This window comes from Variovorax sp. Varisp36, assembly GCF_047304235.1.
In the GTDB taxonomy this organism is placed as follows: Bacteria; Pseudomonadota; Gammaproteobacteria; order Burkholderiales; family Burkholderiaceae_C; genus Variovorax.
Map to the genome: position 1 here is coordinate 56,441 of NZ_JBGLYU010000009.1, position 54,120 is coordinate 110,560.

At 66.7% G+C, this 54,120-nt stretch carries 55 protein-coding genes and 4 tRNA genes (1 of these 59 running past the window's edge); 14 read left to right on the forward strand and 45 right to left on the reverse strand.

Annotated features, from left to right (window positions below; translation table 11 throughout):
• Positions 1–820 carry the beginning of a DNA polymerase I gene (polA, locus tag ACCD11_RS08030; protein WP_413313409.1) on the reverse strand. It extends 1,997 nt beyond the left edge of the window, so the window shows 820 of its 2,817 coding nt (coding positions 1–820); the start codon lies at positions 818–820; its stop codon lies off the left edge, out of view.
• Positions 821–917: 97 nt separating this feature from the next.
• Between polA and ACCD11_RS08035 the strand changes: the two genes are divergently transcribed.
• The 3 genes from ACCD11_RS08035 to ACCD11_RS08045 are packed head-to-tail and all read left to right on the forward strand — an operon-like array spanning position 918 to position 3,243.
• Positions 918–1,289, forward strand: coding sequence for a hypothetical protein (locus tag ACCD11_RS08035; protein WP_413313410.1), 372 nt, complete (start codon positions 918–920; stop codon positions 1,287–1,289).
• Between the two features lie 58 nt (positions 1,290–1,347).
• Positions 1,348–2,406: a homoserine kinase gene (locus tag ACCD11_RS08040; protein WP_413313412.1), complete on the forward strand. Its 1,059-nt coding sequence runs from the start codon at positions 1,348–1,350 to the stop codon at positions 2,404–2,406.
• A gap of 9 nt (positions 2,407–2,415) precedes the next feature.
• A complete protein-coding gene (locus ACCD11_RS08045) occupies positions 2,416–3,243 on the forward strand; it encodes a BPSS1780 family membrane protein (RefSeq protein WP_007831200.1) in 828 nt (275 codons plus the stop codon).
• 36 nt (positions 3,244–3,279) lie between these two features.
• Here ACCD11_RS08045 and ACCD11_RS08050 read toward each other — a convergent pair whose 3' ends face one another.
• Positions 3,280–5,694, reverse strand: a complete 2,415-nt coding sequence (locus ACCD11_RS08050) for a UvrD-helicase domain-containing protein (RefSeq protein ID WP_413313414.1) — start codon at positions 5,692–5,694, stop codon at positions 3,280–3,282.
• Positions 5,695–5,901: 207 nt separating this feature from the next.
• On the opposite strand from ACCD11_RS08050, the gene ACCD11_RS08055 reads away from it, so the two are divergent.
• Positions 5,902–6,879 (forward strand): GMP reductase, encoded by a 978-nt coding sequence (locus ACCD11_RS08055; protein WP_007831202.1) that lies wholly within the window; start codon positions 5,902–5,904, stop codon positions 6,877–6,879.
• A 16-nt stretch (positions 6,880–6,895) separates the two neighbouring features.
• Here ACCD11_RS08055 and ACCD11_RS08060 read toward each other — a convergent pair whose 3' ends face one another.
• Entirely contained in the window at positions 6,896–7,762 is an 867-nt protein-coding gene (locus ACCD11_RS08060; protein WP_413313416.1) for an alpha/beta hydrolase, read from the reverse strand.
• Between the two features lie 88 nt (positions 7,763–7,850).
• Between ACCD11_RS08060 and ACCD11_RS08065 the strand changes: the two genes are divergently transcribed.
• Positions 7,851–7,926 (forward strand) — tRNA-Ala (locus tag ACCD11_RS08065).
• Between the two features lie 51 nt (positions 7,927–7,977).
• On the opposite strand, the gene ACCD11_RS08070 is transcribed toward ACCD11_RS08065, so the two are convergent.
• Entirely contained in the window at positions 7,978–8,685 is a 708-nt protein-coding gene (locus tag ACCD11_RS08070; protein ID WP_413313418.1) for an SDR family NAD(P)-dependent oxidoreductase, read from the reverse strand.
• A 139-nt stretch (positions 8,686–8,824) separates the two neighbouring features.
• Here ACCD11_RS08070 and ACCD11_RS08075 point away from each other — a divergent pair.
• From ACCD11_RS08075 to ACCD11_RS08090, 4 genes are all read left to right on the forward strand, one after another.
• Positions 8,825–8,900 (forward strand) — tRNA-Lys (locus ACCD11_RS08075).
• Between the two features lie 475 nt (positions 8,901–9,375).
• Positions 9,376–9,828 (forward strand): hypothetical protein, encoded by a 453-nt coding sequence (locus ACCD11_RS08080; RefSeq protein ID WP_413313420.1) that lies wholly within the window; start codon positions 9,376–9,378, stop codon positions 9,826–9,828.
• A 94-nt stretch (positions 9,829–9,922) separates the two neighbouring features.
• Positions 9,923–10,210, forward strand: a complete 288-nt coding sequence (locus tag ACCD11_RS08085) for a hypothetical protein (protein ID WP_413313422.1) — start codon at positions 9,923–9,925, stop codon at positions 10,208–10,210.
• Between the two features lie 541 nt (positions 10,211–10,751).
• The gene (locus ACCD11_RS08090) at positions 10,752–10,922 is read left to right on the forward strand and encodes a hypothetical protein (RefSeq protein ID WP_007831210.1); all 171 of its coding nucleotides are present in this window, start codon (positions 10,752–10,754) and stop codon (positions 10,920–10,922) included.
• A 92-nt stretch (positions 10,923–11,014) separates the two neighbouring features.
• Here the strand turns inward: ACCD11_RS08090 and ACCD11_RS08095 are convergent, their stop codons facing one another.
• From ACCD11_RS08095 to ACCD11_RS08115, 5 genes are all read right to left on the reverse strand, one after another.
• Positions 11,015–11,578, reverse strand: a complete 564-nt coding sequence (locus tag ACCD11_RS08095; RefSeq protein WP_413313424.1) for an HNH endonuclease — start codon at positions 11,576–11,578, stop codon at positions 11,015–11,017.
• A 51-nt stretch (positions 11,579–11,629) separates the two neighbouring features.
• Positions 11,630–11,700: transfer RNA gene (locus tag ACCD11_RS08100), tRNA-His, on the reverse strand.
• A gap of 28 nt (positions 11,701–11,728) precedes the next feature.
• Positions 11,729–11,935 (reverse strand): hypothetical protein, encoded by a 207-nt coding sequence (locus ACCD11_RS08105; RefSeq protein WP_056510258.1) that lies wholly within the window; start codon positions 11,933–11,935, stop codon positions 11,729–11,731.
• A gap of 39 nt (positions 11,936–11,974) precedes the next feature.
• A tRNA-Arg gene (locus ACCD11_RS08110) sits at positions 11,975–12,051 on the reverse strand.
• Between the two features lie 367 nt (positions 12,052–12,418).
• A complete protein-coding gene (locus tag ACCD11_RS08115) occupies positions 12,419–12,622 on the reverse strand; it encodes a hypothetical protein (RefSeq protein WP_413313426.1) in 204 nt (67 codons plus the stop codon).
• 154 nt (positions 12,623–12,776) lie between these two features.
• Between ACCD11_RS08115 and ACCD11_RS08120 the strand changes: the two genes are divergently transcribed.
• Positions 12,777–13,169: a hypothetical protein gene (locus ACCD11_RS08120; RefSeq protein ID WP_007831215.1), complete on the forward strand. Its 393-nt coding sequence runs from the start codon at positions 12,777–12,779 to the stop codon at positions 13,167–13,169.
• 5 nt (positions 13,170–13,174) lie between these two features.
• Here the strand turns inward: ACCD11_RS08120 and ACCD11_RS08125 are convergent, their stop codons facing one another.
• From ACCD11_RS08125 to ACCD11_RS08230, 22 genes are all read right to left on the reverse strand, one after another.
• The gene (locus ACCD11_RS08125; protein WP_007831217.1) at positions 13,175–13,636 is read right to left on the reverse strand and encodes an acyl-CoA thioesterase; all 462 of its coding nucleotides are present in this window, start codon (positions 13,634–13,636) and stop codon (positions 13,175–13,177) included.
• A 2-nt stretch (positions 13,637–13,638) separates the two neighbouring features.
• Positions 13,639–14,172, reverse strand: coding sequence for a MarR family winged helix-turn-helix transcriptional regulator (locus ACCD11_RS08130; RefSeq protein WP_007831218.1), 534 nt, complete (start codon positions 14,170–14,172; stop codon positions 13,639–13,641).
• Complete coding sequence (locus ACCD11_RS08135; RefSeq protein WP_007831219.1) at positions 14,169–14,945, reverse strand: SDR family NAD(P)-dependent oxidoreductase; 777 nt, start codon at positions 14,943–14,945, stop codon at positions 14,169–14,171. Before ACCD11_RS08135 ends, ACCD11_RS08130 begins: the two co-directional genes overlap by 4 nt.
• 104 nt (positions 14,946–15,049) lie before the next feature.
• On the reverse strand, positions 15,050–16,633 hold the full coding sequence (locus ACCD11_RS08140) for an ATP-dependent acyl-CoA ligase (RefSeq protein ID WP_413313428.1): 1,584 nt from the start codon (positions 16,631–16,633) through the stop codon (positions 15,050–15,052).
• Complete coding sequence (locus tag ACCD11_RS08145; RefSeq protein ID WP_413313430.1) at positions 16,623–17,354, reverse strand: ABC transporter ATP-binding protein; 732 nt, start codon at positions 17,352–17,354, stop codon at positions 16,623–16,625. The genes ACCD11_RS08140 and ACCD11_RS08145 overlap by 11 nt, the downstream gene beginning before the upstream one ends.
• Positions 17,355–17,436: 82 nt before the next feature.
• Entirely contained in the window at positions 17,437–19,224 is a 1,788-nt protein-coding gene (locus tag ACCD11_RS08150) for an ABC transporter permease subunit (protein WP_413313432.1), read from the reverse strand.
• On the reverse strand, positions 19,221–20,276 hold the full coding sequence (locus ACCD11_RS08155) for a branched-chain amino acid ABC transporter permease (protein ID WP_413313434.1): 1,056 nt from the start codon (positions 20,274–20,276) through the stop codon (positions 19,221–19,223). The genes ACCD11_RS08150 and ACCD11_RS08155 overlap by 4 nt, the downstream gene beginning before the upstream one ends.
• A gap of 34 nt (positions 20,277–20,310) precedes the next feature.
• Positions 20,311–21,474 carry an ABC transporter substrate-binding protein gene (locus ACCD11_RS08160; RefSeq protein ID WP_413313436.1) on the reverse strand — a complete coding sequence of 388 codons (1,164 nt, stop codon included), beginning with the start codon at positions 21,472–21,474 and terminating at the stop codon, positions 20,311–20,313.
• A 40-nt stretch (positions 21,475–21,514) separates the two neighbouring features.
• Positions 21,515–21,979 (reverse strand): aromatic-ring-hydroxylating dioxygenase subunit beta, encoded by a 465-nt coding sequence (locus ACCD11_RS08165; RefSeq protein WP_413313438.1) that lies wholly within the window; start codon positions 21,977–21,979, stop codon positions 21,515–21,517.
• Positions 21,976–23,295, reverse strand: a complete 1,320-nt coding sequence (locus tag ACCD11_RS08170; protein ID WP_413313440.1) for an aromatic ring-hydroxylating dioxygenase subunit alpha — start codon at positions 23,293–23,295, stop codon at positions 21,976–21,978. Before ACCD11_RS08170 ends, ACCD11_RS08165 begins: the two co-directional genes overlap by 4 nt.
• A gap of 22 nt (positions 23,296–23,317) precedes the next feature.
• Entirely contained in the window at positions 23,318–24,463 is a 1,146-nt protein-coding gene (locus ACCD11_RS08175) for an ABC transporter substrate-binding protein (RefSeq protein WP_413313441.1), read from the reverse strand.
• 1 nt (position 24,464) lies between these two features.
• Complete coding sequence (locus ACCD11_RS08180) at positions 24,465–25,631, reverse strand: ABC transporter substrate-binding protein (RefSeq protein ID WP_413313443.1); 1,167 nt, start codon at positions 25,629–25,631, stop codon at positions 24,465–24,467.
• A 52-nt stretch (positions 25,632–25,683) separates the two neighbouring features.
• Positions 25,684–26,418, reverse strand: coding sequence for an SDR family oxidoreductase (locus ACCD11_RS08185; protein ID WP_413313445.1), 735 nt, complete (start codon positions 26,416–26,418; stop codon positions 25,684–25,686).
• Positions 26,415–27,227: a cyclase family protein gene (locus tag ACCD11_RS08190; protein ID WP_413313447.1), complete on the reverse strand. Its 813-nt coding sequence runs from the start codon at positions 27,225–27,227 to the stop codon at positions 26,415–26,417. Before ACCD11_RS08190 ends, ACCD11_RS08185 begins: the two co-directional genes overlap by 4 nt.
• A 16-nt stretch (positions 27,228–27,243) precedes the next feature.
• Entirely contained in the window at positions 27,244–28,497 is a 1,254-nt protein-coding gene (locus ACCD11_RS08195) for an SDR family NAD(P)-dependent oxidoreductase (protein ID WP_413313448.1), read from the reverse strand.
• Complete coding sequence (locus ACCD11_RS08200; RefSeq protein WP_413313449.1) at positions 28,494–29,666, reverse strand: thiolase family protein; 1,173 nt, start codon at positions 29,664–29,666, stop codon at positions 28,494–28,496. Before ACCD11_RS08200 ends, ACCD11_RS08195 begins: the two co-directional genes overlap by 4 nt.
• A complete protein-coding gene (locus ACCD11_RS08205) occupies positions 29,663–31,288 on the reverse strand; it encodes an AMP-binding protein (RefSeq protein WP_413313450.1) in 1,626 nt (541 codons plus the stop codon). Before ACCD11_RS08205 ends, ACCD11_RS08200 begins: the two co-directional genes overlap by 4 nt.
• Before the next feature lie 7 nt (positions 31,289–31,295).
• The gene (locus ACCD11_RS08210; RefSeq protein WP_413313452.1) at positions 31,296–31,784 is read right to left on the reverse strand and encodes an aromatic-ring-hydroxylating dioxygenase subunit beta; all 489 of its coding nucleotides are present in this window, start codon (positions 31,782–31,784) and stop codon (positions 31,296–31,298) included.
• Positions 31,784–33,097, reverse strand: a complete 1,314-nt coding sequence (locus ACCD11_RS08215) for an aromatic ring-hydroxylating oxygenase subunit alpha (RefSeq protein WP_413313454.1) — start codon at positions 33,095–33,097, stop codon at positions 31,784–31,786. Before ACCD11_RS08215 ends, ACCD11_RS08210 begins: the two co-directional genes overlap by 1 nt.
• Before the next feature lie 16 nt (positions 33,098–33,113).
• On the reverse strand, positions 33,114–34,106 hold the full coding sequence (locus ACCD11_RS08220) for a PDR/VanB family oxidoreductase (RefSeq protein WP_413313456.1): 993 nt from the start codon (positions 34,104–34,106) through the stop codon (positions 33,114–33,116).
• Positions 34,107–34,122: 16 nt separating this feature from the next.
• Positions 34,123–35,607 (reverse strand): indolepyruvate oxidoreductase subunit beta family protein, encoded by a 1,485-nt coding sequence (locus ACCD11_RS08225; protein ID WP_007831261.1) that lies wholly within the window; start codon positions 35,605–35,607, stop codon positions 34,123–34,125.
• A gap of 137 nt (positions 35,608–35,744) precedes the next feature.
• Positions 35,745–37,937 carry a thiamine pyrophosphate-dependent enzyme gene (locus ACCD11_RS08230; RefSeq protein ID WP_413313458.1) on the reverse strand — a complete coding sequence of 731 codons (2,193 nt, stop codon included), beginning with the start codon at positions 37,935–37,937 and terminating at the stop codon, positions 35,745–35,747.
• A 145-nt stretch (positions 37,938–38,082) separates the two neighbouring features.
• Here ACCD11_RS08230 and ACCD11_RS08235 point away from each other — a divergent pair, with 145 nt between their 5' ends.
• Complete coding sequence (locus tag ACCD11_RS08235) at positions 38,083–38,565, forward strand: MarR family winged helix-turn-helix transcriptional regulator (RefSeq protein ID WP_007831268.1); 483 nt, start codon at positions 38,083–38,085, stop codon at positions 38,563–38,565.
• 18 nt (positions 38,566–38,583) lie between these two features.
• Here the strand turns inward: ACCD11_RS08235 and ACCD11_RS08240 are convergent, their stop codons facing one another.
• From ACCD11_RS08240 to orn, 6 genes are all read right to left on the reverse strand, one after another.
• Complete coding sequence (locus ACCD11_RS08240) at positions 38,584–39,468, reverse strand: quinone oxidoreductase family protein (RefSeq protein WP_413313460.1); 885 nt, start codon at positions 39,466–39,468, stop codon at positions 38,584–38,586.
• Positions 39,465–40,262 (reverse strand): alpha/beta fold hydrolase, encoded by a 798-nt coding sequence (locus ACCD11_RS08245; RefSeq protein ID WP_413313463.1) that lies wholly within the window; start codon positions 40,260–40,262, stop codon positions 39,465–39,467. Before ACCD11_RS08245 ends, ACCD11_RS08240 begins: the two co-directional genes overlap by 4 nt.
• Positions 40,259–41,263, reverse strand: coding sequence for a 3-hydroxybutyryl-CoA dehydrogenase (locus tag ACCD11_RS08250; RefSeq protein WP_413313464.1), 1,005 nt, complete (start codon positions 41,261–41,263; stop codon positions 40,259–40,261). The genes ACCD11_RS08245 and ACCD11_RS08250 overlap by 4 nt, the downstream gene beginning before the upstream one ends.
• Entirely contained in the window at positions 41,253–42,326 is a 1,074-nt protein-coding gene (locus tag ACCD11_RS08255; protein WP_007831275.1) for an NAD/NADP-dependent octopine/nopaline dehydrogenase family protein, read from the reverse strand. The genes ACCD11_RS08250 and ACCD11_RS08255 overlap by 11 nt, the downstream gene beginning before the upstream one ends.
• A gap of 212 nt (positions 42,327–42,538) precedes the next feature.
• Positions 42,539–44,452, reverse strand: coding sequence for a DEAD/DEAH box helicase (locus tag ACCD11_RS08260; RefSeq protein ID WP_413313466.1), 1,914 nt, complete (start codon positions 44,450–44,452; stop codon positions 42,539–42,541).
• Between the two features lie 253 nt (positions 44,453–44,705).
• Positions 44,706–45,302: an oligoribonuclease gene (gene orn / locus ACCD11_RS08265; RefSeq protein ID WP_042673080.1), complete on the reverse strand. Its 597-nt coding sequence runs from the start codon at positions 45,300–45,302 to the stop codon at positions 44,706–44,708.
• Positions 45,303–45,362: 60 nt separating this feature from the next.
• Here orn and ACCD11_RS08270 point away from each other — a divergent pair, with 60 nt between their 5' ends.
• The 3 genes from ACCD11_RS08270 to rsgA are packed head-to-tail and all read left to right on the forward strand — an operon-like array spanning position 45,363 to position 47,962.
• Positions 45,363–46,622 (forward strand): M48 family metallopeptidase, encoded by a 1,260-nt coding sequence (locus tag ACCD11_RS08270; RefSeq protein WP_413313467.1) that lies wholly within the window; start codon positions 45,363–45,365, stop codon positions 46,620–46,622.
• Positions 46,623–46,648: 26 nt separating this feature from the next.
• Entirely contained in the window at positions 46,649–46,999 is a 351-nt protein-coding gene (locus ACCD11_RS08275) for a 4a-hydroxytetrahydrobiopterin dehydratase (RefSeq protein ID WP_007831287.1), read from the forward strand.
• Between the two features lie 12 nt (positions 47,000–47,011).
• Positions 47,012–47,962, forward strand: coding sequence for a ribosome small subunit-dependent GTPase A (gene rsgA, locus ACCD11_RS08280; protein WP_413313469.1), 951 nt, complete (start codon positions 47,012–47,014; stop codon positions 47,960–47,962).
• A 12-nt stretch (positions 47,963–47,974) separates the two neighbouring features.
• On the opposite strand, the gene ACCD11_RS08285 is transcribed toward rsgA, so the two are convergent.
• The 8 genes from ACCD11_RS08285 to rpsP all read right to left on the reverse strand — a co-directional run bounded on the left by ACCD11_RS08285 (position 47,975) and on the right by rpsP (position 54,115).
• Complete coding sequence (locus tag ACCD11_RS08285; RefSeq protein ID WP_413313471.1) at positions 47,975–49,000, reverse strand: hypothetical protein; 1,026 nt, start codon at positions 48,998–49,000, stop codon at positions 47,975–47,977.
• Positions 49,001–49,013: 13 nt separating this feature from the next.
• On the reverse strand, positions 49,014–50,105 hold the full coding sequence (gene hisC, locus ACCD11_RS08290) for a histidinol-phosphate transaminase (protein WP_413313473.1): 1,092 nt from the start codon (positions 50,103–50,105) through the stop codon (positions 49,014–49,016).
• 16 nt (positions 50,106–50,121) lie between these two features.
• Positions 50,122–51,123 (reverse strand): CobD/CbiB family protein, encoded by a 1,002-nt coding sequence (locus ACCD11_RS08295; protein WP_413313474.1) that lies wholly within the window; start codon positions 51,121–51,123, stop codon positions 50,122–50,124.
• Positions 51,124–51,164: 41 nt separating this feature from the next.
• A complete protein-coding gene (locus tag ACCD11_RS08300) occupies positions 51,165–51,905 on the reverse strand; it encodes a CoA pyrophosphatase (protein ID WP_007831299.1) in 741 nt (246 codons plus the stop codon).
• Between the two features lie 124 nt (positions 51,906–52,029).
• Complete coding sequence (gene rplS, locus ACCD11_RS08305) at positions 52,030–52,407, reverse strand: 50S ribosomal protein L19 (protein ID WP_007831302.1); 378 nt, start codon at positions 52,405–52,407, stop codon at positions 52,030–52,032.
• Positions 52,408–52,517: 110 nt separating this feature from the next.
• Positions 52,518–53,264 carry a tRNA (guanosine(37)-N1)-methyltransferase TrmD gene (gene trmD, locus ACCD11_RS08310; protein ID WP_413313476.1) on the reverse strand — a complete coding sequence of 249 codons (747 nt, stop codon included), beginning with the start codon at positions 53,262–53,264 and terminating at the stop codon, positions 52,518–52,520.
• A 16-nt stretch (positions 53,265–53,280) separates the two neighbouring features.
• The gene (rimM, locus tag ACCD11_RS08315; protein ID WP_413313478.1) at positions 53,281–53,835 is read right to left on the reverse strand and encodes a ribosome maturation factor RimM; all 555 of its coding nucleotides are present in this window, start codon (positions 53,833–53,835) and stop codon (positions 53,281–53,283) included.
• A 16-nt stretch (positions 53,836–53,851) separates the two neighbouring features.
• On the reverse strand, positions 53,852–54,115 hold the full coding sequence (gene rpsP, locus ACCD11_RS08320) for a 30S ribosomal protein S16 (protein ID WP_007831311.1): 264 nt from the start codon (positions 54,113–54,115) through the stop codon (positions 53,852–53,854).
• Positions 54,116–54,120: the final 5 nt, after the last annotated feature.

The window sequence follows — 54,120 nt, forward strand, 5'->3', positions numbered from 1 at the left end:
CGGTCTGCGGCGCCCCCACGGGCAGCCCGTCCAGCGACGGAAGGCCGGCAACGTGGCCATCGAGGTCGCAGTCGGTGCGAATGGTGACGAGGCGCCTGCTCAGCGGCAGCTTGTCGAGCGCCTTGCGCAGGTTTTCACCGGCCGCGCCCTTGACCTCGGTGGACCGTTCGATCAGTGCATCGAGCGAGCCGTATTCGAGCAGCCACTTGGCCGCCGTCTTGGGGCCGACCTTCTCGACGCCGGGCACGTTGTCGACCGAATCGCCGACCAGCGTCTGGTAGTCGATCATCAGGTTCGGCGGCACGCCGAACTCCGCCGTCACGCCCGCCACGTCGCGCTTCTTGCCGTTCATCGTGTCGATGATGGTGATGTGCTCGTCGACCAGCTGGCTCAGGTCCTTGTCGCCGCTGGACACGATCACCTCGACACCCTGCGCGGCGGCGATCTTGGCGAGCGTGCCGATGACGTCGTCGGCCTCCACGTCGGGCACGCTGAGCACGGGCCAGCCGAGCAGCTTCACCACCTCGTGGATGGGGTCGATCTGGCTGCGCAGGTCGTCGGGCATCGGCGAGCGATTGGCCTTGTACTCGGGGTACCAGTCGTCGCGGAAGGTCTTGCCGGGCGCATCGAAGATGCAGGCCGCGTAGTCCGCGCGCACCTCGCGGCGCAGCGCGGTCATCATGTTGATCATTCCCCGGATGGCGCCGGTCGCCGGGCTCTTGGAGTCGCCGGGCACGGCCCGCAGATCGGGCATGGCGTGGAAGGCGCGGTAGAGATAGCTCGAGCCATCGACGAGCAGCAGCGTTTTCTTGTCGGTCATCGGGCCATTTTGCCGTGCCCGCAGCAGCGCTCCGAACCACGACGGCACGAGGCTCCAGCCGACGCCCAAGGATCGGGGCCGCGCCTACAATCGATACATGCCTAGCTCCACACTCCTGGTCGCCCGCCGCATCCTGCTGGCGCTGGCTTTCGCAGCCCCCTTTGCCGCCGTGCAGGCGCAGCAGCCCGCGTCTGCCCCCGCGGCGGCTCCGGCCAATTCGCTACAAAATCAGGAGCAGGCCAAAGCCGAGGGCCGACGCAACCAGAAGGTCGAGAACATCCACACCGAGGACAGCGGCGCATCGGTCGACGAAGTCCGCTACGGCGGCCGCACGCAAAGCATCAACGTCAAGCCCAAGTCGAACGTGCCGGGCTACGAAGTGCTGCCCGCCGACGCCGCCACGGGGCGCCAGGGCTCGTCCGAAACGGGCGCCAACGGCCCCCGCGTCTGGAACGTGATGAAGTTCTGACCGTGCTGCGCTCTTCCCTTTCCGTTTTCGAACCAGCAACCCGGCGCTGAGTACCGCCATGGCAGTTTTCACCGAAGTCGGTTTCGGCGAGGCAGACGCGCTCGTCCAACGCCTGGGCCTGGGCCCGCTGCGCGAACTGCGCGGCATCGAAGGCGGCATCGAGAACACCAACTACTTCGCGACCACCGAGTCCGGCGAGTTCGTGCTGACGCTGTTCGAGCGCCTGAGCGCCGGGCAGCTCCCTTACTACCTTTGCCTGATGCAGCATCTGGCGGCCGCCGGCCTGCCGGTGCCTGCGCCTGTGGCGGCGGCGGAGCCTGTCGCCGCCGAGAAGCCCAGGAAAAGCCAGCCTCCCGTACCCGCCGAAGCCTCTTGCGACCTGCTGCACATCGTGGCCGGCAAGCCCGCGGCGGTGGTGCAGAAACTCTCGGGCCGCAGCGAACTGGCGCCCAGTGCGGCGCATTGCGCCGAACTGGGTGCGATGCTGGCACGCATGCACCTCGCGGGGCGCGACTACCCCCGCATCCAGCCGAACCTGCGCGGCCTGCCCTGGTGGAACGAGACGGTGCCGGTGGTGCTGCCGTACATCGAAGAGCCGCAGGCTGCCCTGCTGCGCGCCGAACTGGCCTACCAGAACCACGTCGCCGAATCGTCGGCCTATGCGGCCCTGCCGCGCGGTCCGGTGCATGCCGACATGTTCCGCGACAACGTGATGTTCGCGACCGATGGCGACGCCGGTGCCGCACCGCGCCTGACCGGCGTGTTCGACTTCTACTTCGCCGGCACCGACACCTGGCTGTTCGACCTGGCCGTATGCCTGAACGACTGGGCCATCGACCTGCCGACCGGCCGGCACGATGCCGGACGCGCCGATGCGCTGCTCTCGGCTTACGAAACCGTGCGAACGCTGAACGCCGCCGAACGCGCCCTGCTGCCCGCAATGCTGCGCGCCGCCGCGCTGCGCTTCTGGATTTCCCGGCTCTGGGACTTCCATCTGCCGCGCGAGGCGAGCATGCTCAAGCCCCATGACCCCGCGCACTTCGAACGCGTGCTGCGCGATCGCGCCACCTACCCGCATGCCATGGCACAGGCCTTCGAGCCGCTGCTGGCTGCCTGATCCACACACATGAAACTCAACCTCGTGCCGGCGCGAACCGGCGTCGAATGGGTCCGCCTCGGGCTCCGGAATTTCTGGCGGCAGCCGCTGGCCTTCGTCTCGCTGTTCCTTCTGTTCATGGCGGTGATTTCCAGCGTGTCGCAACTGCCGCTGGTCGGCAGGTTCCTTCCGCTCATGCTGCTGCCGTTTTCCACGCTCGCCTTCATGGTCGCAGCGTCGGTGGCCGATTCCGCGTCCGGCAACGGCAACGCCACGGGCGACGTGAAAAAACCGACCGGCGCGCTCATGTTTCTGGCAGTGGCGCGTGCCATGCGGACGGAATGGCGTTCGCTGGTGGTGCTCGGCCTGATTTCCGCGGTGTATTTCTTCCTGACGGTGCTCGCGACGGCCGTTGTCGATGGCGGCCAGTTCGTGCGCAGCTACTTCCTCGGCGAAGCTCCTGCGAAGGAAGTGCTGGAAAGCAGCCGCTTCCAGGTGGCCAACATGCTTCAGCTGTGCCTCACGCTGCCGCTGGTCGCGGCGATGTGGCATGCCCCCGCGCTCGTTCACTGGCACAAGGTGGAGCCGGTGAAGAGCATCTTCTTCAGCCTGGTGGCGATGTTCCGGAATTTCAGCGCCTACGCGCTGTTCTGGCTCGTGTGGTGCGGCGTGGTCCTGATCAGCCTTGCCTGCGTGGCGCTGATCGCTACCGTCGTGATCGGGGTGGGCTCGCTGGGCTCGGATGCCGGCGCGATGGCCGTCGGCAACGTGTTGATGGTCGGCACGCTGCTGGCGCTCGCCGCCATGGCGCAGGCGTCGAACTGGTTCACCTTCCGCGACACCTTCAAGCCCGACTGAGCGCCGCAAGCGGCTGCTGCCCCCTTGACGGCCGGCTCAGATCGGCGTGAGCTTGGCCACCGACAGCGCCAGCCACTTCACGCCATGCCGCGCGAACTTGACCTGCGCACGCGCATCGTCGCCCGTGCCTTCGAGCGCGGTCACCGTGCCTTCGCCGAACTTGTTGTGGAACACCTGCATACCTGAACGCAGGCCGTGCGACGGCGCGGTCTTCTGCGGCGGCACGGGCGGGCTGGCAAAAGTTTCCTTGTCGCGGCTGTTGCTGCCGCCGCCATAACCACCGCCGTAGCCGCCACCACCGCCGCGCGTGCTCGCGTAGCCGCCGCCATAGCCGAAGGCCGACGGCGTGAAGCCCTGGTTCTTGGGCGTGAGCCACTTGAGCGCGCCCTCGGGCAACTCGTCGAAGAAGCGGCTCTTGACGTTGTAGCGGGTCTGGCCGTGCAGCATGCGCGTCTGCGAATGGCTCAGGTAAAGGCGCTTGCGGGCACGCGTGATCGCCACGTACATCAGGCGGCGCTCTTCCTCGAGGCTCTCGAAGTCGCTCATCGAGTTCTCGTGCGGGAACAGGCCCTCTTCCATACCGGTGATGAACACGCAGTCGAACTCCAGGCCCTTGGCGGCATGCACGGTCATGAGCTGCACCGCGTCCTGCCCGGCCTGCGCCTGGTTGTCGCCCGATTCGAGGGCGGCGTGCGTAAGGAAGGCGGCCAGCGGGCTCAGGGTCTCGCCGGTTTCGGCGTCGGGCGCGAGCGGCTCGTCGATCACCGGGCGGGTCAGGTCGATGCCCTGGCTCGCGGGCGACTGGCGCAGCTCGTCGACCGGCAGCGCCACGGCGTCGCGGCCGAAGCCTTCCTGCGTGACGAAGCTCTCTGCCGCGTTCACGAGTTCCTCCAGATTCTCGATGCGGTCGGCGCCTTCCCGGTCGGCCTTGTAGTGCTCGACGAGGCCGCTGTGGTCGAGCACCAGCTCGATGATCTCGCGCAGGCTCACACCCTGGGTCTGCTCGCGCAGCACGTCGATCTTGGCGACGAAGCCCGTGAGGTTCGCGCCGGCCTTGCCGCCGACCACGCTCACTGCATCGTGCAGCGAACGGCCGGCCGCGCGCGCCGCATCCTGCAGGGTTTCGAGCGTGCGCGCGCCGATGCCGCGCGGCGGGAAGTTGACCACGCGCAGGAAGCTGGTGTCGTCGTCCTTGTTCTCGAGCAGGCGCAGGTAGGCCAGCGCATGCTTGATTTCGGCGCGCTCGAAGAAGCGCAGGCCGCCGTACACGCGGTAAGGCACCGATGCATTGAAGAGCGCCGTTTCGATCACCCGGCTCTGCGCATTGCTGCGGTAGAGCACGGCCATCTCTTTCCGATCGAAGCCATCGCGCACGAGCTGGCGCATTTCCTCGACCATCCACTGGGCCTCGGCGAGGTCGGTGGGCGATTCGTACACGCGCACCGGCTCGCCGGGGCCTTGGTCGGTGCGCAGGTTCTTGCCGAGGCGCTTCTTGTTGTGGCTGATGAGCTCGTTGGCCGAGTCGAGGATGTTGCTGTAGCTGCGGTAGTTCTGCTCCAGCTTGATCTGATGCGTGACGTTGAACTCGCGCACGAAGTCGGTCATGTTGCCCACGCGCGCACCGCGAAAGGCGTAGATGCTCTGGTCGTCGTCGCCCACGGCGATCACGCTGTTGCGGCCCGGCTCGAACTGGCCCGCGGCGGTGTTGCCCGCGAGCATCTTGATCCACGCGTACTGCAGGCGGTTGGTGTCCTGGAACTCGTCGATCAGGATGTGCCGGAAGCGCCGCTGGTAGTGCTCGCGCACCGGGTCGTTGTCGCGCAGCAGCTCGTAGCTGCGCAACATGAGCTCGCCGAAGTCGACCACGCCTTCGCGCTGGCATTGCTCTTCATAGAGGCGATAGAGCTCGACCTTCTTGCGGTCGTCGTCGCTGCGGACTTCGACGGCGTCGGGGCGCAGGCCGTCTTCCTTGGCGCCGGCGATGAACCATTGCGTCTGCTTGGCCGGGAAGCGCTCGTCGTCGACATTGAACTGCTTCATCAGGCGCTTGATGGCCGAGAGCTGGTCCTGCGTGTCGAGGATCTGGAAAGTCGACGGCAGGTTGGCCAGCTTCCAGTGCGCGCGCAGCAGGCGGTTGCACAGGCCGTGGAAAGTGCCGATCCACATGCCGCGCACATTGACGGGCAGCATCGCCGTCAGGCGCGTCATCATTTCCTTGGCGGCCTTGTTGGTGAAGGTCACGGCAAGGATGCCGCCGGGGGAGACCTGCCCCGTCTGCAGCAGCCAGGCGATGCGGGTGGTGAGCACGCGCGTCTTGCCGGAGCCGGCGCCGGCCAGGATCAGCGCGTTGCCCTCGGGCAGCGTGACCGCGGCGAGTTGCTCCGCATTCAGGTTCTGGAGCAGCGGCAGCGCTGGAGGGTGGGCGTCAGCCGCAGGATCGTGAAACAACATCCTGCGATTGTAGAAACCACTGCGTATGCGGGTTATATGAAGAATCGGAAGACCTGCCTTTGCGAGGCCGCGTAAAATCAATCACCGGGCCCAAGATTCTTGCGCCCGGTTTTTTTGTGGGCGTCTTCTTGCAAGAACGTACCGCGAAAGCCGGCCGGACCAAGCGCTCATTCGTTCCTTTCAACGATTCCTTTCAGGAGCCTGGTCATGCAGATTTTCGATTACGACAACATCCTTTTGCTCCCACGCAAGTGCCGCGTGGAGAGCCGCTCCGAGTGCGACACCAGCGTGACGCTGGGCGAGCGCAGCTTCCGCCTGCCGGTGGTGCCCGCCAACATGAAAACGGTGGTCGACGAATCGATCTGCCTGTGGCTGGCACAGAACGGCTACTTCTACGTGATGCACCGCTTCGACCTCGACAACGTGAAGTTCGTCAAGGAGATGCAAGGCAAGGGCGTGTTCGCGTCCATCTCGCTCGGCGTGAAGAAGCCCGACTACGACACCGTCGACCAGATGGTGGCGCAAGGCCTCGTGCCCGAGTACGTCACGATCGACATCGCGCACGGCCACGCCGACAGCGTGAAGAACATGATCGGCTACCTCAAGCAAAAGCTGCCGAAGGCCTTCGTGATTGCCGGCAACGTCGGCACGCCCGAAGCGGTGATCGACCTCGAGAACTGGGGCGCGGACGCGACCAAGGTCGGCATCGGCCCGGGCAAGGTCTGCATCACCAAGCTCAAGACCGGCTTCGGCACGGGCGGCTGGCAGCTGTCGGCGCTCAAGTGGTGCGCGCGCGTCGCGACCAAGCCGATCATTGCGGACGGCGGCATCCGCGACCACGGCGACATTGCCAAGAGCGTGCGCTTCGGCGCGTCGATGGTCATGATTGGTTCGTTGTTCGCGGGGCACGAGGAGTCGCCCGGCAAGACGGTCGAGGTCGATGGCGCGCTGTTCAAGGAGTACTACGGCTCCGCCAGCGACTTCAACAAGGGCGAGTACAAGCACGTCGAGGGCAAGCGCATCCTCGAACCCATCAAGGGCAAGCTGGCCGACACGCTGGTCGAGATGGAGCAGGACGTGCAGAGCTCGATCAGCTACGCGGGCGGGCGCGCGCTGATGGACATCCGCAAGGTCAACTACGTCACCCTGGGCGGAGACAACGCGGGCGAACATCTGTTGATGTAAGCCCGGGCACTGCCGGTCAGGCCTCGAGCAACTGCACCGCCTGCCGGTGCAGCGCGTGGGCCGGATCGGCGAGCGCATCGACCACGCCGAAGTGGTCGAGCCCTGGAAGCACCTCGCACACCGGCACGGTGTTGCGCCCCCACGCCTCGCGGATCATCACGTTGTGGCGGATGAACTCCTCGCTCTCCTCGCCGCCTGCAACTGCGTAGAGCTGCCCACGTTTCGGTGCTGGCCACAGGGCGGGGCTGGCGCGCAGGGCGTCCGCGTCGCTCAGCTTCAGTGTGTTTTCAAGGAACGGCGTGCGCTGCAGCGGGCGAAGGTCGTAGAGGCCAGAGATCGACAGCGCATTGCGCACGAGCTGCGCAGGCAGGTCGGAGGCGACCGCTTTCCAGTCGCAGGCCAGCAGCGCCGCCGCCATGTGCCCACCAGCCGAATGGCCAGCGACGGTGATCCGCGAGGGATTGCCGCCATGGGCCGCGACGTGGCGCCATGTCCACTCGAGCGCACGCACCATCTGCAGCAGGATGCCGGGCACCGTGACGGGCCGCCGCGGCGTGCCGGGACACAGCGCGTAGTTGGGCTGGACCACGCAGATGCCGCGGTCATTGAACGCGGGCGCGATGAAGGAATGGTCTTTCTTGTCCATGGCGCGCCAGTAGCCGCCGTGGATGAAAACCAGCACGGGAGCGTCGGGCACGGGTGCCGGAAAGATGTCGAGCGTTTCGTTCACGCCCTGGCCATATGGCACGTCGATCCGCGCGGGCAAGGCCTCGCGCACCGCGGCGGATTCACGTGCCCAGCGCTCGAAGTAGGCAGGGTGGTCCTTGACCCGTGCGAGGTTGTTGTACATGCCCTCCAGCCAGGCGGGATCGAACGGGGCCATGCGCTTTTTCTCCGTGTTTTGCGAGGCGCGCATCTTGGCACGCCAGCGTGCGCCGAGACGGAGTTTTGGTTAAAATTCGGCTTGTGTTGGGGGGGTAGCTCAGCTGGGAGAGCGCCGCGTTCGCAATGCGGAGGTCGGGAGTTCGATCCTCCTCCTCTCCACCAACCGACACAGAAAAGGCCTTGGCATCTGCCAGGGCCCTTTCTTTTTCCGGCTCAGGTATCCAGCGTCAGATGCTGTCCATGCAGCGCCGCAGCCGCCGGCGATGCGAGGAAGCCAATGGTCTGCGCCGCGACCGAGGTAGACACCCAGTCGGCCGGGTTCGCATCGGGCATCGCCTGCCGGTTGGCTGGCGTGTCGAGCACGCTGGGAGCCACGCTGTTGATGTTGACGCCGTGCGGCGAAGCCTCGGCTGCCATGGCTTCCACCAGGCGCTGCAGCGCACTCTTCGAAGCGATGTACGCGGCCATGGCCGGCACGCCGCGTGCTGCGACCTTCGCCGTCACGGCGATGACGCTGCCGGCGCGGCGCGCGATCATCGAGGGCAGCACCGCCTGCGTCACGGCGACGAACGACCATGCGTTGAGATTCAACATCCGGTCCCAGCTCGCGCGCGTGAGCGTATGCGTCGCCTCGCCCATTTCGAATCCGCCCGCGATGTGGACCAGTGCGTCGATGCGGCCGAAGGACTTGAGCGCCTGCTCCGCAAGGGCGGCCATCTCGGAGGTGGAAGTCACGTCGCCCGCCAGCAAGAGATGCTGCGAGTTGTCCAGGCCCGGAAAGACTTCAGCAAGACGGCCCGCATGGTGGTCGACCAGCGCCAGGCGCGCGCCCTGGTCGATGAAATGCTGAGCGACGGCGCGGCCCAGTGCGCCAGCGGCGCCGGTGATCAAGACATGGGGCGTGGTGTTCGCATCGTTCATCGAAATTCTCCTGGTTGAAGGGCCCTACCCTCTCGGGCGTGGTGAATCCTAACGCTGCGGCCACAAATTTTTTGGCCATGCAGAAATTCTGGGATATACTCGTGGTCTTGCCAGAAAACACCAAACGTTTTCAACGCAAGGGCTCTTAGCTCAGTTGGTAGAGCAGCGGACTCTTAATCCGTAGGTCGAGTGTTCGAGTCACTCAGGGCCCACCACCAACACTGGAAACTGCGCGGCTTCCGCGCTATTTCTTAAGGAGCACTGTTCCGCAAACGCCGAACGTGTTCCGCAAAACAGAAAAACCTCCCGTCGAAAGACTGGGAGGTTTTTTCTTTTTCAGCCAGAGTATTCGGTGAAGCCGATGAGCGCTTGGCGCCGAAGCACCGCAGCTGGGTAGGATGACCAAGTCCGCGCCATTCACCTGAAGTCCATGGCAGCAACCGACAAGGGACTCCATCAAGCCTCGGCGGGAGGCTATACCTTGATCTGCGCAACATCAACACGCGTAAAGAACGCAACCAGATGAGCTGCGAGCGCACTCGCTCCTTCTTCGCTTGCTGAAGCCTGGATGCCGGCCCGCGCACATGCCGCTCCAAGTCCTACATCCGGGCTCGCTTTGGCAGAGCAGAACTTTGACGCTCGGCGCTGACTCGCGCATCGCGACGGTCAAGCTCGGCAAGGAGAATCGAAATGAACCTCACAAGACGTCTTCTGACTACCGGCCTCGCCCTTTCCGGCGTATTCGGCTTCATCGATGCGAGCTTCGCCAAGGGAAAGCATCACCACCACAATGGCGCGAAATTGGTGGGCGACAAGCTCAAGAGTAACGGCCAGCATGTCATCGACAAGAGCGGGCCGCACACGGTCTCCGTGGACATCAAAGACACAAAAATCGCTGCGTTCCACGTCAAGCATGCAAACAAGGGCGACCTGCCGGTCAAGAAATACAAGACGAACAAGAAGATGGCCCGGGCGGACGGAATGCAATACGCCACCTTCATCCACGTTCAAGACACATACCTGGGAACGACATACATCGGGTACAGCTATGTCGACGACTATGGCGACGAGCAGATCTACTGGTATCCCTACGACATGATCCTGGACGGGGACACCGGTGCGGTCGAGTACGTGGCTGTCTGAACCCGACGCTCAGGCTGGTCATTCTGCGTGGTCGCTGCGGTTCGCGCTGCGCCTAGCCCATATCTCCGGCCAGCGGCCCGCCGACGTGCTCGGCATGAGCAAGGACCACATCCGCGGCGAGTACCCGCGGGTGCGCCAGGGCAAGACAGAGACGAAGCTGCGGATCGTGGTCGAAAATGCACTGGAAGAGCTGCTCGAAGAAATCCGCGTGTTCGAGGCGGCTCGGCCAAAGCAGTCGGCCCCGCTGGTGGTGAACGAGCGCGGGGATCGACATCACCACGTTCCAGTTTCGCGACCTGCGCGCGAAAGCGGCAACGGACACCGACGAGTCAGCCGTCGAGTGTTCGAGCCACTCAGGGCCCACCACCAACACCGAAAATAGCGCGTTCTTCGCGCTATTTTTTTGTCAAAGCCTCCTCACGGTCCACGCGAGGAGGCTTTTTCTTTGGCTCGCCGGCCCCAGGAGGTAGCGCCCTGCCGCGCGATCCAAGCGGCGACGCAGCGTTCAAGCAGATCGGGCCGTCACCCACCTCGGCCATCAGGTACTGGCCACCCGATTGATGCACTGCCGGAGCTGCGTTGCAGAAGCACTGCAAACCCAACCCTCAAGTGCACACGTCAAACCTTCGAGGATGATTTTCTTTCTCATGCGGGAATATTTCACGATTTGCACGCCACTTACAAGCTGCTCTGGGTCCCACCTGCAAAAGGTTCCCATCCGGCATGGCATCTTGTACTGGCTGTCACGCAGCACAACAACAATGACACAGGGAAATCAACTTCGAAGCCATAAAGCTCGTTCAACCCGCTCAGGCGGGTATTTTTTTGTCCAGCCGCAACCAAGGTCGACAACGATGTTCAGAGGCCACAGGATGCGGCCCCGCCCCGGGCCGCGCCTTCACGCGTGAGCTATATTTCCTCCCATGGAAAAGGCGTCCGACATAGGCAAACCCACCGTCCCCATCGACCTGATCGGGCCGGACCACTGGCCCCGCTCGAAACGCGGTTCGGGTCGCGCCACCAAGGTGATCCTCGCCATCGCGAGTGGCCTGGCGGCCGCCGGCCTGATCGCCTACCGCCTCTTCGGACGCTGAACACCGGCGCCTCACACTTACAAAAGCCCGCCGCCTGGGAGACAGGCTGCGGGCTTTTTTCATGGGCAAAGACCAGGGTCACGGCCCTGCCCTCACTGAAGCCGCGAGCCCTTGGGCAGCCGCTTCGCCAGCCACTCGTGCACATCCACACGGATGTTGCGTCCTTCGAGCAGGAAGTTCTCGTAGCGGCTCGGCACATAGGGCAGATAGACCAGTGGCATGCCCGCCTCCTCCGGCGTGCGCGCTGCCTTGCGGTTGTTGCAGACCCCACAAGCGCTCACGAGGTTGGTCCAGGTCCACGGACCTCCGCGGGATTCGGGCAGCACGTGTTCGCACTGCAGTTCGCGCTCGTGGAACACCTCGCCGCAGTAGGCGCAGGTGTGGCGGTCGCGGCGCAGCAGTTTGCTCTTGGTGACGCTCGGAATCACGTCGAAGAGGTTGATCTTCGACGCACCGCGCAGGGCAACGATCGGCGCCACGTCGATGCGCGACTGCACGCCGCGCACCACGTTGAAGCCACCGCGCAGCGTGGCGAGCGGCAGGCCGCCGTCTTCCCATGCGACCGAGCCGGTCGCGTAATGCAACACCGCCTGCTCCAGCGAAATCCAGGCTTGCGGCGTGCCCTGAATATCGAGCTGCAGGACGTGAGGATGCATGTCTCGCCTCCTTTTTCGGCGATGGTGATGAGGTCGAATGAAACGAAGCGGGGTGCACGAACGGGATCGAACCGTCGTCAGCGGGACCACAACCCGCAGCTCTGCCATTGAGCTACGCGCACCATGAAAAACAAGGAACAGGCGGCCGGCCTACCATTCGCCGACTGCGCGAACGCGCTGGTCGGGATCGAGTCCCTCCGGCAGCGGCTCGCGCCCCGCGGAGTCCGCCGCGCATTCGCCTGTGCGACGCGCGTCGACGGCAATGCCGAAACTGCGGGCCAAGGCCATCACCATGCGGCTGCGTGGCTGTGCCGGACGCACGGTGATCATCCGGATCGGGGTGTTGCGCTTGCGCATGGTGGCTCCTTGGTTGGCGTGACAGCTCGAACAAAAAAATGGCCCCACGTGCACGGCTCGAACGTGCAACCCCTTGCTTCGTAGGCAAGTGCTCTGATCCATTGAGCTAACGCGGGTCGAAAACAAAAAAGTGTCCGGTTACGGGTTCCGGCGCCGCCCAATCTTTGCGGTCGGTTTCCGCGGGAGGGCCATCTGCATGGCCCGGTCCCGCTCGGGTTCGGTGGTTCGAAAAAAACGGTGTCCCGCTTTCCATTTCGGTTGTGTCCTCACGCGACGGACAGCGCGCTGGGCGCTGTCCCGTACGACGTCGCTGCACAGGAGTGATCGGTTCCTGCACATCCCGCCAGACCGTCTACGCGGTGGGCTCTGGCGGTGTGGTGAAGGCACACCCGAAATGGCAAACAAGCACGACAGACAAAACAAAAAGGCCCGGAACCTTGCGGTTTCCGGGCCTCTGCATGAGAGAGCTTGGAAGGTGTGCGCCTACGCGCAACCTCCACCCGGTAGCACCTGATCCTCGACTTTTCCGACGCGCAGGCTGGCTGCGGCTTTCGTGGAATACACGTGGTTCTGGTGCTGGTTCGGTCGGACCGACAGCATGCTGTCCAAACCACCGCACGACCAGACGCGCACGAGCGATCGGCCCGAGGCGGGTCGAATGCTGGTGAGGTTCAAGGCGATGTTCACGATGGTTCCTGAGTCAAAAAATTGCCGCTGTCGGCTGTAAGGGGTTGGACAAAAGGGACGGCCTGGGCCGCGAATGAAGGCAACTGTAAATAGTGTTTACGACGGCGTCAACAACCGGGACAATCTTTTCTTGTCTTGTTGTTGTTTTTGAACAGTGCCCAATATCACCGTCGCGCGCCGCCGCAATGCCCTTGCGTTGCACCGCCGCTTTCTCGAAGAGGCCATCGCCGCGGGCCTGCCAGCCAAGGGGCTGGACCAGGCGTTTGCGAAGAAGCTCGAAATTTCTCCGAGCATGTGGAGCCAGATCAAGAGCTCGCGGCCCATCGGCGACAACCTGGCCCGGCAGATCGAACGGCATTGCAGCGTCGAGCCCGGCTGGCTCGACGAAGAAGACCGCCTCAGCGAAGTACCCGATGCAGCGGAAGAGCGCTTCATTGCGGCCGCGCGCAACGCATGGCGCGCCGCCAATGCCAAGGGAAAGAAGGAGCTCGGCGGCTGGCTGAAGAAGCGCGCGCAGGACGCGGCGGGCAGCGAGCCCGCCCCCTAGGACGCTCAGCCCAGCTCGGGCGCGTTGCGCAGGATGGCTGCGCGCATGTCGTCCGGAATGGCGACGGCGCGATGGGTTTCGAGCGACGTGGTCACGAGCACCTGCTGCATCTGCATGCGCAGTTCGCCGGTCGCCGGCTCGAAGCAACGCACAAGCAGCGTCATCGAGCGCGACCCCAGCCGCTGCACGGTAAGGCCGAGCGTGACCTGGTCGCCCATGCGGCTCACCGCACGGAAGTCGGCTTCGAGCTTCACGGTGGGCAGGCCGATGCGCCGCACGGCCACCAGCCCGTGGTAGCTGAGCCCCAGGCCCTCGTTGACCCAGTCTTCGACGAGCCCGTTGAGCATCACGAAGTACTGAGGGTAGAAAACGATGCCCGCCGGGTCGCAGTCCGAGAAGCGGATCAGCCGCGCGCGGCGGAACTCGCTGCCCTGGGCCGGGAGATCGACAGGGGTGGCCGCGCTCATGCTCAGCCCTCCTCGGCCGGCGGCTCGCCGCGCATCACGTGCACACGCAGCAGGCCCAGTTGGGTGTGCATCTGCTTGACGGTCTTCATGTCGAGCCCCGAGAACATCTCGAGGATCCATTGTTCGTGCTCGCTCGCCATCGTCTCGAAGGTGCGGCGCCCTGTCGGCGTGAGGCTCACGATCCACGCGCGGCGGTCGTCGGGGCTGGGCGCGCGGGCCACCATGCCTTCGCGCTCGAGTTCGTCCGTCAGGCCTGTGACGTTGCCGCCGGTCACCATGAGGTAGCGCGAGAGCACGCGCATCTTGAGCCCGTCCTTGTAGCGATGGAGCTGCGCCATGTAGTCGAAGCGCGCGAGCGAGATGCCGAAGCGCTCGCGCAGCCGGCGCCGGATCTCGGCCTCGATCTGCGTGGTGCTGGCCAGCATGCGCAGCCAGAGCTTGAGCATCGCGTGGTCCTCGTGGCCCGCGCGGGCTTCGTGGCCCAGTTCCTCCGCATCGCTCAGCACGGCGTGCGAGGCATCGTTGTCGCGCGTCATGTCACCTCTCCCCCTGAAACCGAGATCGATTGGCCGGTGACCGACGCAGCGCCCGTGCCGCACAACCAGCGCACCGCATCGGCGACTTCGGCCGGCTGCACGATGCGCCGCTGCGGATTGACGCTGGAGAATTCGGCCAGCGCGTCGGCCTCGCTGCGCCCGGTCTTGCCGACCACGTTGGCGACGCTGTTGCGCAGGATGTCGGTGTCGGTGTAGCCCGGGCATACGGCATTCACCGTGATGCCCTTGCGCGCCACTTCGAGTGCCAGCGAACGCGTGAGCCCGACCACGCCATGCTTGGCCGCGGTGTAGGCCGACACGTAGGCGTAGCCCTTCTGCCCCGCCGTGCTGGCGATGTTGACGATGCGGCCCCAGCCCGCATCGAGCATGTCGGGCAGCGCAGCCTGCGCGCACAGGAAGCTGCCGGTGAGGTTCACCGACAGCATGCGCTGCCAGAGCTCGAACGAGGTCTTGAGGAAAGGCGCGCTCTCGGCGGCACCCGCGTTGTTGACGAGCACGGCGACAGGGCCGCGCGCCGCTCGGGCCTCTGCGAAGGCCGCCTGCACCGCCTGCGGATTCGCCACATCGGCTGCAGCCACGCCATGCCCGCTGCCCGCGAGCGAATCGGCCACACGCTTCAGCGCTTCGCGGTCACGCCCCAGCAGCGTCAGAACGGCGCCTTCGGCGGCCAGGGTGCGCGCGATCTCCGCGCCGATGCCGCGCGCCGCGCCCGTGACGAGTGCATGGCGGCCGGTCAGTGAATTTGATTGCATACCTGAATGTTTTAGTTCTGAATCATTTTAGCGAAATGTACCGGCGAAGCTGTCAGCGCATGAAACAGCCGGAAAGAAGGAGCGCGTTGCGTCTGCCGGGAGCCTCAGGCGCGCCGGCCGTCCCAGGTCTGAGGACTCACGCCGCGCTCGCGCAGCTTGAACTTCTGCACCTTGCCGTTCTCGGTGCGCGGCAGGTCGGCCAGCACGTCGATGTAGCGCGGCACGGCGAAGTAAGGCAGCCGGCTTCCACAGAAGCGCACGAGTTCGGCCGGGTCGATCGGCACGCCGTCGCGCGCCACCAGCGCGGCCATCACCTCGTCCTCGGCCAGTTCGGATTGCACCGGGTACACCGCGCACGAAGCCACGCCCGGATGGCTCAGCAGCACCTGCTCGACCTCGAACGACGAAATGTTCTCGCCGCGCCGGCGGATCGCGTCCTTGATTCGGTCGACGAAGCGGAAGGCGCCATCGGCGTCCTGCACCACGCGGTCGCCGGTGTGGAACCAGAGATTGCGCCAGGCCTCGACCGTCTTCTCCGGCATGTTGAAATAGCCGCTCGCGAAGGCATGGGGCTCGTCCGCGCGCAGCAGCAGTTCGCCGGCCTCGCCGGGCGGCAGCACCGCATCGCCTTCGTCGGCCACGCGCGCCTGGAAGCCTGGGCGCAGCCAGCCCATGACACCGCCGCGCGGCGAATCCGGGGCGGTCGCGATGGCGAAATTGGTTTCGGTCGAGCCGTAGCCTTCGAGCAGTTGCACGCCGGTGCGCGCCTTGAATGCGGCACCTGCGGCGGACGGCACGCCGGGCCCGAGGCCGATGCGCACCCGGTGATCGCGTTCGCCAGGCCCTTCGGGCTGCGCGAGCAGGATCGGCACCATTGCGCCCAGCAGGTAGACCACCGTCGCCCCGCTCGCGCGCATCGCCGGCCAGAAGCCCGAGGCCGAGAAGCGCGGCGCGAACACCACCTCTGCGCCCGTCAATGCGGCCTGCGCGAAGGTGTTGAGCGCATTGATGTGAAAGAGCGGCAGCGTGGTGCACAGCACGTCGTCGACGCCGACTCCGAGCACCTCCGCGCTGTTCACGCCCCACCAGAAATACTGCGCATGCGGGCAGACGACGCCCTTGGCTGGCCCCGTCGTACCGGAGGTGTACAGAATCGCGAGCGGGTCGCCGGGCTGCACCGCTGCGGGCGCCAGCGCCTCACCGCCCTCGGGGTAAGGCGTTACGCGCACGCCCTGGGGCGCCTGCCAGCCGGAGTACTCCGCCTCGCCCACCACCCAGACCTCGCGCAACGCGGTGCGCGCCAGATCCGCCGTCGCGAGCCGCTCAAGAAAACCCGCCTCGATCACCAGCAGCTTCGCCTCGCTGTTCGCCAGGAAGTACTCGATCTGCGGCCCCATCGACGCGGTGTTGACCGGCACCATCGATGCCCCCAGCCAACCCGCGCCGAGGAAGCTTTCGAGAAACTCGATGCGGTTGCCGCACATCACGGCGACGCGGTCGCCGCGCACCACGCCGGTCGCGGCCAACGCACCGGCGCGAACGGCTGCAGCCTGCGCAGCGTCGCGATGCGTCCACTCGTCGCCACCGATCCGAAGCAACGGACGCGAGCCGAACAGCCCGGCCTGCCGCTGCAGCATCGCCGGCAACGTGCGCTGCACGGGCGGCACAACCCGCGGGTCACTCGTCATCGTGCGTGCCTCCACCGAGATAGGTCGCCTGCACGCGCGGATCGCTCGCCAGCTCGGCCGAGGCACCCGACAGCGCGATCTCGCCGGTCTCCAGCACATAGCCTTCGTCCGAGCTTTCTAGCGCCGCACGCGCGTTCTGCTCGACCAGCAGGATCGAGACGCCGTCTTCGCGCAGCTTGCGCACGATGGTGAGGATGTCGCGCACGATCAGCGGCGCGAGGCCGAGGCTCGGCTCGTCGAGCATCAGCAGGCGCGGCGCCGACATCAGCGCGCGCCCCACCGCCAGCATCTGACGCTCGCCGCCCGAGAGCGTGTCTGCGCGCTGCGAACGCCGTTCGGCCAACCGCGGAAAGCGGTCGTACACCGACTGCAGCCGCTTCTTCATCGCATCGCCGCGCAGCCGCTTGGCATAGGCGCCGAGCTGCAGGTTGTCGAGCACGGTGAGTTCGCCGAACAGCTCGCGCTTCTCGGGCACGAGGCACAGGCCGCGCTCCACGCGCGCTTCCACGTCGAGCCCCCGCAGGTCTTCGCCCTCGAAGCGCAGCGTGCCCTTGCAAGGCAGCAGACCCATCGCGGCCGCCAGCAGCGTGGTCTTGCCCGCGCCGTTGGGACCGATTACCGAAATGATCTGACCCGGCTGCAGGTCGAGCGACACGCCGCGCACCGCTTCCACCTGCCCGTAGGACACGTGCAGGTCGCCAATCTCCAGCATCGCGGTCATTTCGCTACCCCCAGGCTTGTCACTTCGTGTACTTCTCCTACCCCCTGAAGGGGGCCCGCGCCTTCGGGCGGCCGTGCGGCGCTCATACAACACTCCCCAGATAAGCCGCCTGCACCCGCTCGTCCGCGCGCACCGCGGACGGCACGCCCTCCACGAGCTTGGAGCCGAAATTCATCACCACCAGCCGGTCCACCAGTTTCATCACGAAGTCCATGTCGTGTTCGACGATCAGGATGGTCACGCCCTCCTCGCGCAACTTGCGCAGCAGGTCGCCGAGCGCCATCTTTTCCTTGCGGCGCAGGCCGGCGGCGGGCTCGTCGAGCACCAGCAGCACCGGGTCGGCGGCCAGTGCGCGCGCGATTTCCAGGATGCGCTGCGTGCCCAGCGGCAGGCTGCCCGCCAGCTCGTGCGCGCGGTCGCCCAGGCCGATGCGGTCGAGCTGCCGCTGCGCCTCCTGCAGGATCTGGCTTTCTTCCAGGCGGTCGAGCCGCAGCCCCGCCTTCAGGATGCCCGAGCGCGTGCGCGAATGTGCGCCCAGCGCCACGTTGTCGAGCAGGCTCATGTGCGGGCGCAGCTTCACGTGCTGGAAAGTGCGCGCCAGCCCCAGCCGCGCCACCTCGCGCTGCGGTTTGCCTGCGATGTCGTGCGCCAGGAAGCGCACCTGGCCCGCGCTCATCGGCAGCGTGCAGGTCAGCAGGTTGAACATGGTCGACTTGCCCGCGCCGTTGGGCCCGATCAGCCCGACGATCTCGCCGGCCTTCACGTCGAAGCTCACGTCGTTGACGGCCACCAGCCCGCCGAAGCGCTTGACCGCACCGTTCACCGACAGCACCTGCGAGCCGCGCTCGGGCAGCGTGCGGTGAGGCAAGGGATCGACCGGCGGGGCCTCGTGGCGCGAAGGCTCCTGCGAGCCGCTGCGCCGGTGCGTCCAGCGGCGCAGCAGGCCCATCACGCCGCCGCGCGCGAAGTGCAGCAGCAGGATGAAGAGCGCGGCGAATGCCACCGCCTCGAGCTGGCCGGCGCGCTGCGTGAGCATCGGCAGCACGTCCTGCAGGCCGTTCTTCAGCACCAGTACCAGCGCGGCGCCCACCAGTGCGCCCGCCAGCTGGCCGAGCCCGCCGGCCACGGCCATCAGCAGGTACTCGATGCTCGCGCGCACGTCGAAGGGCGATGGGCTCACGAAGCGGTTCATGTGCGCGTAGAGCCAGCCCGCCAGCCCCGCGAACAGCGCGGCCGTGACGAACAGCGACAGCCGCACGCGGTAGGCATCCGCCCCCACGCTCGCCAGCAGCGTGGCACCGCCGCGAAGCCCGCGAATCGCGCGCCCCGGCCGCGACTGCAGCAGGTTGTGGCTGAACAGGCAGGCCAGCCCGACCACCACCCAGATCAGGTAGTACATCGAACGCGGATCGGCCAGCGACCAGCCCGCGACCTGCAGCGGTGGAATGTTCGACAGGCCCGTGTGCCGCCCAAGCGCATCGACATTGCCGAACAGCATTGCGATCGACAGTCCCCAGGCGATGGTGCTGAGCGGCAGGAAGTGCCCGCCCAGGCGCAGCGTGAGCATGCCGATGGCCAGCGCCGAGAGGCCGGTGAGCAGCAGCGCGAACAGCAGCCCGATCCACGGCGACATGCCCTGCGTGGTCGTGAGCCATGCCGTGGCGTAGGCTGCGATGCCCACGAAAGCCGCCTGCCCAAACGAGGTCGCGCCGCCCACGCCGGTGAGCAGCACGAGGCCCAGCGCCACCAGCGCGCCGATGCCGATGTCGTTGAGCAGCGAGACCGTGAAGCTCCCCGCCACCACCGGCACCAGGGCCAGCACGACCACCACCGCGGCGATCCACGTCATGCGTTTGCGGTTGGCGCTCATTGGTCCACCTCGTCTTCTTCCTCTTCGGCATGCGTGGCCATGAAGGAGCGCAGCATGAGCACGGGGATCAGCAGGCTGAACACGATCACGTCCTTCAGCGCACCGCTCCAGAACGAGGCGAAGCTTTCCACCACGCCGACTGCGAGTGCGCCCACCGCAGTCATCGGGTAGCTCACGAGCCCGCCGATGATCGCGGCCACGAAGGCCTTCAGGCCGATGATGAAACCCGAGTCGTAGTACATGGTCGTCACCGGCGCAATCAGCACGCCGATCAGCCCCGCCAGCAGCGAGGCGCATCCGTAGGCCAGCAGTGCGGTGCGCACCGGCCGGATACCGACAAGCCGCGCGCCCACGCGGTTGACCGCCGTGGCGCGCAGCGCCTTGCCGGCCACCGTGCGCTCGAACACCAGGAAGAACAGCCCGCTCAGCACGATGGCCGCGCCCACCATCAGCACCACCTGGCCGCTGACCGTGAAGCCGTCGCCCAACGTGAACACGGCGCTGGTGAGCGGCGTGGTGCGCGAGCCTTCAGGTCCGAAGAACAGCAGGCCCAGGCCAGACAGCAGGAAGTGCAGCGCCAGCGACACGATCAGCAGCACCAGCACCGATGCATCCGCGATCGGCTGGAACACCACTCGCGCCAGCAGCGGCGCGATAGGCACCACCAGCAGCACCGCCACCGCGATGTGCACCGCCACCGGCACGCCCGGCCGCGCCGCCAGCCATGCGAGCACGCAGGGAATGGCGGGCAGCACGCCCCACATCAGCACCGCCTTGGGAATGCGTGCAGCCTCGCCGCGCCGCAACAGGCTGCCGATTTCCGTTGCCAGCGCCAGGGCAGCGAGCACGGCGACCATGCCTATGGTCGGCGGGACGCGGCCGGTCTCGAAGGCCGCGAGCGACAGCGCCGCAAAGGCCGCGATGTCGCCGAAGGGCACGAACACCACGCGCGTGACGGAAAAGATCAACACCAGCCCCAGGCCGGCCAGCAGGTAGACGGCACCGTTGGCCAGGCCGTCGGTGAGGAGAATGAGCGCCACGTCCCAGGTCATCGCGCGGCCCTCCGGAAAATCAAGGGCGAGCGGTTCAAGGTGCGAGCTTCCATTGGCCGTTGTCGAGCTTGACGATCACGCGGGCGCGTTCGTCCACGCCGTAGAGGCTGCCGGGCTTGAAGGTGTAGACGCCGTGCGTGCCCACCACTTCCTTCGTGCTGAAGATGGCGTCGCGCAGCGCCACGCGGAACTCGGGCGTGCCCGGCTCGGCCTTCTTCATGGCGCGCGATGCGGCGTCCGCAAACACCAGCCAGCCGTCGAATGAATAGGCCGAGTAGGCGTCGCCGGTTGGCGCGTTGTTCGCCTTCTGGAACACGGCGCGAAACTCGGTCGCGATCTTCTTGGTCGGGTAGTTGTCGGGCAATTGCTCGGCCACGATCACCGGGCCGGTGGGCATCAGCGCGTTCTGGCCGGCCGCGCCGACCACCCGCACGAAGTCGGGGTTGATCAAGCCGTGCTGGCCGTACACGCCACCCTTGAAGCCGCGCTCCTGCAATGCGAGGAACGGCAGTGCGCCCGGCGTTCCGGCGCCGCCGGTCATCACCGCATCGGGCCGCAGCGCCACGATCTTCAGCACCTGCCCCGTCACCGACGCGTCGGCGCGCGCATAGCGCTCGTTGCTCACCACCTTGATGCCGGCCTCGGGCGCGGCCTTCGTCAGTGCGTTGTAGACCAGGTCGCCCCAGGCATCGGAGAAGCCGATGTAGCCCACCGTCTTCACGTTGTTGCGCTTCATGCGCTCGACGACCGCATCGATCATCAATTGCGTGGGCTGGGCCACGGTCATGACCCAGGGGTTGTCGTTCGGGTCGAGCAAGATGGGCGTGAGGCCGATCATCGGCGTCTTCGCTTCCTTGCCAACCTGCGCCATCGCGATGGCGGCGGGCACGCCCGAGGTGCCCATGAGCACGTCGACCTTGTCCTCCTCGATCAGCTTGCGCGCGTTGCGCCCGGCCGTGGTCGGGTCGGAGCCGTCGTCCAGCACGATGAGCTGGACCTTGCGGCCGTTCACCTCCGGCTTGTACGCCAGCGCGGCCTGCATGCCCTTGGCATAGGGCACGCCCAGCGAGGAATTCGGCCCTGAGAGCGACACGCTGAGACCGACCTTGAGGTCGGCCGCCAGCGCGCTCCCAACACCACAGGCAATCAGCGCCGCGGCGAGTGCACCGCGCGTCAAGGTCTGCATCAGGCTCTTCATGTCGTAGCTCCGGTGAGGATGGTTGGAATGGACAGGTAACTCAGATGAACAACTGGATGGCCGGCAACGCACGCGTGGCGTTGAGCAGGTCGATGCGCTTCTCGCGGATGCGCCAGCCGGCCGGCGTGCGAACGAGGTGATGGCGCGCGGTGCCGCTCAGCAGGATCTGGGATTCGCCTCGCGCTTCGACGTACAGGAATGGCGTGCGCAGGCGCGCTTCATCGGCGTTCTCGTGCTCGATGCGCGAGGGCTGCAGCACGTGCTGGCTGTGGCTGGCTGGATGCTGCGAATGCGCGCGCGGGCTCTTGAGGCGCTCCACGCGCAACTGCAGCAGCAGCCGGTCTTCATAGGCCAGCGAGTTGTGCGAGAACGGATCGGCCTGCGCAGCGCCGAGCAGCGGCACCCAGTAGTGGCCGTCGTCGGCAAAGAGCGCCAGCCAGTCGTCGAAGCGCCGCTCGTCGAGCAGGGCCGCTTCGTGGGCGGCGAAATCGCGCGGAACGGTCATGGCGCGGCCTCCACCGACATCGACTTCGCCCAGGCGCGGAATTGATTGCGCATGAGCAGCTCGTTGGTGCCGTTGGTGGTGATGGTCGACTGCGCGAGCTCGGCCGCATCGAAGTTGCGGTGCAGGCTCACCCATTCGTTGCCGCCCGCGCGCAGGCCCTGCTGGATGCTCTCGAACAGGTGCACGTCATCGTGCGCCACCACCGACATCGGTGAGAAAACAAGCCGGTTGTAGCTCATGGCGCGCTCGAACAGCAGCGCGGGTGCGCCGGCCGCGCGGAAGCTCCACGCCTCGATCAGCGTGCGGCCGGCGGCCAGCGGACGGATCACGCGGATGGCCTGCGGCGAGCCCTTGACCGACAGGCTCGGATAAAGAACGGAGTTCTGCGGCGATCTCTGCAGAATTTCGGTGGCGCGCCCAATGCCGTGCGCCGCCTGCATCGCGGCCTCGTACTCCGGCAGCTGCGCATAGTTGGAGTGGATGCTGAAGTTCACGCCCAGCACGCTGTGGCCATTGGCGAACACGCGCCCGCCCATCTTGTCGAAGAACTCGTAGCCCGAGCCGAAGGGCAGGATCTGCTCCATCGCCATCGGCTTGGGGTCCGTGGGCGCGTGGCCTTCCCACAGCGCCTCGGCCGCCTTGGTGGCCGACTCGTGCGTGGACATCGGGTGCACCGTGTCGTTGATGTTCTCGAGGTACATCTTCCAGTTGCAGTGGACGATGTTGCGCAGCACGCCACCGCCCACGGTGAGATTGCCCTCAGGCGAGCGGTCGACCATGTTGTCGATGGCACCCAGCACCTCGCCGAAGTAGTCATCGAACGATGGCCCCGTGTCGGAGAGGCGCACGAACACGAAGTCGCGGTACACCTTCACGTGCCTCACCACCGACAGCCCCTGCCCCGACTCGCACGCCTTGAGCTGCGTGCCCTCGTAGCCGTTCTTCAACGGTACGCCGAGCGGCGCGCCGTCGAGCTTGTAGGTCCACGCGTGATACGGGCAGCGGAAGAAGCGGCCGGTGTTGCCGCTCTCGTCCGTCACCAGTTGCGTGCCCTTGTGGGCGCAGCGGTTGTAGAGCACGTGCACCGCGCCGTCGGGCTGCCGCACCATCAGCAGCGGCCGGCCCGCGATGTCCTGCGCCACGAAGTCGCCGGGCTCGGGCACCTGGCTCGCATGGCCGAGGAAGACCCAGCTGTTCGCGAACAGGCGCTCCTGCTCGAGCGCGAAGATCTCCTCGCTCAGGTACAGGTCGCGGTGCACGCGGTCGTGCTGCACGAGGGCGGCGACGCGTTCGGGATAGTGGCGATAGCTGGTCATCGACGTGGGCCCGGGTCTTTTTTCAGGGAACCAGCTTCCACTGCCCCCTGTTCATCTGCACGATCACCACGCCGCGCCGGTCGGAGCCATAGCTATCGCCGGGCTTGAAGGTGTAGATGCCGTGCGTACCCACCAGCTCCTTGGTGCTCACGATGGCGTCGCGCAGGGCGGTGTGGTATTGCGGTGTGCCGGGCTCGCCCTTGGCGCGCGAGGCGGCATCCGCCAGCAGCAGGTAGGCGTCGTAGGTGTAGGAAGAAAAGGCGTCGGTCGGCACCGCGCCGTTCACTTTCTGGTAGGCGTTGCGAAAGCCCATCGACACCTTCTTGATGGGGTTGCTGTCGGGCAACTGGTCGGCCACCAGCACCGGGCCGCTGGGCACCTGCAGGCCTTCGACGGAGGCGCCGCCCACGCGCACGAAGTCGGCGTTGATGAGGCCGTGCGTGCCATAGATCTTTCCCTTGTAACCGCGCTCGGCCAGTGCGATGTAAGGCAACGCACCGGGCGTGCCGGAATTGCCCGCGAACACGGCGTCGGGTCGAGCCGCGACGATCTTCAGCACCTGCCCGGCCACCGAGGAATCGCTGCGCGCATAACGCTCGTTGGCCACCACCTTGATGCCGGCAGCATCGGCGCTCTTCACGAGCGAGTCGTAGGCCAGGTCGCCCAGTGCGTCGGAGAAGCCGATGAAGGCGACCGTCTTCACGCCGGACTTCTGCATGCGGTCGACCACGCCCGCGACCATGAGCGGGAATGGCTGCGACACCGTCACCGTCCACGCGCCCTCGGGGCCGGCGATGGTGACCGGCGTGGGCGAGATCAACGGTGTGTTCAGTTCCTTGGCCACCGCTGCGATGGCCATCGCACCTGGCACGCCGGAGGTTCCTATGAGCACGTCGACCTTGTCTTCGGTCACCAGCTTGCGTGCGTTGCGGCCGGCGGTGGTGGGGTCTGACGCGTCGTCGAGCACGATCAGCTGGACCTTGCGGCCGGCGATCTCGGGATGCTCGGCAATGGCAGCGCGGATGCCCTTCTCGTACGGAATGCCGAGCGCAGCCACCGGACCCGAGAGCGAGCTGATGAAGCCGATCTTCAGGTCAGCCGCCATGGCCTGCGAAGCTGCCAGAGCAAGCACTGTGGCGCCAAGGATGTGGGCTAGCTTGTTCTTCATCTCAGGGCACCAGCTTCCATTGACCCTTTTCGAGCTTCACGACGACGCGCGAGCGATCATCCGAGCCATAGCGATCAGTGGGCTTGAAGTTGTAGACCGAATGCGTGCCCACCAGCTCCTTGGTGCTCACGATGGCATCACGCAGCGCCAGCCGGAATTGCGGCGTGCCGGGCTCAGCCTTGCTGGCCAGCGCACGCTGCGCAGCATCGAGATAGATCAGCCACGCATCGAAGCTGTAGGCCGAGAAGGTATCAGTGGGCGCCGCGCCGTTGGCCTTCTGGTAGGCAGCGCGAAAGTCCATCGCGATCTTCTTCATCGGGTTGTTGTCGGGCAGCTGCTCGGCCACCACCACCGGGCCCGTGGGCGCCAGCAGGCCTTCGACCGACGAACCGCCGACGCGGATGAAGTCGGGGTTGATCAGCGAGTGCATGCCGTAGATCCTTCCCTTGTAGCCACGCTCGGTCAGCGCGAGGTACGGCAACGCACCGGGCGTGCCCGAGGCACCGGTAATCACCGCGTCGGGGCGCAGCGCCACGATCTTCAGCACCTGGCCGGCCACCGACGAATCGCTGCGCGCATAACGCTCGTTCGACACGACCTTGATGCCGGCCGTGGGCGCCGATTTCATGAGCGCGTCGTAGACCAGGTCGCCCCAGGCGTCGGAGTAGCCGATGTAGGCCACCGTCTTCACGCCGGCCTGCTTCATCTTCTCGACCATCGCACCCATCATCAACGGTGCGGGCTGCGGCAGCGTCACCATCCAGGCGCCGTCCTCGCCGGTCAGGTCGGCATTGGCGATGGAGATCAGCGGTGTCTTCGTCTCGCGCGCCACGCCGGCAATGGCCAGCGAGCCGGGTGCGCCGGCCGTCCCGATGATGACGTCGACCTTGTCTTCCTCGATCAGCTTGCGCGCATTGCGCGCGGCCGTGGACGGGTCGGACGCATCGTCGAGCTGGATCACCTGCACCTTGCGACCGCCGACTTCGGACTTGTAGGCCAGCGCGGCTTTCATGCCCTTGTCGTAGGGAATGCCGAGCGAAGACACCGGTCCCGACATCGAGGTGATGAAGCCGACCTTGAGATCGGCGGCCCATGCGCCCGCGGCGCTCAGCGCGCCGAGGCCCGCGGCAATGGCCGCGAGTGTGCGAATTCGGTTCAGGACTTTCATGGCGATGCTCCAGGGATGGTTTGGGATGAACGTGGAAAAGCGAAAGAAGAATTCAGAGGGCCAGGCTGCCGACGCTGGTACCGCCGCACACGTACAGCACCTGGCCGGTGACGAAGCTGCTGTCGGCATCGGCGAAGAAACGCACGGCGCGTGCCACATCGGCCGATTCGCCGAGGCGCCTGACCGGTACCGAGGCGGCGAGCGCGCGTTCCTTCTCGCTGCCGGCCTCGACCACGTCGTAGAACATGTCGGTGCGGATCGGACCCGGTGCCACCACGTTCACCGTGATGCCGTCCGCAGCAAGTTCCAGCGCCCAGGTGCGCGCCATGCCCAGCATGCCGGCCTTGGTGGCCGAATAGCTGGTGCGCGTGGCCAGGCCCAGCGCAGCGCGCGACGACAGCAGCACCACGCGGCCGAAGCGCTGTGCGCGCATCGCGGGCAATGCGCCCTGCACCAACTGGATCGCGCAGCCCAGGTGCAGGTCGACCAGCGCATCGAGGTCGTCGAGCTTCACGTCGGGCAGCAGCGCGGCGCGTATGACGCCGGCGTTGTGGACGATGGTGGTCGGCGCAAAGCGTTCGACCAGTTCGCGCACCGCTTCGCCCGTGGCGGCGCGGTCGCTCAGGTCGACCTCGAGGCTGTGCAGCTTCGGATGGCCGATCTCGGCCTTGCGGCGCGCGAGCGAGACCACCTCGTAGCCCTGCGCGAGCAGGTCTTCGCAGATAGCCTTGCCGATGCCGGCGCTGCCGCCAGTGACCGCCGCGACCTTGGGTGCCGCGCCGCTCATGCCGATGCCCCCACCAGCGCCAGCACCCGCAGCGGACTGCCGCTGCCCTTCTCGATCTTCAGCGGCGGGCAGATCAGCACCGCGCCCGACGGCGGCAGCAGGTCGAGGTTGCTCAGGCACTGCAGCCCGTAGCGCCCCGCGCCGTGCATGTAGTAGTGGCACGGGTACGGCGGGCGCAGGTGATAGCCCTGCCCGGCATCGGTGCCGATGGCCTCGGAGCCGAAACCCAGCACGTCGCGCTGCTCGACCAGGAAGCGCACGGCCTCGGTGCTCGGGCCGGGCGTGTGCTGTCCGGTTTCGTCGAAGTTCTGGTAGGCCTCGGGGTCGGTGCGCTTGGACCAGTCGGTGCGCATCAGCACCCACGCGCCCTTGGGAATGCGGCCATGCGCCGCCTCGTAGGCCTCGATGTCTTCCAGGGTCAGCAGATAGTCGGGGTCGTCCTTCACCTGCGGCGAACAATCGATCACGCAGGCCGGCGCCACGAAGTGCTGCACGGGAATGGTGTCGACCGAGTTGTTCGGCAGGTCGCGGCCCGAGATCCAGTGGATGGGCGCGTCGAAGTGCGTTCCGGTGTGCTCGCCGCAGGAAAAATTGTTCCAGTACCAGCCCGGGCCGCGCTCGTCGTACTTCGACACTTCCTCGATGCGGAAGGGCCAGCACTGCCCCATCTCGGGCGGCAGCGCGATCTGCGGGAACTCGGGCGTCAGCGTCTGCGTGAGGTCGATCACGCGGATGCGGCCGCTGGCCATCGCGGTCACGAGGCCGCCGAGGATTTCTGCGGTGGACATCAGTTCGGTTGTCGTGCTCATTCGTTTGGCTCCTGTCTCAGCCGCCCGCCGCGAGTTCGCGTTCGAGCACCTTCGGGTTGTCTCGCCAGCGTTCCAGCCATTCCTGCGCCACGTCGCCGGGATACACGTCCTCGACGCCGTCGCGCAGTGCCTTGACGATGGCATTGGCCAGCGCGGTGGGTGCCAGCTTGGGCGGCGGCGTGTGCTGGTTCCATTCGTCGTCGATGGGGCCCGGGAACACATTGATCACGCGGATGCCGGCCGGCCGCATCTCGGCGCGCAGGCACTGTGCGAGCGAGTGCGCCGCCGCTTTCGAAGCGCTGAAGGTGCCGTGCGGCGGGAAGTTGCTGAGCGCGTAGATCGACAGCAGGTTGACCCACGCGGTCGCGCCCGTGGCGCCGTCGGCCGAGCGGCCCTTGAGCGCGGGGCCGAACTCCTGCGCGAGGCGCAGCAGACCGAAGTAGTTGATGTCCATCTCGGCCTTGGCCACGTCGGTGCCGCGGCGCGCGCCAATGCCGAAAGTGCGGTGCACCTCCGCGTTGTTGATCACGATGTCGACCTTGCCGCCGATGGAGCCCGCGAGCTCGGTCACCTGCCGGCCGTTGGTCAGGTCCAGCGGCACCAGCGTGACTTGCGGCAGCACCGAGATGTCGTCAAGCCCATCGCCCATCTTCTTCCACGGCTCGGCATGGCCGACCCAGACGATGTCTGCGCCGGCCTTGACCAGCGCACGCACGATGGCCTGGCCGGTCTCGGTCTTCCCGTCGGTCACCAGCACCTTGCGGAACTTTGGGTCGCTGGTCATCTCGCGCAGCATCTTGTCGTCGGCCATATGGGGACTCCCTTCAATCGGAAAACCAATGAGAACGGCCTGCCCGGCTCGATCGAGCCGGGCGCCGACACGCACACGCTCAGGCGCATCGCCGACCTCGCCATGCAGGTGGACCATGAGCGTCGGGCCGGCATCCAGATGCACCAGGCCCAGCCGCCAGGGCAGCCGCTCGCGGAAGAACAGGTCGTTGCTGTGGTGCAGCGTGGTGCTGCCGAGCAGCTCGCCCTCGCCGCTTTGCTGCCGCCAGCGCAGTGCGGCCGAAAGGCACTTGTGGCAGACCTCGCGCGGCGGGTACTGCACCGTGCCGCAGTCTTCGCAGGTCTGCAGTTCGAAGCGGCCTTCGGCGGCGGCCGCCGTGAGGCCGAGCGCCACGCGGCCGCGCGCGCCGGGCGGCAGGTTCATCTGCCGGGTGCGCAGCACCGGGTTCTTGCGCGGGGGGCGCATCAGGGGCATCGTCATGCCGATCTCCCGAGAATGACGGCGCCTGTGCACAGGCAGCGGTCGTAAGTGACCATGCCGAAGCCGGCGACGAGGCCCAGCCGGGCGTTCGGCACAGCGCGTTGTCCGGCTTGGTCCGTGAGCTGCCGGATCGCCTCGACCATGCCGAGGAAGCCGCCCGCTGCACCGGCCTGCCCGGCCGAGAGCTGCCCCCCGCTCGTGTTGTTCGGAAAGCTGCCGTCGAAGGTCATCGTGTGCGACTGCACGAAGGCCGGGCCCTCGCCCTTCTCGCAGAAGCCCAGATCCTCGAACTGCATCATCACGATGACGGGATAGTCGTCGTAGGTCTGCACGAAGTCGAGTTCCGCGGGCTGGACGCCGGCCTGCGCGTAGAGGTCGTCGCGGTCCTTGCGCCAGCCGCCCTGCACCATCACCGGGTCTTCGGCATAGGCGTTGTGGCGCTCGATGGCGCCGCGGATCACCACGTGCGCAAGACCGAGGTCTCGCGCGCGCTCCTCGCTCATCACGAGGAAGGCATCGGCACCGGCGCAGGGCATCACGCAGTCGAAAAGATGGATCGGGTCCGAGATCGGCCGCGCGGCCATGTACTCGTCGAGCGTGAGCGGCTTCTTGAACATCGCGTTCGGGTTGCCGAGCGCATTGGTGCGCTGGTCCACGCAGATACGGCCGAAGTCCTCGCGCTTCGCGCCGTAGGTGCGCATGTAGTTGGCGGTGATGAACGCGAAGATCGAGTTCGGCCCGCCCGAGCCGTAGGGGTAGCTCGCATCGCGCGCGAAGTTGCTGAAGCTGCCGAGCGTCTGGCGGAAGGAGTCGACGTGGTTGGTGTCGGCGCCCACGCAGGCCACGATGTCGGCATCGCCCGCCTGCACGGCGCGCGCCGCGCGGCGCAGGCACATCACGCCCGAGGCGCCGCCCGTGGGCACGTGGTCGAGCCAGCGCGGCGACAGGCCCAGGTGCTGCGTGACGCCCACGGCCGTGTCGGGCGCGAGCGAGAAGCTGCTCAGGCAGAGGCCGTCGATCTGTTCCTTGGCCACGCCGCTGGCTTCGACCAGCGCCTCGATGGCCTGCCCGATGAACCAGTGCGCGGTGCGCGTGGAGTAGCGCACATAAGGCACCGTGACCGGCACGGCCACCGCAACGCCTTCGTAGGAGAGCCGCTGCTTCGTCATGCCTGCCTCTTTTTCATCGCGCGCGTGTCGATGCAATGGCTCTGCCCCGGCAGCGACTGCGCCATCTCGCGCAGCTGGCCACGCTGGATCTTCTGCGACGGCGTGAGCGGCAGCGCATCAACGAAGGCCACGTAGCCCGGCGCCTTGTAGTAGGCCAGCTGCGCGAGCGCATGCTCGACGATGCTGGCGGCGAGCTGCTCGCGCTGCGATGCATCGGCGCCTTCGCGCACCACGATGCAGGCCAGCACCTCGTCGCCGCGCACCGCGTCAGGCGTGGCGGCCACGGCGGACGCCTTCACCGCCGGGTGCTGGTTGAGCACGCTCTCCACTTCGACGGCCGAGATGTTCTCGCCGCTGCGGCGGATCACGTTCTTCTTGCGGTCGACGAAGAAGAAGTTGCCTTCGGCATCGCGGCGCACGAGGTCGCCGGTGTGGAACCAGCCGCCGGCCCAGGCTTCGCGCGTGGCGTCGTCGTCCTTCAGGTAGCCCGAGAAGAAATAACGCTTCGGGTCGCTGCCGGCCGAACGCACCAGCAACTCGCCGGGTGCATCGACGCCGACTTCATCGCCGTCTTCACCCACCAGGCGGATCTCGACAAAGTCCTCCTGCCGGCCGAAGCAGCTGGTGCCCACGAGCCGCGGCTCGCGATTTGCCATGATGCAGGCGGCCGCACCGGTCTCGGTCATGGCCCAGGCCTCGACCAATGGGAAGCCGAAGCGCTCTTCGAAAGGTGCGTGGTTCTTGCGGTCCACACCAGCGCCGAAGCCCCAGCGGATTGCATGCTCCCTGTCGGCCGCAGACGCGCTGGCCGACAGGAGCATCGCCGGCATCACGCCGAGGTAATGCACGATGGTCGCGCCGCTTTCGCGCGCGCTGGCCAGCCAGGTCTTCGGATGGAAGCGGTCGAGCTGCACCAGGCAGCCGCCCGCGACCAGCACCACCATGGTGGAGAACGCCATCGCGTTCATGTGGTTGAGCGGCAGCGGCGTGATGACGCGCTCGGCGTCGGGCCGGATGCTGCAGACACCGTCGAGCGCGGCGTACCACTCGCCGGCGCGCAGGAAGTAGGCATTGCTCAGGATGCAGCCCTTGGGGCGCCCGGTGGTGCCCGAGGTGTAGAGCAGGCCGCATTCGGTGTCGACGCCGATGCGCTCATGGGCTCGCGGTGCAATCGTCTTCGCGCTGGGCACCGCGTCGTCGGGCCCCATCGTCTCGAAGGCCACGCCGGCCTGCGCAGCCGCAGCGCGCAGGTCGCCGGCACGTTCAGGCAGCGTCACGGCCAGGCCGATTTCGCTGTGGCCGATCAAATAGATCAGTTCCGCCGAGCGCATCTCGGCGTTGATCGGCACCACGCTCACGCCCAGGGCGTTCAACGCGAACCAGTGGAAGAGGAATGCGGGGCGATTCTCCAGCAGCATCCCGACACGGTGGCCGTGTCCGTACCCGGCTTGCGCATAGGCCGCGCGCAGACGCTCGACCTCGGCCGCGGCCTCGCCCCAGCGAATGGCGCCGGCTGAAATACCGTAGGCAGCCGCGGTCACCGATTCGGTGAACAGGAAATCGGCCCGCGGCGTGCGCACCGCGGTGGCCGCGAAGACTTGATGGACGGTGGCGTGTGTCATCGCGTCCCTAGATGAAAAGCTGCACGGCTGGCAGCGCCGCGTCGCAGTTGAGCAGGTTGACGCGCTTGAGCGTCATGCGCAGCGCGCCGTCCTGCACCGTGAGGTGATGGAAGAAGGTGCCGACGTAGAACTGAAGCTCGTCGCCCTGCGATTCGGTGTAGTGGAATCCAGTGCGCACCACGAAGCGGTTGGCCTCGGCGTCGAATTGCTCGACCACCGGAACCTGCAGCAGGTGGTGGCAGCGGCTCGGCGGCTGTTGCGAGAAGGCGCGCGGGCTCTTGAGGCGCTCGATGCGCAGTTCGCGCAGCAGCTTGTCCTCGTAGAGATGCGAGGTGTGGTTGAGGCCGTCTTCCTGGTCGGGAACCAGCGGCACCCAGTAGAAGGCATCGTCGGTGAAGAGTGCGTTCCACTCCTCGTAGCGGCGCGTGTCGAGCAGGTGCGCTTCGTTCACGACGAAATCGATCAGGACCTGGCGGGTGACTTCGATGCCGGCCATCACATGGTCTCCGTCATGCGCTGGACCCATGCGCGGTACTGGTTGCGCATCGGCAGCTCGTTGGTTCCGCCCGTGGTGATCTCTCCGCCCTTCAGCTCCGACGGGTCGTAGTTGCGATGCAGGCTCACCCACTCGTTGCCGCTCGCATGCAGGCCTGCCTGCATGCCGCGGTAGGCCTGCAGGTCGTCATGCCCCACCACCGAGAACGGCGAGTTGATGAGCCGGTTGTACATGGTGGTGCGCTGCAGCAGCTCGGGCGGCGCGCCCTTGAGGCGGAAGGTCCAGCTCTCGATCAGCGTCCTGTCGGCCGAGATCGGCTTGACCACGCGGATCGCCTGGATCGCGCCCTTGATCGTGAGGTTCGGGTAGTACACCGTGTTGTGGCGCGCCATGCCGAGGATCTGCGCGGTTTTTTCCTCGCCGTAGCGCGCCTTCATGGCGTCGTCATAGGCCGGGATCGCCTTGTACTTGCTGTGGATGCTGAAGTGCACGCCCGTGAAGCTGTGGCCGTTGTCGTAGGTGCGGATGCCCATGTCCTCGAAGAACTTGTAGTCGGACATGAAAGGCACGAACTGCTCGACCGCCATGGGCTTGGGCTCGTCGGCGGGCTTGTCGGCCCACATGCGCTTGGCGGTTCCGGCCGAGGATTCGTGCGCCACCATGGGGTGCATGGTGTCGTTGAGGTTCTCGACGAACATCTTCCAGTTGCACTGGTGCATGAAGCGCAGGCAGCCGCCCGCGATCTCGAGTTCGCCCTCGGGCGAACGGTCGGCCATGTTGTCGATGGAGCTCAGCGAGTCGCCGAAGTAGTCGTCGAAGTCCGGCCCGGCGTCGTTGATCTTCACGAAGATGAAGCCGCGGTGGCTGCGCACGTGCTTCAGCGTCGTCAGGCCCTTGGCCGATTCGCACGCGTGCAGTTCGGTGTTCTCGTAGCCGGTCTTCAGCGGAATGGCCAGCAGCGAGCCGTCGGTCTTGAAGGTCCAGGCGTGGTACGGGCAGCGGAAGAACTTGCCGGTGTTGCCGCAAGGTCCGTTCACCAGCCGCGAGCCCTTGTGCGCGCAGCGGTTCATCATCGCGCGCACGCTGCCGTCGGCGTGGCGAACGACGATCAGCGGACGACCGGCGATCTCGTTGCTGATCCAGTCGCCGGGCTTCGGCAGCTGGCTCTCGTGGCCGACATAGTTCCAGGTGTTGGCGAAGAAGTGCTCCTGCTCCAGCTCGAACAGTTCCTGGCTGGTGTACAGATCGCGGTGCACCTGGTCGTTGCGCACCAGCGCGCGGACGGCTTCAGGGTTGTCTCGGTATGAAGGCATGGTTCTCGTGGCTCCTTCAGAGGTCGAGCACCAGGCGCGCACCTTTGGCGCGCGAGATGCAGATCTGGATGACGTTGCCGGCCGCTTTCTCGCGGGCGGTGAGCACGTAGTCGCGATGCTCGATCTCGCCTTCGATGACGGGCACGGCGCACACGCCGCATTCGCCGCGCTTGCAGTCGAACATCGGGTCGCAGCCGTGCTCGATCAGGCAATCGAGGATGCTCTGGTCGGCCGGCACTGTGAAGCGCTGGCCCGACTGGGCGAGTTCCACCTCGAAGGGCTGGTCGCCCGCTTCCGCGACCGGCTCGGTGAAGAGTTCGAAGTGCACGCGGTCGTGCTCCCAGCCGCGCGCCTGGGTGCGGGCCAGCACGGCGTCCAGCATGACCTTGGGGCCGCAGACATAGAGGCGGTCGCCAGCGGGCACGCCGTCGAGCAGCGCGTCGATGTCGAGAGGCGCACCGATTTCGGCATCGGCGTGCACGCGCAGGTCTTCGCCGAGCAGCGCCTGCAGCTCGGGCAGGAAGGCCATCAGCTCGCGGCTGCGGCCGGCGTAGTGCATTCGCACCGGCACCTCTTCGGCGCGGCGGCGCGCGGCCATGGTGGCAAGCGGCGTGACGCCGATACCACCCGCCACCAGCACGGTGCCGCCGGGACCGGTGTGCAGCGGAAAGTCGTTCTTCGGCGCCTCGATGGCGACCGTATCGCCTTCTTTCAGCTGCTCGTGCATGAAGCGCGAGCCGCCACGGCCTTCGGCCTCCTTGCGCACGGCGATCACGTACTCGGTTGGTGCGTTGGTGGCGTTGCGCGCGGTCGCGAAGTTGATGAGCGAGTAATGGCGCCAGTCGGTCTTGCCATCGGGCAGCGACACCTGCACGCGGATGTGGGAGCCGGCCGCGAAGCCTGGCAGCGCGCGGCCGTCTTCGGCGCGCAGGCGCAGCATGCGGATCAGCGGATTCAATGCCCGCGCTTCGACGACGCGCAGCGAGAGGATGGCGGAGGGTGCGGTCATCTTCGTTGTCTCTTCGTCAGGCCAGTGCGTGCAGCGCCAGTGCAGCCTGCAGCTTGTGGCCGTGTTCGTCGGCCAGTGCCGCGTCGCGCAGTTCGCGCAGCGTGGCCGGTGCCAGCCCCGCGCCGGCGCGCTCGACGGCACGCATCACGGTGTCGTAGTTGCGAACGCCGCGCTCGTGCGTGTCGCTGTAGCCCTTCACGAGCCGCTGGCACTGCGCGAGTTCGACGGCGAGCTCCGGGTTGCGCTGCGCAGTCGCGGCGATGCGCTGCAGCCATTCCTCGATGCGGCGGTTCTCTTCGGCATAGCGCATCGTCGACAGGCGCCAGCGCTTCATGGCTGCCACCGTGCGCAACATCAGGTAGCCGCGCAGCGAGCTGGTCCGGATCACGCGGCCGTGCTGCGTGAAGCGCTCGACGAGCTTCTTCGGCAGCGTCGAATCCATGAGCCAGCGGCCGATGCCACCCGGCAGCGTCTCGCAGATTTCCTGCAGGCGTGGGTGCATGTATTCGTTGATGGCCAGCACCTGGCCCGGCTGCACCCGCGCCTCGCCTCGCACGCGCTCGAAGCGGGTCGCGCGGGTCTTCAGGGCCGCGACGCGGGCGGTGTCTTCGTAGGACATCCAGAGCGCAAGATGGCGCGCGGTTTCACGCAGCAGCCGGTGGTCGCCGGCCGGCAAGGCCGCCATGCGGTCGAGGTACAGGCCGGCGTAGGCCGGGTCCTGGTAGTCGATGAGGCGGCGCACGCCTTCGAGCAGGAAGTCTTGCGCGGCAGCCGGAAAGTCACGCTGTACGCGCTCGACCAAGGCACGCACGGCCGGGTGGCGGGGTTGCGGTGCCGGCGTGGCGAGCGGGGCCTCTTTCACCGGCTCGCCGTCGTCGCCGCCCTGCGCGCGGGCGAATGCGGCACCGAAGGCCTTGAGGCTGGGCTTCACACCTACGCCGCCGCGTTCGATCGTCGCCTCGAACTGCGCACGGCTGAACGGCAGCACGCCTGATCCTGCCAACGCACCAAAGAGCACAGCGCTGATCACGCTGCCCGAAGCCTCGGCCGCCTGTGCCATGTCGAAGCGGATGAAGCGCTTGGCGGCCCGCGCCGTGTGCGCGAGCAACTGGTCGCTGTCGACGCGGCCGTCACCCAGCGCACTCTTCTCCGCGATCGAGAACACGCGGTGCGTGGAGGCGATCAGCGTGGTGCGGTCGTTCGTGACCAGCCCGCGCTGAACTGCGCGTCCGGCCTCCATAAGCTCCGACGCCAGCACCACGTCGACATCGCCCGGCAATGGCATCAATGCGAGCACGGGTCGGCCGCCGTCCGCCTCGGCCTGCGCGCTCGGATAGAGCTCGACGTAGTAGATGGTTGCGCCCGTGCGCTGCGCCACGCCTGGCACCGACGTGGTCTGCGCCACGTAGCCATTGGCCTCGCCCATGTCGACGATCCAGTCGGCCAGAACGCCGCCTCCCTCCCCGCCCATGGCGAGGATCGCGATCTTGATCGGGCTCATGGCTCCCCCCCAGTCTTGCTCACTTCGTGTAGCCGCCAACCCCCTACCGGGGCCGATACCTGCGGCCCGGCAAAGCCGGTTCCGCGGCATCCCTGGCACTTCGACGCAATGTCTTCGCTTTGCATGGAGGGACTCATTCAGAAGGCATAGGCTTCACGGCGACGAGCCTCGCCGCGCTGCAGCCAGCCGATGACGGCAGCGCGCACACGCTCGCGCAGCAGGTCCCAGCGGCTCGGGTTGCTCACGATCTGCGCCTTGTAGAACGAGGGGCACAACACGGCGGCGTGCGAAACCTCGCCGCACACGCCGCAACCCACGCAGCTGTCGAGCACGGTCGCGACCGGGTCGGTGCGCAGCGGATCGGGGTTGGGCTTGATCGACAGCGACGGGCAGCCCGACAAGCGGATGCACGAGTGGTCGCCGGTGCAGGTGTCGGCGTCGACGCCGAACTTCTCGCGCACCATGCGCTTGCCGTCGGCGATGGCCTTGCGTACCAGCGGCTTCTCGCGGCGTTGCTTGTTGAGCATGCATTCCGACTGGGCGATCAGCACCTTCGGGCCCCGGGTCTTGGTGGTGAGCGCTTCTTTCAGCGCATCGCGCATGCCGGCGACGTCGTAGGTTCGGCGCAATGTCTTGACCCACTCGACGCCCACGCCGCGCACGGCGCGCTCGATTTCGTGGCCGGTGCTGCGCGTCTTGTTGACGGCGTTCGACGAGAGGATGTCCTGCCCGCCCGTGGCCGAGGTGTAGTTGTTGTCGACGACGATGGTGAGGTTGTCGCTCTTGTTGAAGACCGCGTTGGCCACGCCGCTGGTAAGGCCGTTGTGCCAGAAGCCGCCGTCGCCCATCATCGAGATCGCGCGCTTGCCGGCCGGCGCGTTGAGCGCGGAAGCACCTGCGCCGCCGAGGCCGTAGCCCATGGTGGTGTTGCCGATGTTGAAGGGCGGCAGTATGGAGAACAGGTGGCAGCCGATGTCTGCGCTCACGTGGTGCGGGCCCAGTTCGCGCTCGACCAGCTTCATGGCGCTGAAGATGGGGCGCTCGGGGCAGCCGGTGCAGAAGCCCGGTGGACGGGCGTGGACCACTTCACCCAGCGCCGTGGACGGCAGTGCGGGCTCGGGCGCGGCATCGACGCCGATCGCTGCGACCTCCACCAGAGGGATCACCTTGCGCACGGGGGCGGGCACCGGCAGCGGCGCGAGCCGGTCGTAGCGCTCGCAGAAGCTGCGTGCGCCCTTCAGCAGTTCGGATGCGGTGTACTCGCCGGCCACGAGCAGCATGTCCTTGCCATGCAGCGCGGTGGTGGAGCCGGCCTGGCGCAGGATGGTCGCGAGGTTCTGCTCGACGAAGTTGGGCTGGCCCTCTTCCACGACCAGCACTGCGCGCTTGCCTTCGCAGAAGCGGATCACCTCGCTCTCGATGACCGGGTAGGCCACGTTCATCACGTAGAGCGGCACCTGCGTGTTGCCGTACACGTCGGCCAGGCCGAGCCGCTCGAGTGCGCGCAGCAGCGTGTTGTAGCTGCCGCCCTGCACGATGATGCCGATGTCGTCGGCGTCTTCGGAGAAGAATTCGTTGAGCTGGCGCTCCTCGATGAAGCGCACGGCCGCGGGCCAGCGGTCCCGCACCTTCTCCTGCTCGTGCACGAAGCTCGCGGGCGGCAGCACGATGCGCCCGACGTCGCGTTGTGGATTCTCGAGCGCGTCCTTCAGCGTGAACTTCGCGCGCTTGTTGTCGCCGGCGATGAAGTGGCCGTGCACATGGCAAGCGCGGATGCGCAGCTGCAGCATCACGGGCGTGTTGCTGGCTTCGGAGAGATCGAAGCCCTGCTTCACCGCATCGACGATGCTCGGCAGGTTGGGCCTCGGGTCGAGCAGCCAGATCTGCGACTTCATGGCGAACGCATGGCTGCGCTCCTGCATGATCGACGAGCCCTCGCCGTAGTCCTCGCCCACGATGATGAGCGCGCCGCCGGTCACGCCGCCCGACGCCAGGTTGGCCAACGCGTCGGAAGCCACGTTGGTGCCCACGGTGGCCTTGAAGGTGACGGCGCCGCGCAAGGGGTAGTTGACCGACGCCGCAAGCGTGGCGGCAGCAGTGGCTTCGCTTGCACTGTTCTCGAAGCGGATACCCTGCTCGGCAAGGATGTCCTGTGCGTCGGCCAGCACATCCATCAGGTGCGAGATGGGCGCGCCCTGGTAGCCCGCCACATAGGAAACTCCGGATTCGAGCAAGGCCTTGGTGACCGCCAGAATGCCCTCGCCACGAAAGACATCTCCGCCAGAAAGCCTCAGCTTCTTGACTTCTTCGACGAACGAACGCTCAGCCATTGGGGGTCCTTCTTCCTTCGCGTGGGAGGATGCGCTTCAGGTGCCACATCACGCTTCCTATAATGTTGACAAATGAATGTATCCACAATCATGAATTACCCTAGACATGCAAGCCGCGTGCCCGCGGCGACTGTGAGGTGCCTTCATGGCTGAACCAGATCCATCCACCGAATCGCATCGCTTCGTCGACGACTACCTGCCGGCGCTGCTGGCACAGGCCAGCCAATTGATTTCCTCGGAGTTCCATGAGGTCGCGCGGCAGCAGGGGTTCTCCGTGTCGGAGTGGCGCGTGATGGCATCGCTTGCGGGCAGCGAGCCGATCAGCATCGGCCAGCTCGCACAGGTGACTGTCACCAAGCAGCCGACGGTGACGCGGCTGCTCGACCGCATGGAAGCGCGCGGACAGGTCGAACGCCTGCCCCATGAAAGTGATCGCCGCATCACGCTGGTGCGCATCACGCGCAAGGGGCTGAAGGCGGTCGAGCATCTGATGGAACTCGCGCGCGACCACGAGCGGCGCGTGCTCGAACCCTTCGGGCTGCGGCGCGCCGAAGAGCTCAAGCAGACGCTGCGGCAGATGATCGACCTGCATGTGCACGTACCGGTCGAGGGGCCGGAAGAAGACTGAGTCTCCGCGCCTCGCTGGTCAAAGGCGAGGCACGAGAACAGCCCGTCCGCGGTGGCCGCGTTGCGCAATCCAGTCGAGCGCGCCGGCCGCATCGTCGAATGCGAAGAGCCGAACGTCCAGATGCAGGCGGCCGTCGGCCAGCCTTGCGAGCAACTCGGGGGCAGCGGCGCGGCCGGCCGATTCACGCCGGAACATATTGAGCGGCAGAAGCGCGACATCGCGTTGCAGGAAGTGTGCAATGTCCAGCTGCAGCGTCGGGCCGGCGGTGTAGCCGATCAGCACCGCGCGCCCACCGGGACGCACCGCGGGCAGGACTTTCGCAAGGACGTCGCCGCCGACGGTGTCGATGAGCAGGTCGGCGCTGGCCGCGGGCGGTGCTTCGGCATTCGCATCGACGGCCGTCGCTGCGCGGCCCAGGCTGCCTGCCAGCTGCATCACTAGCGAGCCGACGGCACCGCTCGCGCCGGTCACCAGCACCTGTTCACCGGGCCGCAGCTTCGCGACGTCGTGCAGCGCCACCCAGGCCGAGGTGCATGGGGAAAAGAACGCGGCACCCAGCGTCATCGGAACGCCGTCAGGCAAGAGTCCCAACGCTTCGTCGGGCGCATCGACAAGTTCGCACCAGGTGCCATCGAAGAGCGTGCCAAGTCCGCCGCCGCGCAGCCACACGCGCTGGCCGACGTCGTAACGTTCGCTCGCGACGACGGTGCCCGCAGCCTCCACGCCGGGCGTGTAAGGCAACGGCGGATGCCGCAGGAAGCTGCCGCGCCACACGGTGCGGTCGATGTGGCCGACCGTCGCGGCTTCCATGCGCACGATAGTGCGGCCCGGCCTTGCGACGGGATCGGCCACCTCTTCCAGCACGGGGACTGCATCGAAGCCGTGGACGCGCACGGCCTTCATGGCAGCGTCGCCAGAAAGTCGAGTACCGTGCGCGCGAAGGTATCGGGCATCTGATCGGGCAGCGGCACCATGCCGCCTTCGATGTCGACGATGCGCGCGTGCGGCAAGTGATGCCGCAGCTGCGCCGCATGCGGCGCAGCGAACGGATCGTCGGTGGCGCGCACGATCAGCGTGGGCTGCGCGACAAGGCCGATGCGTTCTTCCATGCGGTACGACGCGACGGCGCGATGGCCCTCTTCGACGCGTTCGACCTTCAACGCATCGCGCACGAAGGCTTCGAGCAGTTCGGGCCGCCCCGGTGGATAGAAGCTCTGGCGCTTCTGCCATAGTGCAGCGAGATGGGAGCCATCTTCGCTTGGCGCGACTTCATCGATGGGCGGGCACCGCGCACGCGCGCGGCGAAAAGCTTCGTCGGTGCAAGGCGTCGACGACAGCACCAGGCTGCGCACGCGATCGGGAAACGCGGCTGCAAGCTCCACTGCCACGACGCCGCCGGTGTGGTGGCCCACCACGTCGGCCTGCGCGATGTTCAACACGTCCAGCAGTTCGCACGCCACGCGCGCCCATTGCGCGATGCTCGCGGGCACGCCGCCGTCCGCGGAGTCGCCGAAGCCGGCAGTGTCCATCGCAATGGCCCGGCGCTGCGCGCCGATCAACGGCAGCACGGCGCGGTACTCGGCCCAGCTGCGCGGCGACTGGTGCAGCAGCAGCACCACCGGCGCGCTGCGGTCGCCGCATTCCGCAAAGTGCACCTGCCCCACCGACAGGTCGGCAAAGGCGCGGCGGATGCTCATGGCAAGGTCTCGTCGGCCGGCGCGCGCCACAGGCCCGCGTGCCGCAGTTCGCCGAGCGTGCGCGAGAGCACGTCGCGCCGGTAGGCTGCGACGTCGCGGCCCGCGTAATCGTAGAAGCCGCTGCCGCTCTTGAGGCCGAGCCGCCCCTGCTCGACCATGCGCCCGACGATGGCCGGCGCGGTGTAGCGGCCGGCATCGAGCGAAGCCGACATCTCGCGGCTCGCGTGATGCAGGATGTCGCAGCCGCCGAAGTCGATGAACTCGACCACGCCGAGCGCCGCGAAGCGCAGGCCGAGGCCGTAGCGCGTGGCCTTGTCGATCTCCTCGGCTGTGGCGGAGCCCTCCTCGATCATTCGCGCGGCTTCGTTCATTACCAGCGCCTGCAGGCGCGGCACGATGTAGCCGGGCGACGCGCCGCAGACCACGGGCAGCTTGCCGATCTCTTCCATCAGCGCTTTGGTGCGCGCGAGCACGGTGGCATCGGTGCCCGGATGGCAGCTGAGCTCCACCACCGGGATCACGTAGGCCGGGTTGAGCCAGTGCATGTTGAGGAAGCGCTCTGGCAGCCGCACGAGTGCGGCCAGCTGCGTCACGAGGATGCTGCTGGTGATCGAGGTGAGGATGGCGTCGTCGCGGCAATGGCGGTTGAGATGCTCGAAAGCCTCGCGCTTGGCCTCCATGGTTTCAGGCACGCCTTCGAACACGAGTTCGGCGGCGGCGAGCACCTGCGGTGCGGCGGCAGCGTTGACGAATTCGATACGCGCGGCGACGCGTTCGACCTGCGAGGCATCGATCACGCCAAGCTGGGCGAGACCCGAAAGGCTGGCTTCGATCTCCGCCCTGGCCTCGTCGCGCAAACGACGCCACGCATCGTCGCTGCGTGGGCGCAGGTCGATCAGCGAGATGCGCCGGCCGGCATAGGCGAACGCGATGGCGATGCCGCGTCCCATGCGGCCCGCGCCGACGGCCGCGAAGCGCGGGAGCACGGCCTCATTCGCCATCGTGCAGCCTCTGCTTGAGTTGGGCGGCGCTCAGGCCGGCAAGGCCGAGGCTTTCGAAAGTGCGAGGCCCGCGCCGAAGGTCGCGGCCGAGAAAGCCGCCGACGATGGCCAGCAGGCCATGGGCGATGGGCGCATCCACGCCCGCATGGCGCGCGGCCGAAGCCAGGAAGGCGAGGCCGAGTTCGGTGTCCTCGGTGATGTAGCGGTGCGTGTGCAGGTCGATGTTCTCACGCCAGTCGCCCGACTTCACGAGCTGCTTGTGCGCGTCGCCGTACATCCACTGGTCGTTGTTGTAATGGTCGGCCAGCGGATAGTGCGGCGCGCCCTGCCCGAAGGCTTCGCGCACGGCGATGCGCTCCTGGTCGAGCCGGTCGGTCACATCGCGCACAGCGCGCTGCGTGCCTTCGTTGTGGATGTCCCAGCGCTCGAAGTGCTGCAGCGGCGCGGCGTTCATCACCATCAGCGGCGGATGGATGACGGGGCCGGCGTTCATCAATGCGCCCGAGAGCGCGTCGCCGCAGCCGTGCACGGCCGGGTAGGCCTTGCGGATCACCTCGATCGCGTCGGCCTCCTTGCGCGCCGGATAGACGCCGGTCGGCAGGCGGATGGCGCGGATGGTGACGTTCACCTCGCGTTCGCCGTGCTTGCGCGCGAGGTACGGCAAGGTGCCGGTCTCGGCCCAGGCGACGTCGGCGCGGCTGCCGGCCTCCTTCACCGTCCTCGCCATCACGTAGCTGCCGAAGGTGCCCGGCGGCAGGAACACGACTTGGCCATCGACCAGATGCGGCGCCATCGCGAGCGCGATGTCGTGCTGGGCGATGGCGGGCGTGGGAATGACGATCAGCTCGGCGCCCTTCAGGGCAGTGCCGATGTCGGCGGTCGCCAGCGCAATGGGCACCTCGCGGGTGCCTTCGGCGTCTTTCAGAGTGATCGCGCCGGCGCGGACGACGGGCTCCAGTGCGGCGGCATCGCGGCGCCACAGGCGCACCTCGTGGCCGGTTTCAGACAGGTCGGCGGCGGCCGCATAGGCGCCATGACCACCCCCAAGAATCGCAATTTTCATGTCGAAAGTCGAAAAGCAGGTGTCGATGAACCGGCGGCCGCAGGACGGACCCGGGGGAGCAATGCGCCATTACATTACTTTTCATCGATTCAGGTGTCAATCAAAATCAAGCGACACCGTACCGCTCGGAAACCCGAAATGAAAAAGCCCGCGTTCGTGAGAAGCGCGGGCTTTCGAGGGGGCGAGGCGGCTGTCAGGCCGCTCGGCAAGGATCAGCGGCTGGGCTTGAACGAGCGCTTCTGCGCGTCGCGGGGCACGAACACCTTGCCCTGGCCGCCATGGCCTGCGCCATTGCCGCGGGGCGCGAAGCCTTCACGCGGTGCGAAACCTTCGCGGGGAGCGAAATCACGGCCACCACCATTGCCGCCGCCGCGCGGGGCGCTGTCGCCCCAACCCGGCTTGCGACCATAGCCGCCGCCTTCGTCACGGCCGCCGCCGAAGCCGGCGTTGTGACCGCCGCCATGGCCGTGGCTCTGGCCACCGAAGCCACCGCCGCGCGGTGCCGGGGGACGCGAGCCGCGGTCGTTGAAGCCGCTGGCGCCTGCGTAGTTGCTGTTGCCGCCGCCGAAGCCGCCGCCATTGCCACCGCGATGACCGCCGCCGCCGAACTTGCGGTCACGCGAATGATTGTCGCCGCGGCCGCCGCGGAACTCGCCTTGCGGCGGGCGCGATTGCGGCATGCGCTGTTGCGGTTCCATGCCCGGCACCACTTCGGCCTTGAACTGCTGGCGGCTGTAGTGCTCGATGTCCATGATCTTGCGGCGATCGCGGAACTCGGCGAACGTGACGGCAATGCCGTCGCGGCCTGCACGGCCGGTGCGGCCGATGCGGTGGGTGTAGTCCTCGGCCTTCATCGGCAGGCCGAAGTTGAAGACGTGGGTGATGGTCGGCACGTCGATGCCGCGGGCGGCAACGTCGGTGGCCACCAGGATCTGCACCTGGCCCTGGCGCAGTGCCATCAGGCGGCGGTTGCGCAGGCCCTGGCTCAGGGCGCCGTGCAGCGCCACGGCGCTGAAGCCGTCCTGCTGCAGGTCGTTGGCGAGGCCGTCGCACTCGACCTGCGTGCTCGCGAACACGATGGCCTGGTTGATGGTGGTGTCACGCAGCCAGTGGTCCAGCAGCTTGCGCTTGTGCTGGCTGTTGTCGGCCCAGAACAGCACTTGCTTGATGTTCGCGTGCTTTTCTTGCGGGCTGTCGATGGTCACACGCTGCGGCTCGCGCATCACGCGCTGGGCCAGCTGCTGGATGCGCGGCGCGAAGGTGGCGCTGAACATCATCGTCTGCTGGCGCTCGATGGTGAGCTGGTTGACTTCGGCCAGGTCATCGGCAAAACCGAGGTCGAGCATGCGGTCGGCTTCGTCGACCACCAGGAACTTGACTTGGTCGAGCTTGATTTGCGACGAGCGCTGCAGGTCGAGCAGGCGGCCCGGCGTGGCGACGACGAGGTCGGCGTTCTGCAGGCGGGCGATCTGGAGCTGGTAGGGCATGCCGCCCACCACGTTGGCGATGCGCAGGCCGCGGCAGTGGCGAACCAGTTCGATGGCGTCGTGCGCGACTTGCTGCGCGAGTTCGCGCGTCGGGCACAGGATCAGCGCGCCGGGGGTGGCGGGCTTGAAGTGACGGGCGTTGGTCGGGTCCTTGCGCTTCGGCTTCTTCGGCACGGCTTCGCCGCGGGCAGCGGCTTCGGCGGCGAGGCGCTGGAATTCGGCCTTGGCTTCGGCTTCGGCTTCGGCCTGGCGCTTCAGCAGCGTGTGCAGCACGGGCAGCAGGAAGGCGGCAGTCTTGCCCGAACCGGTCTGGCTCGAAACCATCAGGTCGACGAAACGAGCGGTCTGGGCGGCGCCCTCTTGCTCGCCCATGGCGATCGGGATGACCTTTTCCTGGACGGTCGTGGGCTGGGTGAAGCCCAGGTCGGCCACGGCGGCGATCAGCTCGGGCGCGAGGCCCAGCTTGATGAAGCCGTTGGGCTGGGCGGGCTCTTCGGCCACGGCCACTTCGGGAGCGGCTGCATCCAGCGCTTCGAGGATGGGCGATTCGGACACGGTGTCCGAAACAGCGGTGAATTCGTTATGGGTAGCGGATTGCACAGGCGCGAACTCGCCCTGCGCTTCAAAAGCGTCGGTCATGAATATCAATCTCAAACGCGAGCGCTGCCGTAGGCGGCGCCCCGTTGGTGGTTAAAAACATCAACCATCCAACGACATTCAACTTCGGGCTGGTGCCCAAGGCTGCGGCCCTTTTTGATCAGCGAATGCGATCGGGCGCGGTGTGCAAGATAGGGAGATGCAAGAGACGCTGGCCAGGCTTGAAATACCCGCCCGATCAGCGAAGCCTGCGATTATGGCATGAACTCGGGTTTTTACCTAATTCCCGGGTTTCTCAATCCGTGAGGCGCAGGAAGGTCTCGCGGTAGTGCGCCAGTTCCTCGATGGATTCATGCACGTCCGCCAGCGCGGTATGCGCCTGCTGCTTCTTGAAACTGTTGTAGGCCGTGGGTTTCCAGCGCTTGGCCAGCTCTTTCAGCGTGCTGACGTCGAGGTTGCGGTAGTGGAAATACGCCTCGAGCTTGGGCATGTACTTGACCAGGAAGCGGCGGTCCTGCCCGATGGTGTTGCCGCACATGGGCGAGCCGCTGCGCGGAATGTACTTGGCGATGAATTCCAGCAGTTGCTGCTCGGCGGCGGCTTCGTCGAGGGTCGAGGCTTTCACTTTGTCGATCAGGCCGCTGCGACCATGGGTGCCCTTGTTCCAGGCATCCATGGCGTCGAGCACGGCGTCGCTCTGGTGGATGACAAGAACAGGGCCGTCGATGCGGGGCGTGAGGTCGGGGCCGGTGACGACCACGGCGATTTCGAGCAGGAACTCTTTCTCGGGATCGAGGCCGCTCATTTCGCAGTCGAGCCAAACCAGGTTCTGGTCGCTCTTCTTCAGGGTGGGCACTGCGGCGGGAGGCGTCGGGTCAAGGAATTCGGGCATCGCAGGATTGTCGTCGAAGGCCCCGCGGCGCCAGATACCGAGGACTAAACTCACTGCTTCATGTCCTATTCGCTCATCTTCACCCTGGCCTTTGCGGCCGCACTGGTTGCAGGCCTGCTCGTGAAGTTCTGGCTCGCCTCGCGGCAGGTGCGCCATGTGGCGCTTCACCGCGGCGCCGTGCCAGCCGCTTTCGCGCAGACCATCACCCTCGCCGCCCACCAGAAGGCAGCCGACTACACCATCGCAAAGGCCCGCTTCGGCCTGGTCGAGATGGCCTGGAGCGCGACGCTGCTGCTCGGCTGGACCCTGCTCGGAGGACTCGACGCGCTCAACAGGCTGCTGCTGGCGTGGATCGGCGGCGGCATGGTGCAGCAGCTGGCGCTGTTGGCTGCCTTCGCAATCATCGGCGGACTGCTCGAACTGCCCTTCACTCTCTGGCAGACCTTCAGGCTCGAAGAGCGCTTCGGCTTCAACAAGATGACCTGGAAGCTCTGGCTCGCCGACACGCTCAAGTCGACGCTGCTGGGCGCGGTGATCGGCCTGCCCATCGCGGCGCTGATCCTCTGGCTCATGGGCGCGGCCGGCCAGCTGTGGTGGCTCTGGGCCTGGGGCGCGTGGATGGGCTTCAACCTGCTGCTGATGCTGATCTACCCGACCTTCATCGCACCCCTGTTCAACAAGTTCAAGCCGCTCGACGACCCCACGCTCAAGGAGCGCGTGACGGCTCTCATGAAGCGCTGCGGCTTCGCAGCCAAGGGCCTTTTCGTGATGGACGGCAGCACGCGCAGCGCGCACGCCAATGCCTACTTTACGGGCTTCGGCGCCAGCAAGCGCGTGGTGTTCTACGACACGCTGCTGCGCCAGCTCAACGCGGGCGAGGTGGAAGCCGTGCTCGCGCACGAGTTGGGCCACTTCAAGCATCGCCACATCGTGAAGCGGCTGGTCGCGATGTTCGCCCTGAGCCTGGCCGGCTTCGCGCTGCTGGGCTGGGTGTCGACGCAGGTCTGGTTCTACACGGGCCTGGGCGTGCAGCCCAACATGACGGCGCCCAACAGCGCGCTGGCGCTGCTGCTGTTCATGGCCGCCGTGCCGGTGTTCGGCTTCTTCGTTGCCCCACTGCCCGCACGGCTGTCGCGCAAGCACGAGTTCGAAGCCGATGCCTATGCGGTGGCGCAGACCAGCGGGGCCGACCTGTCGGCCGCACTGCTCAAGCTCTACCAGGACAACGCTTCGACGCTCACGCCCGACCCGGTGTTCGTCAAGTTCTACTATTCGCATCCGCCGGCTTCCGAGCGCCTTGCGCGCATGACGGCGGCCTGACCCATTCCCCTTCGACGAAGCCCACCATGAGCAGCATGTTCAAGCCCAAAGACTGGAAGAACCTTCCTCCCCGCAAGTCGCTGAGCGCCACAGAGATCGTTTCGGGCCTCGCAAAGCTCGACGGCTGGAAGCTCACCGGCGACGGCGCCAATGTCGCCATCGAGAAGACCTTTACCTTCGCCAACTACTTCGAGACCATCGCCTTCGTGAACGCGCTGGCCTTCGTGGCGCACACGCAGGACCACCACCCCGACCTGTCGGTGCACTACAACCGCTGCGTGGTGCGCTTCAACACGCACGACGTGGGCGGCCTGTCGGTCACCGACTTCGACTGCGCTCGCCAGGCCGACGCGCTGGTCGCCAGCCCCGCCGCATGACGGACCACGCCCTTGGCTAAGCCCGGCCGCGCCGCGCCCACGGCAACCGCTGCAAAGGCACTCCACGAGGGCCTTGTCGTTGCCAGCCATGGACGCCACTGCCTGGTCGAAACACCCACGGGCGAACGGCTGATCTGCCATCCGCGCGGCAAGAAGAGCCAGGCCGTGGTCGGCGACCGTGTGCATTGGCAGGCCAGCGAGGACGAAGGCACCATCGAGCAGGTGCTGCCGCGGCGCAACCTGTTCTACCGGCAGGACGAGATCCGCACCAAGTCGTTCGCGGCCAACCTCGACCACGTGCTGATCCTGATCGCGGCCGAGCCGGAATTCTCCGAACATCAACTGGCGCGCGCGCTGATCGCGGCGCAGGCCGAGCGCATCGCGCCGATCATCGCGCTCAACAAGAGCGACCTGGTCGAGCCCTTCGAGCGCGCGTGGAACAAGCTGGCGCCCTACCGCCGCATGCACCACGGCGTGCTGCCGCTGTCGCTCAAGGCATCGGGAGAGGCGGACTACGCGTCGCTGATGAAACTCCTGGCCGGCAAATCCACCCTCGTGCTCGGTCCGTCCGGATCGGGCAAAAGCACCTTGACCAACTTGCTGGTGCCGGGCGCTACGGTGTTGACGCAGGAGATTTCGCAGGCGCTGAACTCGGGCAAGCACACGACCACAAGCACCACCTGGTACTGGATCGACGAGGCCCGCACCACCGGTCTGATCGACTCGCCGGGCTTCCAGGAATTCGGCCTGAACCACATCGCGCCGATGCAGCTCGCGGGGCTCATGCCCGACATCGCCGAGCATGCGAACGACTGCAAGTTCTACAACTGCACGCACCTGCACGAACCGGGCTGCGGCGTGATCGCGAACGTGGAGACGGCGAACGGGCCGGGCGCCATCAGCGCGAGCCGCTACAGGATCTACGGCGAGCTGTTCGCCGAGCTGAGCCAGAAGCGGTACTGACCAACGGCTGCCTCAGCCGACCCAGATCCGGTATGACTTCCAGGCCGGATCGAAGGCAAGGTCCAGCGTCGCCGGCAGGTCCATGTCATCCTGCAACGATTGCGCATGCGAGATCGCCGTCTCGGGATCGGCCACCTGGAAGTGCACGGTGCGAACGCCCTCCTCCAGCACGACGTGCGTGCAGCAGCCCGCTTCGTGCGTCTGCAGCCGCGCTGTCAGCCGGTCTTCATAGGTGCGCGCTTCTTCCAGCTCCTCGCCCGATTCGATCGGCGTGGCGACCGACAGGCGGTGGCACAGGTCGGCGCGCCCCACCAGTGCGGTGGCCGCATCGTTGCGCATGACGATCACCTCGACCTCGCGGCCGTCTTCGGCCTCGCGCGTCGCGCTCACGCCCGACCACGCGTGCTCGCCCGGAGGAAACACACCGGTGTGGCCGAGTTCGTCGCGCCAGCAGGTGTCGAACAGTGGCACGAAATCGTCGAGCGGCACGCCATCGAAATCCGCCTGCGCATCGACCTCGACGTGGTCGACCGCCCCGACCTTCACCGCAAAGTCGTACTCGCCCAGGATGTGGTCGAGCATGATGAGGCTCATGTGGCGCGCGTGGTCCTGCATGTCCATCGGAATGGGCTTGGCGAAGCCGATCTCCAGCGCCACCCGGCCCCGATAGGGTTCATGCTTCACGAGGACTTCGGAGCTCGCCAGTTCGAAGTCGTTCATGCGCATGCCGAAACCGTCGCTCGAACGCTGGCGGAAAGCTTCCACCTCCACCTGCGGCAGCCTGGGGCTGCTTTGCACCAGCGCCATCAGGTCCTCGAAGTCGTCCACCGAACCGTGCGCCGTCAGCACGAGCTTGAACGCGGGCGGTTCGCCCGCCACCTCGGCCGACAGCCGAGGAAAGAAAGGCTCCAGCAGTTCGTTGAGCCCCTCCATCAGTTCGCGGGCAGGCAGGGCGCGAAGGCTCTCGAGTTGATCGCTCACTGCCTGCCAGAAGCCTGCGCAGGCCGCCGCGCGCGGGTCGGTGTCGTGGGTCGGCATCGCCAGGGTTCCTTCAGGGAGTCAGGTCAAGAATGTCCTGCAGGCGCTGCACAAGCAGGCTGCATTGCTCGCGTGTGCCGATGCTGATGCGCAGGTACTGTGCGATGCGCGGCAGCCTGAAATGCCGCACCAGCACCGCACGCTCGCGCAGCAGCGCCGCCAGCTCGGCCGCATCGCGCTGCGGATGGCGTACGAAGATGAAATTGGCCTGCGACGGCAGCACCTCGAAGCCCAGGTCTTCGAGCTGGAGGGCGAGGCCCTCGCGGGTGTCAACGACCTTGTCGCGGCTGCTGCGAAACCAGTCTTCGTCTTCCAGCGCGGCCACGGCACCGGCCGAGGCCAGGCGGTCGAGCGGGTACGAGTTGAAGCTGTCCTTCACGCGCACCAGCGCGTCGATCAGGTGCGCCTGGCCGCAGGCGAAGCCGACCCGCAGGCCGGCCAGCGAGCGGGACTTGGAAAGGGTCTGCACCACCAGCAGGTTCGGGTACTTGCCAATCAGCGGCAGCGCACTCTCGCCGCCGAAATCGACATACGCCTCATCGACCAGCACCACGCGATCGGTGCAGGCTTCGAGCAGTTGCTCGATGCGCGCGAGCGGCAGGCCGATGCCGCTCGGCGCATTCGGGTTCGCGATCACGACGCCCGCACAACCCTTGCGGGCGCGCGCCACGAGGGCATCGACGTCGATGCGCAGGCCGTCGTCGACCGGCTGCAGCTCGCACGCGATGCCATAGAGTTGCGCATAGACCTTGTAGAAGCTGTAGCTCACATCGGGCATCAACAGCGGTTCGGCCTGCTGGAAGAATGCGAAGAAGGCGTGCGCGAGCACCTCGTCCGAGCCATTGCCCGCGAACACCTGATCGGCTTGCAGGCCGTGCCGCCGCGCCACTGCTTCGCGCAGCGCGAGCGAGGTGGGATCGGGATACAGCTCCAGGCCGTTCTCGGCCGCACGCCGGATGGCCTCGATGGCAAGCGGCGACGGCGGGTACGGGTTCTCGTTGGTGTTGAGCTTGACGAGATTCGCGATGCGCGGCTGCTCGCCGGGCACATAGGGTTCGAGCGCGCCGATGCGCGGGCTCCAGAAAGCCGGAACGGGTTTTGCCATTGGGGTTCTTTTTTGCTCAGCCCAGCAGGCGAGCCAATGTGAGCAAGGCCAGCAGCACCATCCACATCACGACCGAGCGCCAGACCAGGCCCACCACGCTGCGCAGATGGCCGGACTCGGGCTCGCGCCCCGGCGTACTGCCGCTGTCGACGCGGCGGCCATCGGCCAGCGATTCACCGGCCTGTGCGCGGGGCAGCGGATCGGCAACCGGGATCGGGCTCAGCGAGCCGCCGCCCAGGCGCACGTTGACCGCACCCGATGTGGCCGCAAGGATCACGCCGTCGTTCTCGTTGGGAAAGCGCTGCGCGTCATTGCGCCAGCAATCGATCGCTTCCTCGAAGCTGCCGACCACCGCGAAGCCCAGCGCCGTGATGCGTGCGGGCAGCCAGTCGATCGCATGCCAGGCGCGATCCGCGGCCTCCTGCACCGAGACGCTCGACGGCTGCACCGCGGCGCCGTTCTTGTGCGCCCAGTAGCGCGAGACGAACTCGCTCATGCGATAGAACACCGCGCCCGCCGGTCCGAGGCCAATGGCCGCGACGATCGAGAACCACGCGAGCACGCCGAACACATGGCGATGCGCGGCGATCACCGAATGCTCGATGACGTGGCGCACGATCTCGCTGCGCGGCAGGTCGGCCGCGTCGACGCCCTGCCAGTGCGCGAGCAGCGAGCGCGCGAGCGGCTCGTCGCCTTCGTCGAGCGCATCGCGGATGTCGGTGAAATGGTGGCTGAACTGCCGGAAACCCAGCGTGACGTAGAGCACCGCGATGCTCCAGAGCACCGCGAAAGGCAACCCCAGCGTGAGCACGAGCAGCCAGTGCACGCCCAGCGCGCCCAGCGTGGGCACGAACACCGCGAGCCCCCAGGCGATCCATCCGTGATGCGGCTTGCCCGCGTCGAAGTTGCGGCTGGTCCAGCGTGTCCACGCCAGCACCGCGCCATACACGGGGTTGTGCGGGCCCAGAGGCCGCACCTGCTCGATCAGCAGCGCGCACAGGATGGCAAAAAAGCTCATCCTTCGATGATAGCGAGGGCGCCTGGAGATTCAGGCGGGATTCAGGCGCTCAGGAAACGGTAAAGATTGCGCAGCATGCCGGCGGTCGCGCCCCAGACGAAGCGCTCGTCGGCGCCGTCCTGGTAGGGCATCGAATACCACTGGCGCCGGGTGCCATCGGGCGCGGGCACGGTGTGGTGGCGGTGGTTGGCGGGGTCCATCAGCCACGCGAGCGGCACCTCGAAAGCCTCTGCCACTTCGTAGGGATTGATGGTGAGCTCGAAGTCGGGTTGCACCAGCGCGACCACGGGCGTCACGATGAACGAGGTCACCGTCGTGTAGGTCGGCAGGTTGCCGAGCACTTCGATGTATTGCGCAGAAAGGCCAACCTCTTCCCAGGCCTCGCGCAACGCGGCGGCCGCGATGTTGGCGTCCTCCGGATCGACACGGCCACCGGGAAACGCAACCTGCCCCGAGTGGGTCGACAGGTTCGAGGTGCGCTCTGTCAGCAGCACGGCCGCGCCCTGCGGTCGCTGCACGATCGGCACCAGCACCGCGGCCTGCGCGGGAATGCGATCTGTCATTCGCGGTTCGTGGCGCAGTTCGGGTGTCCAGGCGGGCGGCGTGGCGAAACGCGTCCGCAGTGCCTGCGCAGTCAGTTGCGCAGGCGGCACTGCCGGCAATCCCTCGGGTCCGGCCACGAAAGGCACCTGGCGCGGGTCGAACTGCAGCAGTGCGGGCGGCACCACGGCATTGACGGGTTCGACGGAGGTGGCCTGCAGGGGGGCGGATGAGTTGGTCAAGAGATGAAAGGTACCGGAGCCGGATGGAAGAAGTAGAGCGGAAAAATGGAAAGTTGTCTTTGAGCGGGAGCAACAATGCAAAAAGCCGCCAGAGCGGCGGCTTTCTTGCACGAAGGCGAACTGCTTACTTGGCAGCAGCCGTCGACTTGCTCGGCAGCTTTTCCTTGATACGTGCCGAACGGCCGCTGCGGTCGCGCAGGTAGTACAGCTTGGCGCGGCGCACATCGCCGCGGCGCTTGACTTCGATGCCGGCGATCAGCGGGCTGTAGGTCTGGAACGTACGCTCCACGCCTTCGCCGCTGGAGATCTTGCGCACGGTGAAGCCGCTGTTGAGGCCACGGTTGCGCTTGGCGATCACGACGCCTTCGTAGGCCTGCACACGCTTGCGGGTGCCTTCGACGACGTTCACGCTGACGATGACCGTGTCGCCGGGCATGAAGTCGGGGATGGTCTTGCCGAGACGGGCGATTTCTTCCTGCTCGAGGGTCTGGATGAGGTTCATGATTTCCTGATGTTCGATCGTGCCGGGCTACACAAAAGGCGCCTTGGACTTTCGCGGCACAACCGCAAGAAGGCCGGGCGCGGCCGGGCAGAGGATCGGGGAACCGAAGATTATAGCTTTTTTTTCAGCGCGGCCTCATCGGCCTTGCCAAGACGCCCCGCCGCCCGGGCCGCATCGATCAGTTCGGGGCGCCGCGCAGCCGTGATGGCCAGTCGCTGGTCGCGCCGCCAGCGCTCGATCTGGGCATGATGGCCCGAGAGCAGCGGCGCCGGCACGCCCTGCCCGTTCCACTGCTCGGGCCGCGTGTAGTGCGGGCAGTCGAGCAGGCCGTCGAGCGCCGGATTGAAGCTGTCCTGCACGTGGCTGGCCTCGTCGCCGAGCACCCCGGGCTGCAACCGCGCGACGGCATCCAGCAGCGCCATGGCGGCGATCTCGCCGCCCGAAAGCACGAAGTCGCCAAGGCTGACCTGATGGGTGACGCGTGCGTCGATGAAGCGCTGGTCGATGCCTTCGTAGCGCCCGCAGATCAGTACCGCCCCCTCGCTTGCCGACCAGCGCTCGACCGATTCATGGCGCAATGCCTCGCCGATGGGCGAGAACAACACCACGGGAGCTTCCGCGCCGCGCGCCGCCAGCGCCGCATCGAGGCAGGCCGCAAGCGGCTCGGCCATCATCACCATGCCGGGGCCGCCGCCGAAGGGGCGGTCGTCCACGCGCTTGTAGTTGCCCTGCGCGAAGTCGCGCGGATTCCACAGAACGACTTCGACCTGCTTCGACTCGTAGGCACGGCGCGTCACGCCGCTGGCCATGAAGGGAGCAAACAGTTCGGGGAAGAGCGTGAGGACGTCGAAGCGCATGCGCGCAGGCCTCGAATCAGAAATCGGGTTGCCAGTCGACCGTGATGAGCCGGCCGGCCAAGTCGACCTTGTCGACGAAGACCGAGACGAAAGGCACCATCCGTTCGATGGCCTTGCCGTCTTCTTCGGCGGCCAGCACCAGCGTGGTCTGCGGACCGGTGGCGAGCAGTTCGCGCACCGCGCCAAGCACGACGCCTTCGCGATTGACCACCGACAGGCCGATCAGGTCTACCCAGTAGTACTCGTCGTCGCCCGCCGTTGGAAAGCTCGAACGCGGCACGAACACGCGCGCACCGCGCAGCGCCTCGGCTGCGTTGCGGTCTGGCACATCGTCGGACGTGGCGACGATGCAGTCGGAATGTTCTTTGGCTTCGCGGATCGCGAGCCGGAAAGCGGCGTTCGCAGCAGCTCCGGGAGCTTGCAGGAACCAGCGCTTGGAAGAAAAAAGCGCCTCGGGCTGGGCGCTGTGGGGCAGGACCTTGAACCAGCCCTTGATGCCCCATGCATCGGCGATGCGCCCTACTTCAATCGCATCCGCCGGCAATTCGGCGGTTTCGAGTGCGGGCAGCATCGCCGTGCGGGACGGCTTAGGCCGCCGCCTTGGGAGCCGCGGCAGCGGCTTGCTTGATCAGGCGCAGAACGGTGGGCGAAGCTTGTGCGCCGACGCTCTTCCAGTACGCCAGGCGGTCCTGGGCGATACGGATGCTTTCTTCGTTTTCCTTGGCGGTCGGGTTGTAGAAACCCAGGCGCTCGATGAAACGGCCATCGCGGCGAACGCGCTTGTCCGACACGACGATGTTGAAGAACGGACGGCCTTTGGAGCCGCCGCGGGAGAGTCGAATGACGACCATGATTT

Excerpts from the sequence above, each read along its gene's own strand:
- ACCD11_RS08205 (WP_413313450.1), bottom strand. The coding sequence starts at position 31,288 with ATGACACACGCCACCGTCCATCAAGTCTTCGCGGCCACCGCGGTGCGC.
- ACCD11_RS08155 (WP_413313434.1), bottom strand. The coding sequence starts at position 20,276 with ATGACCTGGGACGTGGCGCTCATTCTCCTCACCGACGGCCTGGCCAAC.
- ACCD11_RS08200 (WP_413313449.1), bottom strand. The coding sequence starts at position 29,666 with ATGACGAAGCAGCGGCTCTCCTACGAAGGCGTTGCGGTGGCCGTGCCG.
- ACCD11_RS08255 (WP_007831275.1), bottom strand. The coding sequence starts at position 42,326 with ATGAAAATTGCGATTCTTGGGGGTGGTCATGGCGCCTATGCGGCCGCC.
- ACCD11_RS08285 (WP_413313471.1), bottom strand. The coding sequence starts at position 49,000 with ATGCCGACCCACGACACCGACCCGCGCGCGGCGGCCTGCGCAGGCTTC.
- ACCD11_RS08080 (WP_413313420.1), top strand. The coding sequence starts at position 9,376 with ATGAACCTCACAAGACGTCTTCTGACTACCGGCCTCGCCCTTTCCGGC.
- ACCD11_RS08185 (WP_413313445.1), bottom strand. The coding sequence starts at position 26,418 with ATGAGCGGCGCGGCACCCAAGGTCGCGGCGGTCACTGGCGGCAGCGCC.
- ACCD11_RS08130 (WP_007831218.1), bottom strand. The coding sequence starts at position 14,172 with ATGACGCGCGACAACGATGCCTCGCACGCCGTGCTGAGCGATGCGGAG.
- ACCD11_RS08220 (WP_413313456.1), bottom strand. The coding sequence starts at position 34,106 with ATGACCGCACCCTCCGCCATCCTCTCGCTGCGCGTCGTCGAAGCGCGG.
- ACCD11_RS08040 (WP_413313412.1), top strand. The coding sequence starts at position 1,348 with ATGGCAGTTTTCACCGAAGTCGGTTTCGGCGAGGCAGACGCGCTCGTC.
- orn (WP_042673080.1), bottom strand. The coding sequence starts at position 45,302 with ATGCCCGAATTCCTTGACCCGACGCCTCCCGCCGCAGTGCCCACCCTG.
- ACCD11_RS08070 (WP_413313418.1), bottom strand. The coding sequence starts at position 8,685 with ATGAACGATGCGAACACCACGCCCCATGTCTTGATCACCGGCGCCGCT.
- ACCD11_RS08090 (WP_007831210.1), top strand. The coding sequence starts at position 10,752 with ATGGAAAAGGCGTCCGACATAGGCAAACCCACCGTCCCCATCGACCTG.
- trmD (WP_413313476.1), bottom strand. The coding sequence starts at position 53,264 with ATGCGCTTCGACGTCCTCACGCTCTTCCCCGAACTGTTTGCTCCCTTC.
- ACCD11_RS08190 (WP_413313447.1), bottom strand. The coding sequence starts at position 27,227 with ATGAGCACGACAACCGAACTGATGTCCACCGCAGAAATCCTCGGCGGC.
- ACCD11_RS08270 (WP_413313467.1), top strand. The coding sequence starts at position 45,363 with ATGTCCTATTCGCTCATCTTCACCCTGGCCTTTGCGGCCGCACTGGTT.
- ACCD11_RS08055 (WP_007831202.1), top strand. The coding sequence starts at position 5,902 with ATGCAGATTTTCGATTACGACAACATCCTTTTGCTCCCACGCAAGTGC.
- ACCD11_RS08225 (WP_007831261.1), bottom strand. The coding sequence starts at position 35,607 with ATGAGCCCGATCAAGATCGCGATCCTCGCCATGGGCGGGGAGGGAGGC.
- ACCD11_RS08105 (WP_056510258.1), bottom strand. The coding sequence starts at position 11,935 with ATGCGCAAGCGCAACACCCCGATCCGGATGATCACCGTGCGTCCGGCA.
- ACCD11_RS08145 (WP_413313430.1), bottom strand. The coding sequence starts at position 17,354 with ATGACCGCGATGCTGGAGATTGGCGACCTGCACGTGTCCTACGGGCAG.
- ACCD11_RS08240 (WP_413313460.1), bottom strand. The coding sequence starts at position 39,468 with ATGAAGGCCGTGCGCGTCCACGGCTTCGATGCAGTCCCCGTGCTGGAA.
- ACCD11_RS08095 (WP_413313424.1), bottom strand. The coding sequence starts at position 11,578 with ATGCATCCTCACGTCCTGCAGCTCGATATTCAGGGCACGCCGCAAGCC.
- ACCD11_RS08160 (WP_413313436.1), bottom strand. The coding sequence starts at position 21,474 with ATGAAGAGCCTGATGCAGACCTTGACGCGCGGTGCACTCGCCGCGGCG.
- ACCD11_RS08215 (WP_413313454.1), bottom strand. The coding sequence starts at position 33,097 with ATGCCTTCATACCGAGACAACCCTGAAGCCGTCCGCGCGCTGGTGCGC.
- rplS (WP_007831302.1), bottom strand. The coding sequence starts at position 52,407 with ATGAACCTCATCCAGACCCTCGAGCAGGAAGAAATCGCCCGTCTCGGC.
- ACCD11_RS08165 (WP_413313438.1), bottom strand. The coding sequence starts at position 21,979 with ATGACCGTTCCGCGCGATTTCGCCGCCCACGAAGCGGCCCTGCTCGAC.
- ACCD11_RS08125 (WP_007831217.1), bottom strand. The coding sequence starts at position 13,636 with ATGAGCGCGGCCACCCCTGTCGATCTCCCGGCCCAGGGCAGCGAGTTC.
- ACCD11_RS08295 (WP_413313474.1), bottom strand. The coding sequence starts at position 51,123 with ATGAGCTTTTTTGCCATCCTGTGCGCGCTGCTGATCGAGCAGGTGCGG.
- rimM (WP_413313478.1), bottom strand. The coding sequence starts at position 53,835 with ATGCTGCCCGCACTCGAAACCGCCGAATTGCCGGCGGATGCGATTGAA.
- ACCD11_RS08210 (WP_413313452.1), bottom strand. The coding sequence starts at position 31,784 with ATGGCCGGCATCGAAGTCACCCGCCAGGTCCTGATCGATTTCGTCGTG.
- ACCD11_RS08195 (WP_413313448.1), bottom strand. The coding sequence starts at position 28,497 with ATGACGATGCCCCTGATGCGCCCCCCGCGCAAGAACCCGGTGCTGCGC.
- rpsP (WP_007831311.1), bottom strand. The coding sequence starts at position 54,115 with ATGGTCGTCATTCGACTCTCCCGCGGCGGCTCCAAAGGCCGTCCGTTC.
- ACCD11_RS08180 (WP_413313443.1), bottom strand. The coding sequence starts at position 25,631 with ATGAAAGTCCTGAACCGAATTCGCACACTCGCGGCCATTGCCGCGGGC.
- ACCD11_RS08050 (WP_413313414.1), bottom strand. The coding sequence starts at position 5,694 with ATGTTGTTTCACGATCCTGCGGCTGACGCCCACCCTCCAGCGCTGCCG.
- hisC (WP_413313473.1), bottom strand. The coding sequence starts at position 50,105 with ATGGCAAAACCCGTTCCGGCTTTCTGGAGCCCGCGCATCGGCGCGCTC.
- ACCD11_RS08085 (WP_413313422.1), top strand. The coding sequence starts at position 9,923 with ATGAGCAAGGACCACATCCGCGGCGAGTACCCGCGGGTGCGCCAGGGC.
- ACCD11_RS08245 (WP_413313463.1), bottom strand. The coding sequence starts at position 40,262 with ATGAGCATCCGCCGCGCCTTTGCCGACCTGTCGGTGGGGCAGGTGCAC.
- ACCD11_RS08260 (WP_413313466.1), bottom strand. The coding sequence starts at position 44,452 with ATGACCGACGCTTTTGAAGCGCAGGGCGAGTTCGCGCCTGTGCAATCC.
- ACCD11_RS08150 (WP_413313432.1), bottom strand. The coding sequence starts at position 19,224 with ATGAGCGCCAACCGCAAACGCATGACGTGGATCGCCGCGGTGGTGGTC.
- ACCD11_RS08045 (WP_007831200.1), top strand. The coding sequence starts at position 2,416 with ATGAAACTCAACCTCGTGCCGGCGCGAACCGGCGTCGAATGGGTCCGC.
- ACCD11_RS08035 (WP_413313410.1), top strand. The coding sequence starts at position 918 with ATGCCTAGCTCCACACTCCTGGTCGCCCGCCGCATCCTGCTGGCGCTG.
- ACCD11_RS08230 (WP_413313458.1), bottom strand. The coding sequence starts at position 37,937 with ATGGCTGAGCGTTCGTTCGTCGAAGAAGTCAAGAAGCTGAGGCTTTCT.
- ACCD11_RS08060 (WP_413313416.1), bottom strand. The coding sequence starts at position 7,762 with ATGGCCCCGTTCGATCCCGCCTGGCTGGAGGGCATGTACAACAACCTC.
- ACCD11_RS08135 (WP_007831219.1), bottom strand. The coding sequence starts at position 14,945 with ATGCAATCAAATTCACTGACCGGCCGCCATGCACTCGTCACGGGCGCG.
- ACCD11_RS08250 (WP_413313464.1), bottom strand. The coding sequence starts at position 41,263 with ATGGCGAATGAGGCCGTGCTCCCGCGCTTCGCGGCCGTCGGCGCGGGC.
- ACCD11_RS08175 (WP_413313441.1), bottom strand. The coding sequence starts at position 24,463 with ATGAAGAACAAGCTAGCCCACATCCTTGGCGCCACAGTGCTTGCTCTG.
- ACCD11_RS08235 (WP_007831268.1), top strand. The coding sequence starts at position 38,083 with ATGGCTGAACCAGATCCATCCACCGAATCGCATCGCTTCGTCGACGAC.
- ACCD11_RS08170 (WP_413313440.1), bottom strand. The coding sequence starts at position 23,295 with ATGACCAGCTATCGCCACTATCCCGAACGCGTCGCCGCCCTCGTGCAG.
- ACCD11_RS08275 (WP_007831287.1), top strand. The coding sequence starts at position 46,649 with ATGAGCAGCATGTTCAAGCCCAAAGACTGGAAGAACCTTCCTCCCCGC.
- ACCD11_RS08140 (WP_413313428.1), bottom strand. The coding sequence starts at position 16,633 with ATGACGAGTGACCCGCGGGTTGTGCCGCCCGTGCAGCGCACGTTGCCG.